The 56,412-nt window shown below is 69.9% G+C and carries 51 protein-coding genes (1 of these 51 only partly in view); 31 read left to right on the forward strand and 20 right to left on the reverse strand.

All coding sequences use genetic code 11. The annotated features are described in order from the left end of the window. Positions 1–308 precede the first annotated feature (308 nt). On the forward strand, positions 309–1,388 hold the full coding sequence (locus DFR50_RS23945; RefSeq protein ID WP_281017245.1) for an NAD(P)H-dependent flavin oxidoreductase: 1,080 nt from the start codon (positions 309–311) through the stop codon (positions 1,386–1,388). 86 nt (positions 1,389–1,474) lie between these two features. Then, positions 1,475–2,227: a DUF1045 domain-containing protein gene (locus DFR50_RS23950; RefSeq protein WP_170153367.1), complete on the forward strand. Its 753-nt coding sequence runs from the start codon at positions 1,475–1,477 to the stop codon at positions 2,225–2,227. 787 nt (positions 2,228–3,014) lie between these two features. On the opposite strand, the gene DFR50_RS23955 is transcribed toward DFR50_RS23950, so the two are convergent. The 4 genes from DFR50_RS23955 to DFR50_RS23970 form a co-directional block, all read right to left on the reverse strand. Continuing rightward, a complete protein-coding gene (locus DFR50_RS23955; RefSeq protein WP_210209025.1) occupies positions 3,015–3,572 on the reverse strand; it encodes a pyridoxamine 5'-phosphate oxidase family protein in 558 nt (185 codons plus the stop codon). Positions 3,573–3,836: 264 nt separating this feature from the next. Beyond that, a complete protein-coding gene (locus tag DFR50_RS23960) occupies positions 3,837–4,310 on the reverse strand; it encodes a hypothetical protein (protein ID WP_113891797.1) in 474 nt (157 codons plus the stop codon). Continuing rightward, positions 4,307–5,131, reverse strand: coding sequence for a hypothetical protein (locus DFR50_RS23965; RefSeq protein ID WP_113891798.1), 825 nt, complete (start codon positions 5,129–5,131; stop codon positions 4,307–4,309). Before DFR50_RS23965 ends, DFR50_RS23960 begins: the two co-directional genes overlap by 4 nt. A 31-nt stretch (positions 5,132–5,162) precedes the next feature. Then, positions 5,163–6,347, reverse strand: coding sequence for a collagen-binding domain-containing protein (locus DFR50_RS23970; RefSeq protein WP_170153368.1), 1,185 nt, complete (start codon positions 6,345–6,347; stop codon positions 5,163–5,165). Positions 6,348–6,848: 501 nt separating this feature from the next. On the opposite strand from DFR50_RS23970, the gene DFR50_RS23980 reads away from it, so the two are divergent. The 7 genes from DFR50_RS23980 to DFR50_RS24010 all read left to right on the forward strand — a co-directional run bounded on the left by DFR50_RS23980 (position 6,849) and on the right by DFR50_RS24010 (position 16,057). Then, on the forward strand, positions 6,849–8,597 hold the full coding sequence (locus DFR50_RS23980) for a DEAD/DEAH box helicase (protein ID WP_113891801.1): 1,749 nt from the start codon (positions 6,849–6,851) through the stop codon (positions 8,595–8,597). Between the two features lie 376 nt (positions 8,598–8,973). Beyond that, positions 8,974–10,551, forward strand: a complete 1,578-nt coding sequence (locus DFR50_RS23985) for a sugar ABC transporter ATP-binding protein (RefSeq protein ID WP_113891802.1) — start codon at positions 8,974–8,976, stop codon at positions 10,549–10,551. Next, positions 10,548–11,543, forward strand: coding sequence for an ABC transporter permease (locus DFR50_RS23990; RefSeq protein ID WP_113891803.1), 996 nt, complete (start codon positions 10,548–10,550; stop codon positions 11,541–11,543). Before DFR50_RS23985 ends, DFR50_RS23990 begins: the two co-directional genes overlap by 4 nt. Before the next feature lie 62 nt (positions 11,544–11,605). Then, positions 11,606–12,544, forward strand: a complete 939-nt coding sequence (locus tag DFR50_RS23995) for a substrate-binding domain-containing protein (protein WP_113891804.1) — start codon at positions 11,606–11,608, stop codon at positions 12,542–12,544. A 282-nt stretch (positions 12,545–12,826) separates the two neighbouring features. Beyond that, entirely contained in the window at positions 12,827–13,882 is a 1,056-nt protein-coding gene (locus DFR50_RS24000) for a sugar phosphate isomerase/epimerase family protein (RefSeq protein WP_113891805.1), read from the forward strand. 16 nt (positions 13,883–13,898) lie between these two features. Then, complete coding sequence (locus DFR50_RS24005) at positions 13,899–15,071, forward strand: Gfo/Idh/MocA family protein (RefSeq protein ID WP_210209026.1); 1,173 nt, start codon at positions 13,899–13,901, stop codon at positions 15,069–15,071. Further along, complete coding sequence (locus DFR50_RS24010; protein WP_113891806.1) at positions 15,071–16,057, forward strand: aldo/keto reductase; 987 nt, start codon at positions 15,071–15,073, stop codon at positions 16,055–16,057. The genes DFR50_RS24005 and DFR50_RS24010 overlap by 1 nt, the downstream gene beginning before the upstream one ends. A 101-nt stretch (positions 16,058–16,158) precedes the next feature. Here the strand turns inward: DFR50_RS24010 and DFR50_RS24015 are convergent, their stop codons facing one another. Further along, positions 16,159–17,427, reverse strand: coding sequence for an alkaline phosphatase family protein (locus tag DFR50_RS24015; protein WP_170153369.1), 1,269 nt, complete (start codon positions 17,425–17,427; stop codon positions 16,159–16,161). A 256-nt stretch (positions 17,428–17,683) separates the two neighbouring features. Between DFR50_RS24015 and DFR50_RS24020 the strand changes: the two genes are divergently transcribed. Further along, positions 17,684–18,871, forward strand: a complete 1,188-nt coding sequence (locus tag DFR50_RS24020; RefSeq protein WP_147262883.1) for a hypothetical protein — start codon at positions 17,684–17,686, stop codon at positions 18,869–18,871. 15 nt (positions 18,872–18,886) lie between these two features. Here DFR50_RS24020 and DFR50_RS32270 read toward each other — a convergent pair whose 3' ends face one another. Further along, positions 18,887–19,054 (reverse strand): hypothetical protein, encoded by a 168-nt coding sequence (locus DFR50_RS32270; protein ID WP_170153370.1) that lies wholly within the window; start codon positions 19,052–19,054, stop codon positions 18,887–18,889. A 1,151-nt stretch (positions 19,055–20,205) separates the two neighbouring features. Here DFR50_RS32270 and DFR50_RS24025 point away from each other — a divergent pair. The 7 genes from DFR50_RS24025 (at position 20,206) to DFR50_RS24055 (ending at position 25,822) form a co-directional block, all read left to right on the forward strand. Continuing rightward, entirely contained in the window at positions 20,206–21,342 is a 1,137-nt protein-coding gene (locus DFR50_RS24025; protein WP_113891809.1) for an ABC transporter permease, read from the forward strand. Beyond that, the gene (locus tag DFR50_RS24030; protein WP_245428099.1) at positions 21,339–22,160 is read left to right on the forward strand and encodes an ABC transporter ATP-binding protein; all 822 of its coding nucleotides are present in this window, start codon (positions 21,339–21,341) and stop codon (positions 22,158–22,160) included. The genes DFR50_RS24025 and DFR50_RS24030 overlap by 4 nt, the downstream gene beginning before the upstream one ends. A 10-nt stretch (positions 22,161–22,170) precedes the next feature. Beyond that, positions 22,171–23,460 (forward strand): MlaD family protein, encoded by a 1,290-nt coding sequence (locus DFR50_RS24035; RefSeq protein WP_113891810.1) that lies wholly within the window; start codon positions 22,171–22,173, stop codon positions 23,458–23,460. Positions 23,461–23,463: 3 nt separating this feature from the next. Continuing rightward, the gene (locus tag DFR50_RS24040) at positions 23,464–24,051 is read left to right on the forward strand and encodes an ABC-type transport auxiliary lipoprotein family protein (protein WP_113891811.1); all 588 of its coding nucleotides are present in this window, start codon (positions 23,464–23,466) and stop codon (positions 24,049–24,051) included. Between the two features lie 133 nt (positions 24,052–24,184). Further along, the gene (locus DFR50_RS24045) at positions 24,185–24,955 is read left to right on the forward strand and encodes a hypothetical protein (RefSeq protein ID WP_113891812.1); all 771 of its coding nucleotides are present in this window, start codon (positions 24,185–24,187) and stop codon (positions 24,953–24,955) included. 97 nt (positions 24,956–25,052) lie between these two features. Further along, the gene (locus tag DFR50_RS24050; protein WP_113891813.1) at positions 25,053–25,469 is read left to right on the forward strand and encodes a DUF1330 domain-containing protein; all 417 of its coding nucleotides are present in this window, start codon (positions 25,053–25,055) and stop codon (positions 25,467–25,469) included. Between the two features lie 158 nt (positions 25,470–25,627). Beyond that, positions 25,628–25,822 (forward strand): hypothetical protein, encoded by a 195-nt coding sequence (locus tag DFR50_RS24055; RefSeq protein ID WP_113891814.1) that lies wholly within the window; start codon positions 25,628–25,630, stop codon positions 25,820–25,822. Between the two features lie 12 nt (positions 25,823–25,834). Here DFR50_RS24055 and DFR50_RS24060 read toward each other — a convergent pair whose 3' ends face one another. Next, the gene (locus DFR50_RS24060; RefSeq protein WP_113891857.1) at positions 25,835–26,869 is read right to left on the reverse strand and encodes a lysine-2,3-aminomutase-like protein; all 1,035 of its coding nucleotides are present in this window, start codon (positions 26,867–26,869) and stop codon (positions 25,835–25,837) included. A gap of 253 nt (positions 26,870–27,122) precedes the next feature. Between DFR50_RS24060 and DFR50_RS24065 the strand changes: the two genes are divergently transcribed. Next, complete coding sequence (locus DFR50_RS24065; RefSeq protein ID WP_113891815.1) at positions 27,123–27,584, forward strand: DUF6790 family protein; 462 nt, start codon at positions 27,123–27,125, stop codon at positions 27,582–27,584. Between the two features lie 163 nt (positions 27,585–27,747). On the opposite strand, the gene lipA is transcribed toward DFR50_RS24065, so the two are convergent. Further along, entirely contained in the window at positions 27,748–28,710 is a 963-nt protein-coding gene (gene lipA, locus DFR50_RS24070) for a lipoyl synthase (protein ID WP_113891816.1), read from the reverse strand. A 384-nt stretch (positions 28,711–29,094) separates the two neighbouring features. On the opposite strand from lipA, the gene DFR50_RS24075 reads away from it, so the two are divergent. The 7 genes from DFR50_RS24075 to DFR50_RS24105 all read left to right on the forward strand — a co-directional run bounded on the left by DFR50_RS24075 (position 29,095) and on the right by DFR50_RS24105 (position 35,687). Continuing rightward, on the forward strand, positions 29,095–29,358 hold the full coding sequence (locus DFR50_RS24075) for a high potential iron sulfur protein (protein ID WP_113891817.1): 264 nt from the start codon (positions 29,095–29,097) through the stop codon (positions 29,356–29,358). A 176-nt stretch (positions 29,359–29,534) separates the two neighbouring features. After that, positions 29,535–31,058 (forward strand): hypothetical protein, encoded by a 1,524-nt coding sequence (locus DFR50_RS24080; RefSeq protein WP_113891818.1) that lies wholly within the window; start codon positions 29,535–29,537, stop codon positions 31,056–31,058. A 202-nt stretch (positions 31,059–31,260) separates the two neighbouring features. Continuing rightward, positions 31,261–32,490, forward strand: a complete 1,230-nt coding sequence (locus DFR50_RS24085) for a Zn-dependent hydrolase (RefSeq protein WP_113891819.1) — start codon at positions 31,261–31,263, stop codon at positions 32,488–32,490. A gap of 352 nt (positions 32,491–32,842) precedes the next feature. After that, positions 32,843–34,486: an N-acyl-D-amino-acid deacylase family protein gene (locus tag DFR50_RS24090; RefSeq protein ID WP_113891820.1), complete on the forward strand. Its 1,644-nt coding sequence runs from the start codon at positions 32,843–32,845 to the stop codon at positions 34,484–34,486. Positions 34,487–34,644: 158 nt separating this feature from the next. Continuing rightward, positions 34,645–34,965 carry a hypothetical protein gene (locus DFR50_RS24095; protein WP_147262884.1) on the forward strand — a complete coding sequence of 107 codons (321 nt, stop codon included), beginning with the start codon at positions 34,645–34,647 and terminating at the stop codon, positions 34,963–34,965. Between the two features lie 141 nt (positions 34,966–35,106). After that, positions 35,107–35,382 carry a ribbon-helix-helix domain-containing protein gene (locus DFR50_RS24100; protein WP_113891822.1) on the forward strand — a complete coding sequence of 92 codons (276 nt, stop codon included), beginning with the start codon at positions 35,107–35,109 and terminating at the stop codon, positions 35,380–35,382. Further along, the gene (locus DFR50_RS24105) at positions 35,379–35,687 is read left to right on the forward strand and encodes a type II toxin-antitoxin system RelE/ParE family toxin (protein WP_113891823.1); all 309 of its coding nucleotides are present in this window, start codon (positions 35,379–35,381) and stop codon (positions 35,685–35,687) included. Before DFR50_RS24100 ends, DFR50_RS24105 begins: the two co-directional genes overlap by 4 nt. 266 nt (positions 35,688–35,953) lie before the next feature. Here DFR50_RS24105 and DFR50_RS24110 read toward each other — a convergent pair whose 3' ends face one another. After that, positions 35,954–36,877 carry an alpha/beta fold hydrolase gene (locus tag DFR50_RS24110; RefSeq protein WP_113891858.1) on the reverse strand — a complete coding sequence of 308 codons (924 nt, stop codon included), beginning with the start codon at positions 36,875–36,877 and terminating at the stop codon, positions 35,954–35,956. 246 nt (positions 36,878–37,123) lie between these two features. On the opposite strand from DFR50_RS24110, the gene DFR50_RS24115 reads away from it, so the two are divergent. Together DFR50_RS24115 and DFR50_RS24120 are read left to right on the forward strand one after the other, a co-directional pair. After that, positions 37,124–37,504: a nuclear transport factor 2 family protein gene (locus tag DFR50_RS24115; RefSeq protein ID WP_113891824.1), complete on the forward strand. Its 381-nt coding sequence runs from the start codon at positions 37,124–37,126 to the stop codon at positions 37,502–37,504. Between the two features lie 58 nt (positions 37,505–37,562). Beyond that, the gene (locus DFR50_RS24120) at positions 37,563–38,504 is read left to right on the forward strand and encodes an aldo/keto reductase (RefSeq protein ID WP_113891825.1); all 942 of its coding nucleotides are present in this window, start codon (positions 37,563–37,565) and stop codon (positions 38,502–38,504) included. A 193-nt stretch (positions 38,505–38,697) separates the two neighbouring features. Here the strand turns inward: DFR50_RS24120 and DFR50_RS24125 are convergent, their stop codons facing one another. The 3 genes from DFR50_RS24125 to DFR50_RS24135 all read right to left on the reverse strand — a co-directional run bounded on the left by DFR50_RS24125 (position 38,698) and on the right by DFR50_RS24135 (position 43,944). Next, positions 38,698–40,743, reverse strand: a complete 2,046-nt coding sequence (locus DFR50_RS24125; RefSeq protein ID WP_113891826.1) for a glutamate synthase — start codon at positions 40,741–40,743, stop codon at positions 38,698–38,700. A 172-nt stretch (positions 40,744–40,915) separates the two neighbouring features. Then, positions 40,916–42,445: a pyridoxal-phosphate dependent enzyme gene (locus DFR50_RS24130; protein WP_170153371.1), complete on the reverse strand. Its 1,530-nt coding sequence runs from the start codon at positions 42,443–42,445 to the stop codon at positions 40,916–40,918. Then, positions 42,442–43,944 carry a pyridoxal-phosphate dependent enzyme gene (locus DFR50_RS24135; protein WP_113891859.1) on the reverse strand — a complete coding sequence of 501 codons (1,503 nt, stop codon included), beginning with the start codon at positions 43,942–43,944 and terminating at the stop codon, positions 42,442–42,444. Before DFR50_RS24135 ends, DFR50_RS24130 begins: the two co-directional genes overlap by 4 nt. Positions 43,945–44,277: 333 nt before the next feature. Between DFR50_RS24135 and DFR50_RS24140 the strand changes: the two genes are divergently transcribed. After that, positions 44,278–45,378 carry a glycosyltransferase family 4 protein gene (locus DFR50_RS24140; RefSeq protein ID WP_113891828.1) on the forward strand — a complete coding sequence of 367 codons (1,101 nt, stop codon included), beginning with the start codon at positions 44,278–44,280 and terminating at the stop codon, positions 45,376–45,378. A gap of 9 nt (positions 45,379–45,387) precedes the next feature. Here the strand turns inward: DFR50_RS24140 and DFR50_RS24145 are convergent, their stop codons facing one another. The 6 genes from DFR50_RS24145 to DFR50_RS24170 form a co-directional block, all read right to left on the reverse strand. Then, positions 45,388–47,583: an amylo-alpha-1,6-glucosidase gene (locus tag DFR50_RS24145; protein ID WP_113891829.1), complete on the reverse strand. Its 2,196-nt coding sequence runs from the start codon at positions 47,581–47,583 to the stop codon at positions 45,388–45,390. Positions 47,584–48,140: 557 nt separating this feature from the next. After that, positions 48,141–48,527 (reverse strand): type II toxin-antitoxin system PemK/MazF family toxin, encoded by a 387-nt coding sequence (locus DFR50_RS24150; protein ID WP_342634578.1) that lies wholly within the window; start codon positions 48,525–48,527, stop codon positions 48,141–48,143. After that, positions 48,488–48,760: an AbrB/MazE/SpoVT family DNA-binding domain-containing protein gene (locus DFR50_RS24155; RefSeq protein WP_113891831.1), complete on the reverse strand. Its 273-nt coding sequence runs from the start codon at positions 48,758–48,760 to the stop codon at positions 48,488–48,490. Before DFR50_RS24155 ends, DFR50_RS24150 begins: the two co-directional genes overlap by 40 nt. 143 nt (positions 48,761–48,903) lie before the next feature. Continuing rightward, the gene (locus tag DFR50_RS24160; protein ID WP_113891832.1) at positions 48,904–50,673 is read right to left on the reverse strand and encodes a WS/DGAT/MGAT family O-acyltransferase; all 1,770 of its coding nucleotides are present in this window, start codon (positions 50,671–50,673) and stop codon (positions 48,904–48,906) included. Continuing rightward, positions 50,670–51,581, reverse strand: coding sequence for an alpha/beta fold hydrolase (locus DFR50_RS24165; RefSeq protein WP_113891833.1), 912 nt, complete (start codon positions 51,579–51,581; stop codon positions 50,670–50,672). Before DFR50_RS24165 ends, DFR50_RS24160 begins: the two co-directional genes overlap by 4 nt. Further along, on the reverse strand, positions 51,578–52,441 hold the full coding sequence (locus DFR50_RS24170; RefSeq protein ID WP_113891834.1) for an SDR family NAD(P)-dependent oxidoreductase: 864 nt from the start codon (positions 52,439–52,441) through the stop codon (positions 51,578–51,580). Before DFR50_RS24170 ends, DFR50_RS24165 begins: the two co-directional genes overlap by 4 nt. Positions 52,442–52,644: 203 nt before the next feature. Here DFR50_RS24170 and DFR50_RS24175 point away from each other — a divergent pair, with 203 nt between their 5' ends. From DFR50_RS24175 to DFR50_RS24180, 3 genes are all read left to right on the forward strand, one after another. Beyond that, positions 52,645–53,499 carry an amidohydrolase family protein gene (locus tag DFR50_RS24175; RefSeq protein WP_113891835.1) on the forward strand — a complete coding sequence of 285 codons (855 nt, stop codon included), beginning with the start codon at positions 52,645–52,647 and terminating at the stop codon, positions 53,497–53,499. Positions 53,500–53,591: 92 nt separating this feature from the next. Then, on the forward strand, positions 53,592–53,750 hold the full coding sequence (locus DFR50_RS32275; protein ID WP_170153372.1) for a hypothetical protein: 159 nt from the start codon (positions 53,592–53,594) through the stop codon (positions 53,748–53,750). A gap of 431 nt (positions 53,751–54,181) precedes the next feature. After that, complete coding sequence (locus DFR50_RS24180; RefSeq protein ID WP_113891860.1) at positions 54,182–54,586, forward strand: hypothetical protein; 405 nt, start codon at positions 54,182–54,184, stop codon at positions 54,584–54,586. Positions 54,587–54,620: 34 nt separating this feature from the next. Here the strand turns inward: DFR50_RS24180 and DFR50_RS24185 are convergent, their stop codons facing one another. Then, entirely contained in the window at positions 54,621–54,920 is a 300-nt protein-coding gene (locus tag DFR50_RS24185) for a hypothetical protein (RefSeq protein ID WP_113891836.1), read from the reverse strand. Positions 54,921–55,104: 184 nt separating this feature from the next. Further along, a protein-coding gene (locus tag DFR50_RS24190; RefSeq protein ID WP_113891837.1) for an FAD-dependent monooxygenase crosses the window boundary here: on the reverse strand, positions 55,105–56,412 show its 3' portion. It continues 210 nt past the right edge of the window; the window shows 1,308 of its 1,518 coding nt (coding positions 211–1,518); its start codon lies beyond the right edge, outside the window; it ends in the stop codon at positions 55,105–55,107.

The raw sequence follows: 56,412 nt of genomic DNA on the forward strand, positions 1-56,412 counted from the left end.
CAGGACCGCAGCCGTCTGGGCAACGGTCCCGAAAATCTCGCCGTTCTCCGCCACATGGTCCTGAACGTCATGCAGAAAGACGGCGAGAAAGGCTCACTCCGCGGCAAGTTCAAACGAGCCGGTTGGGACGAAGCCTACCTCGCCCGCCTCCTCACCCTGTTTTGAAATGCGATCGCCCTGGGGCGGCGGCGGACCCGCGTTTACGGACCCGCCCGGCTCCGCTAAGCTCGGCCAAGCCGCCTGTCTGGCCGTCGCGCCGCGGTCCAGACGCCAACGGCGACCGCACGTCGAACACGGGAGACGGATCGTTGAGCGCCGACTTCCTTCCCTCGCGCCTGCCGATCGTCCAGGCGCCGATGGCCGGAGCCCAGGGCGTGGACCTGTGCGTGGCGGTCGCGGGAGCGGGCGGCCTCGGGTCGCTGCCGGCGGCGATGCTGACCCCGGCGGCCCTGCGCGAGCAGATCGGCGCGGCCCGCGCCCGCGCCCGGGGCCCGATCAACGTCAACTTCTTCTGCCATGCGCCGCCGGCCCCTGACCCCGCGCGCGAGGCGGCCTGGCGGGAGGAACTCGCGGCCGACTACGCCGCGGCCGGCCTCGAGCCGCCGGCGCCGCGGGCCGGACCGGGGCGCGCGCCCTTCGACGCGGCGATGGCCGAGGTCGTCGAGGCGACGCGGCCCGAGGTGGTCAGCTTCCACTTCGGCCTGCCCGACGAGACCCTGCTGGCTCGCGTCAGGCGGACCGGGGCAAAGATCTATTCCTCCGCCACCAGCGTCGCCGAGGCGCGCTGGCTCGACGCGCGCGGTGTCGACGCCGTCATCGCGCAGGGCGCCGAGGCGGGAGGCCATCGCGGCATGTTCCTGACCGACGACATCGACGCCCAGCCCGGCCTGTTCGCCTTGCTGCCGCAGGTCGTCGACGCGGTCGGGGCGCCGGTGATCGCGGCCGGCGGGATCGCCGACGGCCGGGGGATCGCGGCCGCCTTCGCCTTGGGGGCGCGCGCGGTCCAGATCGGCACGGCCTATCTCCGGACCCCTGAGGCGACGATCTCCGCCGCGCACCGGCGGGCGCTGGCGGACGCCCGAGACGATTCCACCCGGCTGACGAACCTCTTCACCGGTCGCCCGGCGCGCGGCCTCGTCAACCGCTTCGTCCACGATCACGGGCCGATGAACCCGCGCGCGCCGGCCTTCCCGACCGCGACCGCCGCGGTTGCGCCGCTGCGCGCGCACTGGGAGGCGCAGGGATCGGGAGACTATTCGCCCCTTTGGTCCGGCCAGGCGGCCGCACTGGCGCGCGAGGAGGACGCCGGCGCGCTCACCGCCCGCCTCTGGCGGGACGCGGGCGCCGTCGCCGCCGCGTTGGGCTCGTTCCTACGACCTTCGTCGTAATTGGCGAGTGAACATAAGTTTCGGAAGCAGTGACAATTGAACGCAGTCCTGCCGCGTGGCAACATGGGTTGGTTCGGGAGTCCGTCGTGTCGCATTCGCGCTATGCACTCTACCTCACGCCGCCGCTCGACAGCGACTTGTGGACGTTCGGGTGCGACGTGATCGGCCGCGACGCCTCGACCGGCAGGGCTGTCGAGGGATTCGCGCCGGAAGGCTACAGCCCCGAGTCGTGGAGACGGATCACCGAGGAGCCGCGGCGCTACGGCTTCCACGCCACGCTGGTCGCGCCGTTCCAGCTCAGGGGGGATCTCGACGGCCCGGATCTGATCGACGCCGTGACGGCGTTCGCGCGCTCGGCGCACCCGTTCGACGCGGGCGCGTTGCAGGTCGGCAGGATCGGCGCCGCGAGCGGCCATGCCTTCGTCGCGTTGAAGCCGATCGGGCCGGCGCGGGAACTGCACGCGTTCGCGGAGAAAGCCGTGCGCCGGCTGGACGCGCTGCGCGCGCCGCTGACCAACGCCGAACGCCTCAAGCGCGCGTCCGGGCGGCTGACGCCCCTGCAGCGCTATTATCTCGACGTCTGGGGCTACCCCTACGTCCTGAACGAATTCCGTCCGCATTTCACGCTGACCAGCCCGGTCGCCGAGGCCAAGGCGATCGAAAAGGCGCTGCGCTGGGATTTCCAGATGCGGGTCGCCTCGCCGCTGCTGCGGGTCGAGACGCTGACCCTGTTCGGCGAACGGGAGCGCGACGGCGCTTTCGAGATCCTGCGCGCGTTTCCGCTCGGGCACGGTCACAGCGCCCGGCGCGGCGCGTCGCGCATGGCCGCCGTCGCCTGAGGCCGGGCCGACCGGCCCCAGGGGCGAGACGGTCGGCCGGTTTTGAGCCTTTTCAAGGGGATGCCGCGGAATGTCCGGGCGATCGTAACGGCCGAGCCTTGGCGCGCCTTGGGAATGACGGGCGGTCGTCGACGCTGAGGCGAGGGCGATGACGTTTCCCGCCGTCCTCGCGAGGAGCCCGAAGGGCGACGCGGCGATCCAGGGGCCGCCGACGCTGCAGCGCGGCGACGCCCGGCATACGGCAGACATTGGCCGCGCCCCCGTGGATCGCCACGTCGCTTCGCTCCTCGCGATGACGGCGGCTTGGCAGTTGCGGGCGATCGTAACTGCCAAGGCGGTTGTGCGCGAGGACCCGGACCGGGCGGCCTCGCGGTCGAGCGCCGCGACGCGGATCGGGAAGCCAACCAGCGCCTGCGCGTCGGACCGCTGCGCCGCTGTTCGCGCGGGCGATAGCGGTCGCGATGAATGGCGACGACATGGCCGTGTTGGAGCAACAGCCGGTCGCGGATGCGCAGCGTGCGGGCTTCACGGTGTCCAACAGCGTTCGAGACGTCGTCGAAGGCGTTGCGGCGCGCCGACATCGACCCGGAGCCCGATCGGCTCTGAGAAACCACTCTAGCAACCTTTCTGATTTACCGCAATGATTTGTCGCGATGCGCGGTAGCGACGAAGCATGCGGCCCTCGGGGTTCGGTCCCGCGGACGGCCGGGCGCCCTGGCGTTCCGCCGGCCGGACCTCGCACAGAGCCCGAAGGCCGACGCGTCTCGTTGCACCCCGAGGGCGCCGCCTACGGCGCCGCCCAGCCTCCCCGCCAACCGGCGCCGTCGCGCTGAAACATCGCACGCCGGTGCAGCGGTCCGGAAATATCGAGCCAGTCGATGCGGATGACCGAGACGACGACCAGGGCGAAACGCCCTTCGGCCTCGGCGTCGCCGGCGGGCGCGGCTTCGGCGGGATCGGCGATCGGGGCGCCGGAGGGCAGGGGATGTTGGAACAGCGCACGGGTATGCGGTCGGCAGGCGGCCCAGGCGGCGCGCCGTTCCGGACTCTTCGAGTCGATCGTCGCCACCCCCTCCAGACGGATCTGGATGCCGGCGTCAGAGTCGTAGCCGACGAGGGAGACCCGCGGCTCGCTGCGCATCTCGGCCACCTTCGCGGAACGGAGGTCGGTGAAGAACGAGACGGCGCCTCGTTCGGCGTCGGCGCCGCGCAGGATGACGCCGCGAACCTTTGGCGCTCCGTCGGTCCCCAGGGTGGCGAGCTGAAGCACGGTGAACGGCGTACGCCCGGGCCCCGCGCCGGCGACGAGCGGCGCCCAGATCCGGTCCAGAGTCGGTTCGATCACAATCAGGCCCTCGAGCTGTTGAGCGCGATGTCGGTCAGGAAGCGAGGTCGCTCGCCGTCCTGCGGCGGATCGCGGCGGACGTCACGCAAAAAATCCAGAAGATGGGATGGGCGAGCCGAAACAGTCCGCGCCTGTCCGCTCAACGCGGGCATCCGCCGCAGATCGGCTCGCCGGCGCGGCATGCGACACGGCCTGATCGACCGTTCGTTGCGATCGAGCCGGCGCCTTGGGCGACCGCTCCGCGGAAGCCCGCGCGCGCAAAGCCTACGGCGCGGGCCATTCGCTCAGATGGTCCCAGAAACCCTCGGGCAGGCAGCCTCGGTCGGCGGTGAGCAGGACGGCCTGCGGCGCGTGGCCGACGGAAAAGCGGGCCAGTAGGCGGCGCAACTGGATTTCCAGCGCGCCCGCCGGCATCGGCCCGACGGAGGCGATCAGCATGCGCCGGTCGGTCCACGCCGTCTCGCTCAGTCGCGCGCGCACCAGCGGCAGGATTTCGTCGACCCGGCCGAGCGGCGCGGCGATCACCTCGCAGCCGGCCGAGGTCGAAAAACGATGGATCGCGTAGAGGCCGTCGCGGGTGAGATCCTCGCTGTTGCGCGGCGTCATCCCATTGGCGCCGGCCCACGCCCGGGCGGCCTCACGCGGCGTCATCGTCGGATCGCCATGCGGCGCCGGCCGCGCCAGCGCGCCGACGGCGACCGCCGCCGCCGTCGCCAGGACCACCGCCAGGCGTTTCATCGCCGGCGCCAGGACGGCGCGGCGACAACCACGATGATCGCGGCCCACGCGATCTGCGTCGGCAAGACCCCGGTCTCCCCGTGCAGGAAATCGTAGGCCTCCGGCGACCCGGCCATCGCGGTGAGGCGGGACGTGTTGAGGATCAGCAGCAGGCCGAGCGCCGCCGTCACCCGCGGCCACCCGGGCGCCGCGGCGGGCCGCACGAGACGGCTCAGCGCATAGGTTCCCACCGCGCACGGATAGGCGAGCGAGAGGAACGAACAGGCGCGCAGCACCACGAAGGAATGTCCGTCCGCGAGCAGGATGCGGTTGCCGTCCGCCGCGGCGGCGACGCCGCCCAGACCGAGCAGGAATCGCGTCAGATGGGCCTCGGCGGTCATGATCGGGCCGCTGGCCAGGTCGGCCCATGCGCCCTCCTTCATCGCCCAGCCGCCCAGCGCCGCCAGCAGCACGCCGGCGCTTCGCCCCGGCAAGCCGCCGCTCCGCCATGCGAGGGCGCCCGCGAACACGAGCGCGGGCGCCGCGGCGATGCGGAACGGCGTCATGCAGGCCAACAGCGCGCCGGCGAACAGCAACCAGTCCGCGACGGCGACGCCGCCGTCACGGAGCGCAAGACGACGGACATCGGCGCCGATCGCGAGCGCAGCCAGAACGAGCATCGGATCCGGCGCGCCGAGCCCCTCGAACCCGGTCGCGAGACCGTAGTGCGCGGCGCCGGCGAGCGCCGCGCACGCTGCCAGCCAGCTCTGCGTGACGCCGCCGCCTTGCGCCATGGCGCTCCGGGTCGGGACGGCGGCGGGGCCGAGGCTGACGCCGCTCATCGCACGGGTCCGGCCGGGCGCACGGAGCCGTTCAGGTCGCTGTCGCCAACGCGCCGAGCCGGTTGCGGCCGCTGACGCCGGCCCAGGCGAGCAAGGCCAGGCCCAGGGTCACCCAGCCGAAGGGGGGCGCCGGCAGGACCGCGCTTGCCGCCGCGCCGGCGCTTGGCAACGCGCCGGCGAACTCGCCTCCGCTGTTGGCGGTATTGAGCGGCGCTTGGCCGGTCAGGTTGGCGGCGAACACCGAACCGGTGATGGCGCCGCCGCTGGTGACCAAGGTGGCGTTCGGCGCCATGATCGAAAAATCGTAGCTGGCGTTCGCGGCGAGATTGACCGTGGACGCGTTGGCGACGTTCAGCAGCACCATGTTATCGGTCATCGTGCCGGCATAGCCGAAGCTCAGGTTGCCGGGCAGGGAGATCGCGCCGGAGTCGAGCACGTTGATGACGTCGGTGGCGCCGGCCACGGCGCCGTTGAAGATCACCTGATTGCCCGACATGGCCATGAATTGCGCCGCGGTGACATCGAATACGTTGTCGCCGGCCTGGGCGCTGTTGAACACCCAGGCGCCGGACGCGTTGCGGCCAAAGGTGTCGCCGGCGGTGGTCTGCATGCCTGCAAAGGATTGCGACACCGAGGCGATATTCGCCGTCGTCGCCGCGTAGTTGACGGGGGACAGATACGAAGCGGCAGGGGTCACGGTCGGCTGCGCGGCGTTGATGAAACTGGCCTTGCCGCCGACGCTCACCGTGCCCCCGACGCCGGCGCCGGTGATCGTGGCGTTGCCGTCGACGTTCACGGCGCCGTTGATCTGACCGTACTGGTAATTCAACGAACCGCCGACATTGACGCTGTTCAGCCCGGTCGAGGCCGCCGTCATCGCGCCAGCCACGTCGGTGACGCCGTTCACCGAGCCGTTGGTCATCGAAAGGTCGCCGCCGACAGCGAGGCCGACGCCGTTGGCGGTCGCGTTCGTGGAGGCGCCGAAGTTCTGCAGGTAGACGTTCCCCCCGGCCGCGATCGCCGCCTGGCTGTCGGACGTGTACGCCGACCCCGCGCTGCCGATGTCGCCGGAGACATAGGTGTTGTAGCCGGCCGACAGCAGGCCTTCCAGCGTGGTGATCTGCACCTGCGCCGCCGAAGCGGGCCCGTAACCGGCGACGAGAACGAATCCCGCCGCAGCGGCCGTTCCGATGAGTTTGTCAAATCGCGTCGTCATGGCGTCTCTTCGAGCAGTCGAGGTTGATGACGGGGCGAGGGCGCGCCCGAGCGCGCAACGCCTGTGAGCATGGTCGCCACCACGCAAGCGCGGCGCCGTCGTCTTTTCGACCCGCATCGGCGCGTTTTCCCGCAATCCTCGACCAAGAATGCGGCTGGGCAGCCGAATTGCGGCGCATAAAGCGAATCTGTCGCAAGATGCAACGCAATCCGTAGCTATCTTGTGAAAGTGATCCGGGACCGGGTCGCGGCCGTCGTCATGTCGCAGCCGGCCCCGCCGGTCCTGCGCTTCGGCCGAACGCCGCGGTCAGTCACGCCAGGCATGAAATGGCGGCTGTCCCGCCCACGGGAGGCCGTCGCCGCCCGACGCTCCGCGCGGGCGACGGGTCCTGCCTGACCGACTCTCGAGCCGCCGGGACTTCCTCCCCGCTTCCCTTTCCCCCCGTTTTCGCGCATACCGCGCCCGGTCGCGCATTTCCGCCGCGATCGAGTTTCGCTTTCCTTGAACGCATTCACATCGAACGCCTCCCTCGCGCTGGCCCTGGAGGAGCGCGGCTATCGCGAGCCGACGCCGGTTCAGGCCGCCGTCACCGCCCCGGACACCTTCGGCCGCGATCTGCTGGTTTCGGCCCAGACCGGCTCGGGCAAGACCGTCGCCTACGGCATTGCGATGGCCCAGACGCTGCTCGGCGACGCGCCCGCCTTCGGCGCGCCCGGCGCGCCGCTGGCGCTGGTCGTCGCCCCGACGCGCGAACTGGCGCTGCAGGTCGAACGCGAGCTGAGCTGGCTCTTCCGTCCCACCGGCGCCCGGATCGCGGCCTGCGTCGGCGGCATGGACGCGCAGCGCGAGCGGCGCGCCCTGCAGGGCGGCGTCCACATCGTCGTGGGCACGCCGGGCCGCCTGCGCGACCACATCGAGCGCCGGGCGCTGGACGTCTCTGCGCTGGCGATCGTGGTTCTGGACGAAGCCGACGAGATGCTCGATCTCGGCTTCCGCGAGGATCTCGAGTTCATGCTCTCCGCGATGCCGGCGGCAAAGCGCAGCCTGCTGTTTTCCGCGACCGTCCCGAAGGGCATCGCGACGCTGGCCAGGAGCTACCAGCGCGACGCCATGCGGATCGAGGTCGAGCGCGGCAAGCAGGGCCACGTCGACATCGAATATCGCGCCATCCGCATCTACCCGCAGGAGAGCGAGGCGGCGGTCGTCAATCTGCTGCGCCTCGTCGAATCCCCGACCGCGATCGTGTTCTGCAACACCCGCGAGGCGGTGCGGCATCTGAGCGCCACGCTCGCCGAGCGCGGCTTTTCCGTCGTCACGCTGTCGGGGGAACTCAGCCAGCACGAACGCAACCAGGCCATGCAGGCGTTGCGCAACGGACGCTCGCGCGTGCTGGTGGCGACCGACGTCGCCGCGCGCGGACTCGATCTGCCCAGCGTCGGCCTCGTCATTCACGCCGATCTGCCCCACGACGTCGAGACGCTGCAGCACCGCAGCGGACGCACCGGCCGCGCCGGCCGGAAAGGCGTCAGCGCGATTCTGACGCCGTTCGGGCGCCGCCGCAGCGCCGAAAGGCTTTTTGCGGAAGCGGGCGTCCAGCCGGTGTGGCTCGGCCCGCCGAGCGCCGCGGAGGTGCGCGCCCTCGACGCCGAGCGCTTTCTCGCCGATCCGGCGCTGGCCGAGCCGGCGTCCGAGGAAGAACTGGAGATGGCGCGGCGCCTGATCGCCGAGCGCGGCCCCGAGGACATCGCGGCGGCGCTGGTGCGGCTCTATCGCGCGCGCCTGCCGGCGATCGAGGACGTCGCCGATCCCGGCGAGCAGCGCCCGGGCGGCGCCCGGCAGCGGCCGGCCTACAGCGAGCGCCCCGCCCCGCGCGGACGCGTTGCGCCGGAGGATCGCGATTACGCCCGGCCCGCCCGGCCCGGCGGCCGGCATGCGCTCGGCGGCGGCGTCTGGTTCCGCGTCGACGTCGGGCGCGCCAAGGGCGCCGATCCAAAATGGCTGTTGCCGATGATCTGCCGCGCCGGCGGCCTCACCAAGGCCGACATCGGCACGATTCGCGTGTTCGCCGACGAGACCAAGTTCGAGGTCTCCGCCGAAGCGGCGGAAGGATTCGCCGAGGAGATCAGGAAGCGCGCGGGCGAAACGCCGCGGATCGAGCCGCTCGGGCCCCGCGAGGGGTCGGCTCCGAAGGCCGGGGGCAAGCCGGACAAGCGCACCCGTCTGGCGCGCAAGGCGCAGCGCGACGGGTGAGGGAGTCCTTCCCCGGCTTTGCCGGCGAGGGCGCCCGAAGGCCGGATGGGGTGTGGGCCGACGCGCGGACCTCGACGCGATCATACGGACGGCGCCGCCCATAGCAGCCTCCCGCCCGGCGCTTGTTGTTCTCCGCCGGCGCCAGCCCTGGCATGACCACGGGCGCGACGCCTTCCGTGACGGCGACCTGCTTCCACACCCCATCCGGCGCTTCGCGCCGCCTTCCCCAGCAAGATTGGGGAAGGGGAGCGCCGGGGACGGTTTCATTCCGACGGCGGAAAGACGCCGTCCCCGCCCGCAGCCGCTTTACGCAGCCGACGCCGCGGTGCTACGCTGACATGTCAGCCTCGGCGCGAGCCGCGCCGGAGGGGAGGGGATGTCAACAGCGAGCGCGCCAAACCAGCCGCAGCCCGATTCCAGTCGCGGGAGGCTCGGGCGGGGGGAGTCGGAATTCGTTCTCGAGGCCGTCGGCCTGTCGCGTTCGTTCGGCCCGATCGAGGTGCTCGGCGACGTGTCGCTCGACGTATGCGCGGGCGAGGTTCACGCGATCATCGGCGAGAACGGCGCCGGCAAATCGACCCTGATGAAGATCCTCAGCGGCCACCTGTCTCCGACCCGGGGCGCGCTGAAGCTCGACGGCGCCGCGGTCGACCTCGCAGGGCCGGTCGACGCCGAGCGGCGCGGCATCGTGCTCGTCCATCAGGAGATCATGCTCGCGCCCGATCTGACGATCGCCGAGAACATGTTTCTCGGCCGCGAGATCCGGCGCGGGCTCGTTCTCGACGACCGCGAGATGAACCGGCGCGCCTTCGAGGCGATGCGCGTCTTCGGCGTCGAGGCGCCGGTGAACCTGCCGGTCGAGCGGCTGTCGATCGCACAGCGACAACTCGCCCAGATCGCCCGCGCGCTCACGGTTCCGCACCGCGTCGTGATCTTCGATGAGCCGACCGCGTCGCTGACGCCGGTCGAGACGGCGGCGCTGCTGAGGCTGATCGGCGATCTGAAGGCCAGGGGCGTCGCGATCCTCTACATCTCCCACCGACTCGAGGAGGTGAAGGCCGTGGCCGACGTCGTGACGGTGCTGCGCGACGGCAAGAAGGTGGCGACGCGGCCAGCGGCCGGGCTCGAGCCGGTCGACATGGCGCGCCTGATGGTCGGGCGCGACCTGCTCGCCCTCTACCCGCCGCGCGTCGCCGCCCCGTCCGCCGCCCCGTTCCTCGACGTCGCGGGTTTCGGCGCCGACGGCTTTGCCGAGGACGCCAGCTTTTCCGTGCGGCCGGGCGAGATTCTCGGCTTCTCCGGCCTCGTCGGCGCCGGGCGGACCGAGCTGTTCGAGGCCCTGTTCGGCTTGCGCAAGGGGGCGGGCGCGATTCGGCTCGACGGAAAGCCGCAGCAATGGCGCGACGCGCGCGCGGCCATGCGCGCCGGCGCCGTCTATCTGACCGAGGACCGCAAGGGCAAGGGACTGCTGCTCGAGGAGACGCTCGCCACCAACCTGACGCTGGCCGCGCTCGACGGGTTCCAGCGCGGCCCGGTCGTCGACCGCGCTGGGGAAGCCCGGGCGCTCGACACGGCGATCCAGCGCTTCGACATCCGGGTCGGCGACAAGGGGCTCAACGCCGGCCAGATGTCGGGCGGCAACCAGCAGAAGCTGCTGCTGGCCAAGATGATGCTGCTCGATCCGAGGGTCGTGGTGATCGACGAGCCGACGCGCGGCATCGACATCGGCGCCAAGCAGCAGATCTATCGCTTCATCGCCGCGATGGCCGGCGAGGGGCGGTCGGTGATCGTGATTTCGTCGGAGATGGCGGAACTGATCGGCGTCTGCCACCGCATCATCGTCATGCGCAACGGCCGGATCGCCGGCGAGGTCGAGGGCGAGGCGATGACCGAGCACGCGATCGTCGTGCTCGCCACGGGGGTCGACGCGACAGCGGGGGAAGCGGCAACATGACGCAGGCGGTTCACGACGCGCCGGCCGGGGCGGCGCGGCGCATCAATCTCGGCGCGGTCGCGCCGTTTCTCGCGCTCATCCTGATCTGCGCCCTCGGCGCGGCGGCGAACGCGCGCTTCCTGAGCTTCGACAATCTGACCAACGTGCTGGCGCGCAGCACCTTCATCGCCACGATCGCGGTCGGGCAGACGCTGGTCATCACCGGCGGCGGGCTCGATCTCTCGGTCGGCGCGATGGCCGCCTTCGTGGCGGGGCTCGAGATCCTGTTTCTCAATTCCGGGCTGATCGAGAACGCCACGCTGCTGATCGTCTCGGCGATGGCGCTGTCGCTCGCAGTCGGCGCCCTGTGCGGCCTGTTCAACGGCCTGACCACGACGGTCGGCAAGATCGAGCCGTTCATCGTCACCCTCGGCACGATGGGGATCTTCCGCTCGCTCTTGACCTGGCTCGCCCAGGGCGGCTCGATCACCATCCGCGACAGCGAGGTGCGCGCCGCCTATCGTCAGGTCTATTTCGGCGACCTGTTCGGGGTGCCCTATCCCGTGCTGGTGATCGTCGGCGTGGCGATCGTCGGCGCCTTCATCCTGACCCGGACGGCCTTCGGGCGGCGGGTGCGCGCGGTCGGATCGAACGAGGACGTCGCGCGCTATTCCGGCATCGGCGTCGCCCGGGTGCGCACGCTCACCTATGTGCTGCAGGGCCTGTGCGTCGCCATCGCCGTCGTCATCTACGTGCCGAGGCTCAGCTCCGCGAGCGCCGCGACCGGGCTCGGGTGGGAGCTGATGGCGATCACCGCCGTCGTGGTCGGCGGCACGCGGCTCAAGGGCGGCGTCGGGCGGGTGTGGGGGACGATCGCCGGCGCGCTCATCCTCGAAGTCATCGGCAACATCATGCTGTTGTCCAACGTGGTCAGCGAATACCTCATCGGCGCGGTCCAGGGCGCGATCATCATCATCGCGATGCTGGCGCAACGACTGGCCCGCAACCGGTGAGGACAGTCCGGGAGGGCGGGGCGATCCCGCAAGCCTCCCAAGCGAAGCGGGAGAGGAACACAATGAAACGGATTCTGGTCAGCCTCGCGGTCATCGGCCTCCTGGCCGGCGCCGCCGAGGCGCAACAGGCGAAGACGATCGCGGTCTCCGTCCCCACCGCCGATCATGGCTGGACCGGCGGCGTCGTCTACCATGCGATGCAGGAGGCCAAGGCGCTCGAGCAGCGCTATCCCGGCCTCAAGGTGATCGTGAAGACGTCGCCCGACGCGGCCGCCCAGGCGAACGCCCTCGAGGATCTGACCACCCAGGGCATCGACGCGCTGGTCGTCCTGCCGCACGACCCGAACGTGCTGACCGACCCGATCCGCAAGGTGAAGCAGAAGGGGACGTTCGTCACCGTCGTCGACCGCATCGCCGACGACCACTCGATCTACGACCTCTACGTCGGCGGCGACAATCCGGGGCTGGGCGCGCGCGCCGCGGAATACATGAAGAAGGCGATGCCGAACGGCGGCGACATCGTCGTCATCCGCGGCTTGCCGATCCCGATCGACAAGATGCGCGTCGACGCCTTCAACGACGGCCTCAAGGGGACCAAGATCAACGTCATCGACAGCCAGTTCGGCAACTGGAGCCGCGACGACGCCTTCAAGGTGATGCAGGACTTCCTGACCAAGCATCCCAAGATCGACGCCGCCTGGGTCCAGGACGACGACATGGCGGTCGGCGTGTTCGAGGCGATCGCCCAGGCCAAGCGCACCGACATCAAGTTCGTGGTGGCCGGCGCCGGCTCCAAGGACATGGTCAAGCGGGTCATGGACGGCGACCCGATGATGCCGGTCGACGTGCTCTACTCGCCGACCATGGTGGCGGTGGCGATGGACGTGACCGCGCTCGGCCTCGAGGACAAGATCCCCGTCCGCGGCGACTACATCCTGAAGGCCTCGCTGATCGACAAGGCCAACGCGAAGGATTTCTATTTCAAGGATTCGCCGTTCTAGGACGACGGGACCTCGGGGGAGCGCGCCGCGCCTTCTCCGCGAAGCGGGGAAGGTGGCGCGAAGCGCCGGATGGGGTGCGGAAAGCAGGACTGCGCCGACGAAGTTTTGCGGAGACGTTCGCGCAATCCGTCTCGCGCCGATACGGCGGCCACACCCCATCCGGCCTTCGGCCACCTTCCCCAGCAAAGCTGGGAAGGGATCCGCGGCTGCAAGATTCTGGCTCCGTCGGCACTCAATTCAAGCAAGCGCGCTCATGAATTCGCGCGCACGAGAGGGGTAATCATGGCTGGCATGGTCAAGGGCCCGGCGATCTTTCTGGCGCAATTCGCCGGAGACGCGGCGCCGTTCAATTCGTTCGCCTCCATTTGCGAATGGGCGGCGGGGCTCGGCTACAAGGGAGTTCAGATCCCGAGCTGGGACGAGCGCCTGTTCGATCTCGCGAAAGCGGCGTCCTCGAAGGACTATTGCGAGGAGCTGATTGGGATCGCCAAGAGCCACGGCCTCGCGATCACCGAGCTGTCGACCCATCTGCAGGGGCAATTGGTCGCGGTCAACCCGGCCTACGACGACGCCTTCGACGCTTTCGCCCCGAAGGAGCTGCACGGCAAGCCCGCGGCGCGGCAGAAATGGGCGGTCGAGCAGATGATGCTGGCGGCGAAGGCCTCGAAGCGCCTGGGGCTCACCGCGCACGCGACCTTCTCCGGCGCGCTCGCCTGGCCCTACGTCTATCCCTGGCCGCAGCGCGCGCCGGGGCTGATCGAGACGGCGTTCCAGGAGCTGGCGAAGCGATGGAAGCCGATCCTCGACGCCTTCGACGACGCCGGCTGCGACGTCGCCTACGAGATCCATCCCGGCGAGGACATTTTCGACGGCGCCACCTTCGAGCGCTTCCTCGACGCGCTCAAAGGCCACGAGCGCTGCAACATCCTCTACGACCCGTCGCATTTCGTGCTGCAGCAGCTCGACTACCTCGCCTACCTCGACATCTATCACGAACGGATCAAGGCCTTTCACGTCAAGGACGCCGAGTTCAACCCGACCGGCCGCCAGGGCGTCTATTCCGGCTACGCGCCGTGGGTCGAGCGCGCCGGGCGGTTCCGTTCGCTCGGCGACGGGCAGGTCGACTTCGGCGCGATCTTCTCCAAGATGGCCCAGTACGGCTATTCGTCGTGGGCGGTGCTCGAGTGGGAGTGCTGCCTGAAACATCCGGAGGACGGCGCGCGCGAAGGCGCCGAGTTCATCAAGCATCACATGATCCGGGTGACCGAGAAGGCGTTCGACGACTTCGCCGGCGGCGCGGTCGACAAGAAGCAGATCAAGCGCGCGCTCGGGCTCTAGGAACGGGAGAGACAGAATGGCCATCGAAGGACGCAGCGACGCCAAGGCAGGACAGCGCATCCGGCTCGGCATGGTGGGCGGCGGCGAGGGCGCGTTCATCGGCGCCGTGCACCGCATCGCCGCGCGGATCGACGACGCCTACGACCTCGTCGCCGGCGCGCTGTCGTCGACGCCGGAGAAGGCGCGCCGCTCGGGCGAAGCGCTCGGCCTCGCGCCCGACCGCATCTACGACGACTACGAAACCATGGCGAAGGCGGAGGCGGCGCGCCCCGACGGAATCGAGGCGGTGGCGATCGTCACCCCCAACCACATGCACGCCGGTCCAGTCATCGCCTTCCTCGGCGCCGGCGTGCACGTCATCTGCGACAAGCCGCTGACCGTTTCGCTCGCCGAGGCGAGACGGATCGAGGCGGCGGTCGCGGCGTCGGGCCGCATCTTCGCCTTGACCCACAACTACACCGGCTATCCGCTGGTGCGCCGGATGCGCGAGATGGTTGCGGGCGGCGAACTCGGGACGATCCGCCTCGTGCAGGTCGAATATGCGCAGGACTGGCTGACCGGGCCGACGGAGGCGAGCGGCAACAAGCAGGCCGAGTGGCGGGTCGACCCCGCCCGCTCGGGCGCCGGCGGGGCGCTCGGCGACATCGGCACCCACGCCTTCAACCTCTCCGACTTCGTCACCGGCCTCGATGTCGCCGAACTGTCCGCCGATCTCACCGCCTTCGGCGAGGGGCGCGTGCTCGACGACAACCTGCAGATCGCGCTGCGTTACGCGAGCGGGGCGCGCGGGAGCCTGTGGGCGAGCCAGGTCGCTCCCGGCAACGAGAACGGGCTGATGCTGCGCGTCTATGGAACCAGGGGCGGCCTCGCCTGGCGGCAGGAGAACCCGAACCAGTTGTTCTGGTCGCCGCTGAACGAAGCGACCCGGATCATCACCCGCGGCGGCCCGCAATCCGGCGCCGCCGGCGGCCGCGTCACCCGTATTCCGCCCGGCCATCCGGAAGGCTATCTCGAGGGCTTCGCCAACCTCTATTCCGAGGTCGCCCTGGCCATCAAGGCCGCGCGCGACGGCGGCGAGCCGCCCGAGGGCGTCCTGTTCCCGACCATCGCCGACGGCGTGAAAGGGCTTGCCTTCATCGAGGCGGCGGTCCACTCGTCGAGATCGAACGGACAATGGGTGAAGCCGTGATGCAACTGCGAAAATTCGGACGGACCGGACGGCGCGTCGGCGAGGTCGGCTTCGGCGCCTGGGCGATCGGCGGCAGCTGGGGCGACGTCGACGAGGGCGAGGCGGTCGCGGCGCTGAACGCCGCGCTCGACGCCGGCGTCACCTTCGTCGACACCGCCGACGTCTACGGCGACGGCCGCTCGGAGCGGATCGTCGCGAAGGTGCTGAAGGAGCGGCCCGGCGCCGACATCTACGTCGCCACCAAGGCCGGGCGCCGCCTGCCGCAGCAGACGGTCGCGGGCTACACCTACGCAAACCTCTCCGGCTGGATTGACCGGAGTCTGCAAAACCTCGGGGTCGAGGCGCTCGACCTCGTCCAGCTGCACTGCCCGCCGACCGACCTCTATTACCATCCCGAGGCGTTCGACGCCCTCGACCGGATCAAGGCCGAGGGCAAGATCCGCGACTACGGCGTCAGCGTCGAGCGGCTCGAGGAGGGGCTGAAGGCGATCGAATATCCGGGCGTGGTCAGCGTCCAGATCATTTTCAACCTCTTTCGCCAGCGCCCGGCGGGGCTGTTCTTCGCGACGGCGAAAAAGCGCGACATCGCGGTGATTGCCCGGGTGCCGCTGGCGAGCGGCCTGCTCACCGGCAAGCTCAAGGCGGACTCGACCTTCGCCGACGACGACCACCGCAAGTTCAACCGCCACGGCGAGGCGTTCGACGTCGGCGAGACGTTTTCCGGCGTGCCTTACGAGGTCGGGCTCGCGGCGGTCGAGCGCATCCGGCGCCTGGTCCCGGGCGGCGCCACCATGGCGCAGCTCGCCCTGCGCTGGATCCTGATGTTCGATCCGGTGACGGTTGTGATTCCCGGCGCCAGGAACGCCGCCCAGGCGCGCGCCAACGCCGAAGCCGCCGATTTGCCGTGGCTCGAGGACGCCGACATGGCGGCGCTGAAGGCGATCTACGACGAGGACATCAAGCCGTACGTCCACCAGAAGTGGTGAGACGGCGCGGCCGCGATCGCTGAATCGCGGCGGGACCGGGCGCTGCTCGGGCTAAGAAAGAGGCCGACCGAAGGCGGCCCCTCTCATCCGCGAGGGCCTGTTTACCCCGCGACCGCGACGGTCCTGCGCGCGCGGCGGCCGGCGACGGCGAGGCCTGCGAAGCCGAGCAGCATCATCGCCCAGCTGCGAGGCTCCGGTATGCCGTTCGGGATGACGCCTGGCTGGAAGAGGGCGCCCAGATTGTCGGCGCCGGCCACCCCGCCCAGATATCCGCCGGGGCCCGACACGCCGAAGACGTTCTGCCAGGTCACGAGGTCGGAGGCGTGGGTGTAGTACGCGCCCACCGAGGCGGCGTTGCCTTTGGCCAGCTTCGAGATGACGATCTCCGTGCCGGAGTACCCGGCGGTTGAGCCGACGTCCTCGTCCCCTTCCGTCTCGTCATTCCAGATCACGATGACGCCATTGTTCTTGAACGCCTGGGACGCCTCGATTTCCGGCACGACCTTCGACAGGAAGTTGTCGCCGAGCGCGACGGCTTCCTGGTCGGTTCCGGCGAGGTAGGTGGCGCCGTTGTAGGTGAAGTTGGTTTTCAACGACGAATGCATGTCGTTGTACTGGTCAGGCGTTATCCAGTTGAATTTGGCGACCGCGTTGTCGTTGAGGTCGGTCTGAAGTTGTTGCAATGGCGCATAATACTGCGCTTCGGGGTTGCTCGGGGAAAAATTCGGGGCTGTCGCCGTTCCGCCGTTGGTGGCGGTGGAGAAGGCGAACGGGTTGTGCTTCACCGCATAGTTGTATTGGTCGCTGCCATTGTACGAATTGGTGTACGAGGCCGACGTTCCGGAGAAAGAAGTTGTCGGAACGGTCCACTGGGTCTTTGGCGCCTCCGTACTCGTCAGGCTGTTGGCGCCGGGCTGGTTGACGGACCCGCTGTTCGGAACGAGGTCGATGTCTTCTTGATACGCCTTCCAGCCCGCCGTGCCGTACTTCTGTTGCAGGAGTTGGCCGAGGTTCGCCCCACTGACGATGTTGCTCGGGTATGGGTCTGCGTCGTTCAGCGGCCCGGTCTTACCCGTCACCTGGTACACATAGTTCGGCTCGGACGGGTGTAGGGTCGGCGATACGTTCTGGTACTTCGTGGCGTAGGACGTGAACGCCGCGGCCGGATTGCCGGGCGTGACCAGGCTGTTGAGAAAGGACGCCGCCGGGTTGCCGAGCAGTTGCTCCGGCGTGCCGGACGGCGCGTCGCTCGGTTGGGTGAAGTTGTGGTTTTCGAGGGCAATGTAGAAGACGTCGCCGATCTGCGCCGCGTTCGCCGAGGTCGCGATTACCATCGCGAGCAGCGAAACGCCGAGGGTCCTCTTGGTCATGGCGTTCCTCAGACTTTGGGAGTCGGCTCGAGGCGCCGACGTCCCCGCCATAAGGCGCGCACATGACGCGCTGATGGGAAATAGATGACAGTCTAAGCTGATAAGGCGCATGTAAACATAATAAATATTTACATTTTATGCCGCCATGAATATTCACAAGAAACGCCGTGACCGTCAATACACGGTCATGAGTATCCATTAAGCGGACAAAGTCTTTTATGGCCCATCACCTAATGATCATTGGGAGGAGGAGATGATGACGGTGTCAAGAAGCGGAGGTCTGTTTCTGATCGCTCTGCTTGGAGCGACGGGAGCGACCGCCGAGGCCGCGCCGATCGTCACGCAGTCGAGCGTCTTCGCCAACGGCGCGGCGGTCGGAGGCACGCAACCCGATTCCATCACGGTCGGCGCCGGATCGGTGTGGGTCGAATATGGCGACGGCGTCGATTCCACCGGAGTCATTCCCGGTAACAGTACGATCGTCCAGTACAACACGAGCGGCGCGATCAAGCGCGTCTATTCGATCTCCGGCGAAGTGGATGGGCTGAAGGTCGACCCTTCCACGGGAACGGTGTGGGCCCTCCAGAATCAAGACGCCAACGCCACCCTGTCGTTGATCAACCCGACCACGGGGGTCGTCACCGGTCCGCTGAAATACGCGGCGCCGCCTTACGCTTATGGAAACAACCCGCCCGGGCCCGCGCCGCTCAACAACGGCCGCGGCTACGACGACGTCGCGTTCCTCAACGGCAAGGTTTATCTCAGCTACACCAACCCGGCGAACCCGACCGACTCGGTGCTGCAGGTTCTCGACAACGGCGCCCACCCGAGCGGAACGCTGACCACGACCAGCATCCTCACCGCGGCCGCGACAGGCGTGACCTCGTCCGCCAACGAGCCCGACATCGACAGCCTCAAGAGCACGCCCAACGGCGAACTGGCGCTGACGACCGAGGGCGACGGGCCGGGTTGCTGCGACCCGATCGGAGAATACACACTCATCGCGCATCCGGGGGCCCCGAACCAGACAGTGACCAATGTCCGCGTGACGAATGCGGGGAACAATGTCCAGGGAATCGACGACGTGATTTTTCCCGGAGCGACGTCGGGATGGCTCTACGTCGCCGAAACGAGCGCAAATACCGTCGATAAGGTCTGGCTCAGCGGACTCGATCCCGATACGCCGATCGTCGCCATCAGCGGGCTCGGCGAGGTCGCGCTCGTGAACCCCGCCGACGGCCACGTCGAGTCGGCGCTGTTGAGTGGACTCGGGTCGCCGCACGGCATGGACTTCGTCGCCGCGCCGGAGCTCTCGACCTGGGGGATGCTGCTGCTCGGCTTCGCTGGCCTCGGCTTCGCCCGCCATCGGAATCGAGCGACCGCCGGCGGTCTTCTCCGAACAGGGCTGGTCGACCGTATGCATTCGCGCCGGGAGATCCGGTAAACTCGGTCGGGCCGCTCAATTGACCAATGCTGCGGCGAGGCGCTGGACCTTTCGCGGCGGCAGGTTTGCGAGGTCGCCGGAATCGAAGGGCGGCGTCGCGCGCTCGAAGATCGCCTCGACGGAAAAGCGCCGGATCGCCGTCGCGTCCGTGGACGAGGCGGGAGCGGCCGCACGAGCCTCCATAACGCCTGCGGCGGCGTCCCGACGCCACCTGCGACACGGTTTTGGCAAGGCGCGCGCTTTATGCTTGCGTCGGCCGGTTCGCACGGGGTGCGGACGCGCCGTCGCCGATTCCGGCGCGGTTCGTGCCCGGTTCCTCCCCCGCCGTCCCGAACCGGGGCAGGCCGCACGGGTCTCGCATGCCGTTTGGTCAACCATGCCGGCGGTTCCGCGCGTGCGGCGCTTGACGGGCGCGACAAGATCCCCGCTGGGCGGCTCGTCGCCGATTCTGGCGGGGTTTGTGCCCGCTTCCGCTCCCGCCGTCCCGAACCGGATCATGCCGGCCGAGCGCGCGTGACGTTTGGTCAACCATGCCGGCGGTTCGGCGCGCGTGGCGCTTGACCGGCGCGGCGAGGCTCGCCCGGTTCGGCGGTCGCCGATTCCGGCCGGTTTTGTGCCCGGTTCCTCTCCCGCCGTCCCGAACCGGATCATGCCGGCCGAGCGCGCGTGACGTTCGGTCAACCATGCCGGCGGTTCGGCGCGCGTGGCGCTTGACCGGCGCGGCGAGGCTCGCCCGGTTCGGCGGGTCGCCGATTCCGGCCGGTTTTGTGCCCGCTTCCGTTCCCGCCGTCCCGAACCGGATCATGCCGGCCGAGCGCGCGTGACGTTCGGTCAACCATGCCGGCGGTTCGGCGCGCGTGGCGCTTGACCGGCGCGGCGAGGCTCGCCCGGTTCGGCGGGTCGCCGATTCCGGCCGGTTTTGTGCCCGGTTCCTCTCCCGCCGTCCTGAACCGGATCATGCCGGCCGAGCGCGCGTGACGTTCGGTCAACCATGCCGGCGGTTCTGCCGCGCGGCGCTTGACGGGCGCGGCGAGGCTCGCCCCGCTCGCCGGGTCGCCGATTCCGGCCGCTTTGTCCTCCCTTCCTTCGTCCTCGTCCCGGCGCGCAACCGCATCGGCGCGGTTCCGATTCGGGGTGGATCCGCCTCGCGAGATTCGACTCGCTTTCCGTCCGATTCGGAGTCCCTTCGCGCCGGCGCCGATTCGTACGCCCTTTGTTTGCATCCTGATCGCAGAGTCCGGGCGGCGCCGTCGCGACCGGGCGGGGCCGCCCGCCCGCCTCGACAGCCGCGAGGTCTCCGCTATAAAGCTGGGTGCGAGCGTTGACCGGAGAGCATGGTGTCCGTTGGGCCTTCCGTCGTCCGAGATGTCGAAGGCGACGAACTCGTCCTGTCGCTCAGCGGGGACTGGACGGTCGCCAACAGCGCCGCGCTCGAGGCGACCGCCGACTCGCTGATCGAGCCGGCGCGCAAAGGCGGCGACGCGATTCTCGACCTCGCCGGGGTCAACCGCATGGATACGGCTGGCGCGTGGGCGATCGACCGCGCCCGCGCCGAACTCGCCGAGGCGGGCGTGCGCGCCTCCTACCGCGGCGCGCGGTCGGAATACGCGGTTCTGCTGAAGGAGGCCGGCTACCAGCCGATCGAGCCGCCGAAGCCGACCCACGCGCCGACCGCGATCTCGCTTCTCAGCGAGATCGGCGAGTCGGTCTACACCGCCGGCCACGATCTCGCCGAGGGGGTGAGCTTCTTCGGCGAGATGGTGGCGATGACCGTCCGCCTGCTGCCCTTTCCGCACCGCTGGCGGTGGACCTCGATGACTTACCATCTCGAGAACTATTCGCTGCGCAGCGTCCCGATCATCGTGCTGATCAATTTCCTGGTCGGCGCGATCGTCATGCAGCAGGGCATCTTCCAGCTCAACGCCTTCGGCGCCTCGGCCTACGCGGTCAATCTGGTCGGGGTGCTGGGCCTGCGCGAGCTGGCGCTGCTGATGACGGCGATCATGATCGCCGGCCGGACGGGATCGGCGATCACCGCCGAGATCGGCTCGATGGCCATGCACGAGGAGATCGACGCGCTGAGGGTGATGGCGCTCGACCCGCTCGAGGTCCTGATCATGCCTCGCCTCGTCGCGCTGGTGATCGCGCTGCCGGCGCTGACCTTCCTCGCCGACCTCGCCGAACTCGCCGGCGGCCTGCTGGTGAGCTGGCTTTACGCCGGCATGACCCCGATCGTGTTCATCACCCGCCTCCACAACTCCATCACCACCGACACCTTCCTCGTCGGCCTGATCAAGGCGCCGTTCATGGCGATCACCATCGGCATCATCGCCGGGGTCGAGGGCATGGACGTGCGCGGCTCGGCCGAATCGCTCGGCGCCAACGTGACCGCCTCGGTGGTCAAATCCATCTTCATGGTCATCGTTCTCGACGGGTTGTTCGCAATGTTTTTTTCCGCGGTGAACTATTGACCGACGCCGCCCCCTCGCCCCCCGGGCCGGACGTCGTGATCAGCGTGCGCGGGCTCGAGGTCGCCTTCGGCGACCACATGGTGATGGACGGCCTCGACCTCGACCTCTACCGCGGCGAGGTGCTGGGATTCGTCGGCGCGTCGGGCGCGGGAAAGTCGGTGCTGACGCGGACCATTCTCGGGCTCGTTCCCAAGCGGGGCGGGACGATCGAGGCGTTCGGCCACAACCTCGACCACCTCACGCACCAGGAAAAGCTCCAGATCGGCGAGCGCTGGGGCGTCCTGTTCCAGGAGGGCGCGCTGTTTTCCAGCCTCACTGTGCGCCAGAACATCGAGGTGCCGATGCGCGAGCACCTCAAACTGTCGCAGGCGATGATGGATGGCCTCACGGCGCAGAAGCTGCATCTCGTCGGCCTGCCGCAGGACGCCGCCGACAAGTACCCCTCGGAGCTTTCCGGCGGCATGACCAAACGCGTCGGGCTCGCCCGCGCGCTCGCGCTCGATCCCGAGATCGTGTTCCTCGACGAGCCGACCTCCGGCCTCGATCCGATCTCCGCCGGCGACTTCGACGATCTCATCGCCACCCTGCAGAAAACCCTGGGTCTCACCGTGTTCATGGTCACCCACGACCTCGACAGCCTGTTCGCGATCTGCAACCGGGTCGCGGTGCTCGGCCACGGCAAGGTCTCGGCAGTCGGAAAAATCGAAGATCTCTTGCAATCCGACGATCCATGGATCAAAGCCTACTTCCACGGCAAACGGGGCGTGGTGCGGGCCGGGACGAGGGCTGCGCCGTCGCCCGCGCCTCATACGGCATAAGGCGCGCGCGATGGAGACCCGAGCCAATTTCGTCCTGATCGGCGCCTTTACGCTCGCAGCGGTCATCGGCGCGTTCGCCTTTCTCATGTGGATTGTCGGCCTCGGCACCGGGAGTCACCGGCACTATCAGGTCGTGTTCAGCGGTTCGGTCTCGGGCCTGTCGGTCGGCAGCAACGTGCTGTTCAACGGGCTCAAGGTCGGCGAGGTGACGAACCTCAGCTTCGTCAAGGACAATCCCACCCAGGTGATCGCCGACATCGACGTGACCAACGGCAGCGCGCCGATCAACGCCAGCACCAAGGCGCAACTCGAGACCCAGGGCCTGACCGGCACCGGGGTGGTGGCGCTGAAGGGCGGCGAGGTGAAAGGCGCGGCGGAGCTGAAGGGCTCGCCGCCCGTGATCGCCTCGCTGCCGACGGCGACGCTGGCGGACCTGCAGACCAAAGCCGGCTACGTGCTCGACCTCGCCAACAAGCTCCTGGTCGACAACGCGGTGCCGATCCATCAGACGATCGAGAACGTGCAGCAGTTCTCGATGGCGCTCGGTCACAACGCGGGGCGCGTCGACGAGGCGCTCGCCGCGATCGCCGACCTCGGCAAGGTCATCCAGCCGCTCGCCAGCAAGGCCCAGCTTCTGGCTCAGGACGCCGACACCCTGATCAAGTCGATCGACTCGGCCAAGGTCAACGAGGTCATCGGCAACGCGCAGGTCTTCTCCCGGGCGCTGGCCAACAGCGCCGGCAACACCGAGGCGGTGATGCGCGACGGCGCCGCCTTCATCAAGCGGCTCAACGAGGCCTCGAGCAAGCTCGATTCGGCGATCGGCGACATCGACGCGATCGCCAAGGCGGTCGACCCCGACAAGGTGGCCAACGTCGTCAACGCCGCGAGCGAGGTCGCCAATACGGTCCGGCAGAACCGGGTGAACATCGACGCGACGCTCAAGAACGCGGCCGAGATTTCGGCGACGCTGAGAGAATCCGCCGACAAGCTCGACGGGCTGATGACGGCCGCGCAGAGCTTCCTCGGCTCGCCCGGGACGAAGAGCGCGCTCGGCCAGGTCGGCGACGCGGCGGCGTCGATCAAGAAGCTCGCCGACGACATCGACGCGCGGGTGAAGGAGATCTCGGTCGGGCTCACCCGCTTCAGCGGCTCCGGCCTGAGGCAGTACGAGGCGCTCGCCGTCCAGGGGCAGCGCGTGCTCGACGACGTCGACCGGCTGGTGCGCTCGTTCGAGCGCAATCCCAGTCAGATCCTCTTCGGCAACAAGCCATCGTTGCCGGAATACAACGGCAGGTAACCGATGACGGGGGCGGGGGCGAAGATCCGGATCACGGAGCGCATCGCGGTGGCGGCGGCGCTGGCGCTGGCGCTGGCGTCCTGCGCGAGCGCGCCTGCGACGGTGTTTGATCTGACGGCGGCGCATCCGCCGGCGGCGCGGCCGTTCCGCGCCCAGATCCGCTTCGACCAGCGGGTGGCGACCGCCGATCTCGACAGCGAGCGCATTCTGGTGCGCAACGGCCAGGAGCTGGCCCTCCTGCCGGGCGGGCGCTGGCCGCAGCAGCTCTCGACCCTGTTCCGCGACCGCCTGATCGAAACGTTCCAGAACGCCGGCCTCGCCCGGTCGATCGACGGCGGCGCCGCCGCCGCCGACTATGCGCTCGACATCGACCTGCGCGCCTTCGAACTCGACGCGACGACCTCCGAGGCGCATGTCGAGGTCGTGGCCAAGATCGTGGCGCTGACCAGCGGCCGCATCGTCGACGTCGCGATCTTTTCCGCCCGGGCGCCGGTCCCCTCGACCGCTCCGGCTTCGGTCGTCGCCTCGCTCGACGAGACGGCGGACGAGGTCATGACCCGGATCGTCGCGTTCGTCGCCCGCCGCCTGTGACGGCGCGCGGGCGCAACGCGCGGCGCGTCGCGGCACGTCGAGGAGAAAAGCTTGGAACGCCGGCCGGAACCGTATAGCTTTGGCGGTCAGAGCGGGGCGTCGGGGGGCTGACCAGCCGCGAACCGGAACCATCATGATCGCAGAGCCCGTCGCAGCCGAGACGCTGACCGATTCGATCGTCCGTCACGGCGTTCGTTCGATCCTCGCCGGCGCGGTGAGCGAAAAGCCGTTCCCGCACCTGAGCTTCGCCGGCTTCTTCTCGGACGCCGTGTACGCGCGGCTGACGACGGGCTGGCCCGACCTCGACCGCTATGTCGACCTCAACGGCGCCCGCACGCGCAAGCAGTACACGCTGTGGGACCGCAGGGTGGAGGCGGGCGACCCGGAGCGCACGGCGCTGTGGCGCGCGGTCAGCGACGCGCTCTCCGCGCAGGCGATCCAGGACGCGTTTCGCGAGAAGCTCGACAGCGGCCTGCGTCTGCGCGCCAAGGGGAGCGGCGAGGGCTGGCCGTTGCCGATGCATCCTCAGCCGGTGCTGTACGCCGATTTCGACGGCTACGCGATCAAGCCGCACCCGGACACCCGACGGAAGGTCCTGACGGTTCTGATCTACATGCCCGAGGACGACAGCCGTTCCGAGCTCGGCACCACGGTCTACAAGGTGTCGCCGATGGGCGTCTTCCACTGGAAGTCCTACGGACTGGTCAAGGTGAAGACCGCGCCGTTCCTGCCCAACACCGGCTTCGCCTTCGTCGTCATCCACCCCGCCCACAGCCTTCTGCACACGAGCTGGCACGGCCGGGAGACGATCGCGCTGGACAATGCCCGGCCGCGCAACACGATCCTCAACACCTACTACGCCAAGCCGCCGAAGGCGGGCGAGGGCGAGAACGAATACGGTTGAGCGAGGGCCGGCGCCTTCAGGGTCGGCGCTCCGGTCGGTCTTTCCCTGCGGCGCGATCCGGGTCATGTTCCCCTGCGGGATGTCGAGGGAGCGCCGCATGACCGGTTTTGTCGATCCGACCAAGGAAACCTTCGCCGCCTTCCGCGCCGACGACCGGCCGGGGCCGATCCACATGCTCAATCTGGTCCGGCTGCGCGACCGCGCGGCCTATCCGGACGGGCGCGAGGCCACCGGCGCCGAGGCCTATGCGGCGTACGGGCGCGAGAGCGCGCCGGTGTTTTCGGCGCTCGGCGGGAAAATCGTGTGGCGCGGCCGGTTCGAGCTGATGCTGATCGGGCCGCAGGCGGAGCGCTGGGACCTCGCCTTCATCGCCGAATATCCGGGCGTCGCGGCGTTCGTGGCGATGATCCGCGATCCGCTCTATCGCGAGGCGGTCAGGCATCGCCAGGCGGCGGTCGAGGATTCGCGGCTGATCCGGCTGAAGCCGGGCGAAGCGGGGATCGGCTTCGGCTGAGCGGCGTATTCCGGACTCGACAGTGTGAAAGACCTGTGAGCGGCGTCACGCTGCCCGTGTGATCGCGATCACAGCGGCGCGCGCGGGACGGCGGTAACACTGACTCTTGGGCCGGATGAGGGATCCGGCCGTTTGGAAGCGTCAGGGGGACGACGGCGATGGCCGGAGCAGGCAAGACGGGGGATGGCGAGGATCGGCGGTCGGAGACGATGGTGCGGTTCGTCGCGACCGTGATCGTCAGCACGATGATGGCGGCGATCACGGCCTGGGCGCTGAGCTACGCGATGCTCACGCCCGAGCGGGTGGGGGCGACACACGGCGCGGCCGGGTCGCTCCAGCGCGCGCGCTCGTAGCGCGGCGCTCGTTCAGGCGAGGCGGTCGCGATACGGCCGCTCGACGCCGGCGGGGTCGGCGACCCAATAGCCGCCCTGGCCGTCGGGGCGAAGCGAGCGGTCCTCGATCGGGACCTTGCCGTGGCCGCCGGGAATGTCGAGCACGTAGGTCGGCAGGGCGAGGCCGCTGAGCCGCGCCCGTAAGCCGCGCATCAGCGCCTGGCCCTCGGCGATCGAGGTTCGCCAGTGCGCGGCGCCCGGCGCGAGGTCGCCGTGGTGCAGGTAATAGGGTTTGATGCGCGCTTCCACGAAGGCCCGCATCAGCGCGTCGAGAACCTCGACGTCGTCGTTGACCCCCTTGAGCAGCACGGTCTGGCTGACCAGAAGGAGTCCGCGCGCCGTCAGGCGGCGGCAGGCGGCGCGCGCCTCGGCCGTGAGCTCGCGCGGGTGGTTGGCGTGGATTGCGACGACCACCGTCCGGTCGGAGGCCGCGAGCGCGCGCGCCAGCGCCGGCGTGATCCGCTCGGGCGCCGCGACCGGCAAGCGGGTGTGCCAGCGGATCGTCCGGACGTGGCCAATGGCCGCGATCGCCGCGGTCGCCTGCGCGACGCGGCGCGGCGACAGGGTGAGCGGATCGCCGCCGGTCAGGATCACTTCCCAGATTTGCGGCCGCGCCCGCACGTAGTCGAGCGCGGCGGCGAAGGCCGCGGCGCTCAGGCGCCCGGCGCCGGGGCCGATGCGCTCGCGGCGGAAACAGAAGCGGCAGTAGACCGCGCAGACCGCGACCAGCTTGATCAGCACCCGGTCGGGATAGCGATGGACCAGCCCCTCGATCGGGCTCCTGGCGTCGTCGCCGATCGGATCGTCCAGTTCGGCCGGGTCGCGCCGAAGCTCGCGCGGGTCGGGCACGAACTGGCGTGCGATCGGATCGCCGGGATCGGTCGGGTCGATCAGACGGCGCAGCGCCGGCGTCAGCCCGATGGCGTAGCGCTGCGCGACCGCCTCGAGCCCGGCGAGGGCGGCGGGCGGCGCGAGGCCCGCCTCGACCAGCGCGCGGGGAGTGGTCAGCCGTTGCGGGTCCGCGGCGGCGACGGCCGGGTCGCCCGACTGTGGGCTCGCCGCCGCCGGCGATCGGTCCGAGGCGCGGGAATCTGAAAATGTCGTCACGGGCGAGGCTGGTAGGCGTTCCGCCGCTCGCCTTCAAGTGGTTCCGACCAGAACGCGGCTTGGACTTTCCTTCCCGGCTCGGCCCCGGCTCGGCGCCCTCGCGTCGCGGCGGAAGTCTGCTACGCTCGCTCGAGGCCGGAACGGACCAGACGCCATGTACATTGCGGTCGTATCCTTGACGATGCTCGTTCTCCCGATCGCGTCGATCGTCCTCGGCCACGCGCTCGACCCGGCGACGCCCTGGCTTTTTCTCGTCGGGCGCTGGTTCGTATTCTGGGGCGTCGGCGTGCGGCTGACGCTGGCCGGGGTCCGGCAAATGCTGCAGCCGGCGTTCACGGCGAGGCAGATCTTCCACATGGCCAGCGACGAGGCGCTGCCGGTCGTGCGCGAACTCGGGGCGGCGAACCTCGCAATCGGCGTGACGGGGCTGCTTTCGGTCCTCGCGTCGGGCTTCATTCTTCCGGTCGCGATCGCCGCGGCGATCTTCTACGGCGTCGCAGGGTTTCGCCACATCGCCGGGACCGACCGCTCGCGCAACGAAACCGTCGCCATGGCGAGCGACCTGTTCCTGTTTGTCGTGCTGGCCGGGTTCGCGGTCGGCTCGGCGGCGACCTGAGGACGAGCACGGCAGCCGGGCGAATGCCGGGCCGCGGCCCGCTTGTGACGCGCGCGATCGTCGGATACGCCGACGGGGTCGGCGACCCCGCCCTACAAACTACAAACGGCGCTGGGATTTCCCTTCGGTCGCAGGCGCGGCGGCCGGAGGCGCGCCCGCGCCGCTAGCCGCGCGCCAGCGCCGCCGTCCGCGCAGCCCGCAGTCTCGCGAAGTCGTCGCCGGCGTGGTGCGAGGACCGGGTCAGCGGCGAGGCGGAGACGAGCAGAAAGCCCTTGGCCGCCCCGATCGCGGCGAAGTCGGCGAATTCCTCGGGGGGGACGAAGCGCGCGACCGGATGGTGCTTCGCCGTCGGCTGCAGGTACTGGCCGATGGTCAGGAAGTCGATCTCGGCCGAGCGCATGTCGTCCATCATCTGCAGGACTTCGTTGCGCTCCTCGCCGAGGCCGACCATCACGCCCGACTTGGTGAAGAGCGTCCGGTCGAGCTCCTTGGCCCGCTGCAGCAGCCTGAGCGAATGGAAATAGCGCGCCCCGGGCCGAACCGTCAGGTATTTCGACGGCACGGTTTCGAGGTTGTGGTTGAAGACGTCCGGCCGGGCTTCCACCACCGTCTCCAGCGCGCCCTCCTTGCGCAGGAAGTCGGGCGTCAGCACCTCGATCGTGGTCTCGGGGGCGGCGGCGCGGATCGCGCGGATGGTCCTGGCGAAATGCCCGGCCCCGCCGTCGGCGAGGTCGTCGCGGTCGACCGAGGTGACGACCACGTGGGCGAGGCCGAGGCGCGCGACCGCGTCGGCGACGCGGCTCGGCTCGCCCCCGTCGAGCGGATTCGGCAGGCCGGTCGCGACGTTGCAGAAGGCGCAGGCGCGGGTGCAGGTCTCGCCCATGATCATGAAGGTCGCGTGGCGCTTGTCCCAGCATTCGCCGATGTTGGGACAGCCCGCCTCCTCGCACACCGTCGTCAGCTTGTGCGCGCGCACGAGCGCCATGGTCTCGCCGAACACCCGCGACCCGGGCGCCTTGACGCGGATCCAGGCCGGCTTGCGCTGGATCGGATTGTCCGGCCGCCCCACCTTCTCGGGATGGCGCGGGCGCGCAGCGCCCTCCGTCGTGTCGATGAGCCGGGTCATCCGCCTCGTGTAGGGCTGGACGGCGCGGCGGTCAAGTCTCCTGAGGCAAAGTTTCTGTAAACGCTCTTTTGCGTCATGACTCGAGCCGCCCGTCGCGCGTCGCGGACCCGACCCGACCGGGGACCGCCGATTGTCGCGCCCGGCGAGGTCGGCGGCCAGCCGGCGCCCGGCGATTCGCCCCGCATCCGTCGCGATGTCCGTCTGCGCGCTCTCCACCGACCCGGTGCGTCACTCGGCCGCAGGGGGAGCGCATTGCCCGGTGTCAAGTGTCAATGGCAAATTAAAGCGCGCCGACGCGATGGACAACGTTGCTTTACAGTGTCGGCGACACCACAGAGCAAAGATGGAGTCGCTTGGCCGATTCCGGCAGGGAGGGAACTCATCATGAGCAAGCACTGTGAATCCGGGCAGGTCAGCCGCCGCACCGTTCTCCTCGGCGCCGCCGGGGCGCTGCCTCTCGTCGCGCTGGGCGTGACCGGCGCGCACGCTGGCAAGCTTTCGCAGGCGTCGGTGAATTATCAGAAGGAGCCGCACGAGGGGAAGCACTGTAGCCAGTGCAATTTCTACATCGCGCCGAGCTCCTGCAAGCAGGTCGACGGGACGATCTACCCCAACGGCTATTGCACGCTCTTCGTCGCGAAGGGCTAGCGCGCCGGGCGCCCGGCCCGGTGGGGGCCGGGCGCCCGCGCATCGACGTCGCGAGGAACTGAGACGGTTCGCGGGGCTCGTCGCGGGGAAACCGCGGCGAAGGGGTCGCGCCCGCGGCGCAATCGCCGGGGTTCGGCCGAACCGTCCAGCGCCGCCAGCATGAGATCGGAATCGATATGGGGACGACGGCAGAACCGCTGAACGCAACCGCCCGCACGGGAAGAGGAAGGCTCGCCGCCTTCGTCTGCGCCGCTCTCGGCGCGCTCGCCGCAGGGGCTGGGGGCCTGACGCTGGGCGCAGATCCGGCCGAAGCGCTGCCCGCCTTCGCGCGCCAGACCGGCCACGCCTGCGCCGACTGCCACACGCTGATTCCCGAACTGAGGCCGTTCGGGCGGCGCTTCAAGATCGGCGGCTACACGCTGACCGGCGGCGACTGGCAGGGCCCGCCGCTGTCCGCGTTCTACCAGATTGGCGGCACGCGCCAGACTGCGCCCTACGACTATACCGCGCAGGGCCTCGCCGCGGCGCAGCAGAACGGCCTCGCCAACCCGCAGGCCAACGCTGCGCCGGCGGGACTCCACACCAACGCCAATCTGACCTCGCAGCAGGTCTCCGTCTTCGTCGCCGGCAAGCTGTACGAAAATCTCGGCGCCTTCATCGGCGTCGCAGCCGACCCGACCTTCGGCGGCGTCGGCCTCGACCAGTCCGACGTCCGTTACGCCGACACCGCGACCTGGTTCGGCAAGGACACGATCTGGGGCATCGACGTCAACAACTCGCCGACGGTCGAGGATCCGTGGAACACCCTGCCGTCGTGGGGCTATCCGCAGATCAATTCGACGATCGCGTCGGGATACACGATCTATCAGCCGCCGTTGACCAAGATCGAGGGCGCTTACCAAACGAACGTCGGCGGCGCCGGCGTCTACACCTTCTGGAACGACATGGTGTACGCCGCGGTGCTCGCCTATAAGGGGCTTCCGCCGAACTGGCAACCGGGCGTCGCCGCGCCCGCGTCCGACGCGCTCACCAATCTCGCGCCCTACTGGCGCCTTGCGATCGAACCGCACTGGGGCCAGCATTACCTGATGGTCGGCACGTTCGGCATGTACGGCCGGCTCGCCCCGGACTATCAGTGGGGTGTCGGAACGAACAACTACCTCGACGTCGGCTTCGACTCGCAGTACCAGTATGACGGTGATCAATACAGCCTGACCGTGAAGCTCACGGACATCATCGAGAGGCAGCAACTCAACGCGAGCTACTTCCAGGGCGCCGCGTCCAATCGCAGCGATTCCCTCAACAGTTTCAAGATCAATCAGACCTTCGTCTGGGATCACACCTACCTGTTCGGTCTCGGCTATTTCAACATTACCGGTTCGCACGACTGCAATCTCTATGGGTCCGCCGTCGCTCCTTGCCTGAACGCCAGCATCATTCCCGGCGGCGGGACGGGGAACAGCGTCGTCGGGAGCCCGAATGGAGACGGGCTGATCGCCGAAGTCGCCTACAGCCCGTTCATGAAAGGCGCGCCCGGACCCTACGACGACAAGAAGTGGAACATGAGGGTCGGTCTGCAGTTCACCAGCTATTTCCACCTCTACGGCGGCGCGAACAATTTCGACGGCTCCTATCTCGGCAATACCCACAACGCCTCGGGCAACAACTCCCTGTTCGCTTACATGTGGATTGTGTTCTGAGGCCACGGGGTGTAACGGCCGGAGACCGCGTCGAGAGCGGCGCGGGCGTCGCCCGGGCGGGCGGCCCCGGACTCGGGCCGAGGCTCGAAGTCCGGGGAGACGAAGACATCCACGGGTCCAAGCCCGGCTGCGGCCCCGGATTGCCTCGCCTTCGGCCCGCATTGACGGCGGTTGACTGACGGGCGAAAAGTCGAGACCCCTCATGCGACACAATCTCCGAGTGAACGGCGCGCGGCTGCAGTCGCGCCTCGAACGGCTGGCCGAGGCCGGGGCGCGTCCTGACGGCGGGGTGAACCGCCTCGCGCTGACCGACGCCGACAGAGACGGCCGCGACCTCGTCGTCGGCTGGATGCGCGACCTCGGCCTCGCGGTCGCGATCGACGCCGTCGGCAACGTCGTGGGGTTGCGCGCCGGCCGCGAGGACGGGCCGCCCGTGATGATGGGCAGCCACATCGACACCGTGCTGACCGGCGGGCGCTACGACGGCGCGCTCGGGGTCATGGCCGGGCTCGAGGTGATCGAGACGCTCGCCGAGGCGGGCTGCGTCACGCGGCGGCCGCTGGCGGTCGCCTTCTTCACCAACGAGGAGGGCGCGCGCTTCCAGCCCGACATGTTCGGCAGCCTCGTTTTCACAGGCCAGCTGCCGCTGGCGGCGGCGCTCGCGACGGTCGGCGTCGACGGGGCGACAGCGGGCGAAGAACTTCGCCGCATCGGTTACGCCGGCGACGCGGCCGTGGGGCGGCCGGAGGTGCACGCCTATGTCGAATTGCATGTCGAACAGGGGCCGACGCTTGAGGCCGAGGGCTTTGTCATCGGCGCGGTCGAGGGGGTGCAGGGCATCTCGTGGACCGAACTCACGATCTCCGGCCAGGCCAACCACGCCGGCACGACGCCGATGCGGATGCGCCATGACGCGGGCTACGTCGCCGCCGAGATCGCGACTTTCGCGCGCAGACTCGCCGGCGAGATCGGCGGCCATCAGGTCGCGACCGTCGGCGCGCTGACGCTCACGCCGAATCTCGTCAACGTCGTGCCCGAGCGCGCGGTGATGACGGTCGACCTGCGCAACACCGACAACGCGGCGCTGAAGGACGCCGAGCGCCGCCTGACGGCCTTCGCGGCGGCGACCGCGGCGGCCGAGGGGGTGACGCTGGAAAGCCGCACGCTCGCCCGCTTCGATCCCGTGCCGTTCGCAGCCCCGCTCGTCGCCCGCGTCGAGGCGATCGCCCGCGAGCTCGATCTCGCGGTGAAGCGCCTGCCGAGCGGGGCGGGGCACGACGCGCAGATGCTCGCCGCCGTCTGCCCGGCCTGCATGATTTTCGTGCCGAGCGCCGGCGGCGTCAGCCACAACATCGCGGAATACACCGCCTCCGACCTGTGCGCCGCCGGCGCCGACGTGCTGCTGAGGCTGGTGACGGAGCTGGCGGAGTGAGGCGCGCGGCAGTGGCCCGTCCCGCTCCGGGAGAAGGCGGCCTCACGGAGCGGACGCGGGGCCGCGGTTTCCCCTTCCCCGGCTTTGCCGGGGAAGGGGGCGCGAAGCGCCGGATGGGGTATGGGCCGCTGCGCCAATGTCCGGCGTGTGCAACAGATGAGAAAGTCCGGGTGTCGGAGTCATGCGAGGCCTTCGGCAACCCGGATCCGCGAACGCACCGCGGCGCGCGCGCCACCCCGTGTCGCACGGGCGTCGCCGCGAAGCTTTCACCGCCGGCGTCCTGCTTTCCGCACCCCATCCGGCCCTTCGGGCCACCTTCCCCGCTCCGCGGAGAAGGGGGAGTCTGCCGCCCATGACCCGCCAGTTGATCCGCAACGCCATGATCGTCACCGGCGACGGGCGCACGAAACCGTTTGCCGGCGACGTCCTGATCGACGGCGACCGCATCGCAGCGCTCGGCGCCGTGAGCCCGAGCGAGGCCGCGACCGCCGACCGGGTGGTCGAGGCGGGCGGCCGCGCGCTCGCGCCCGGCTTCGTCGACACCCACAACCACGGCGCGCTCGGGGGAACCGCGATCGGCGCCAGCGGCCTGCCGGTCGCCTGCGAACTCGCCGTGCTCGGCGGCGTCACCAAGCGCATCTGCGGCGTCGACGGCCTGTCGCCGGCCCCCGTGGCCGAGGCGCAGCGCTCGCAATATGCGGCGCAGCTGAAGCCGCTCGACGGCGCGATCGATGGGACATGGACCTGGACCTCGATCGCCGACTTCCTCGCCTGGCATCGCGGCCGCTCGGTCACCGACATGGGGCTCTATCTCGGCCATTCGGCGGTGCGGCGGGTGGTCATGGCCAATGTCGCGCGCGCAGCGAGCGACGCCGAGATCGCAGCGATGGCGGAGGTGGTGCGGCGCGAGGCGCCGCTCACCCTCGGCCTCTCGACCGGGCTCGTCTACAACCCCGCCGTCTATTCCGACGAGCGCGAGATCGCGGCGCTCGTGCGCGCGTTCAACGACGTCAAGCCTGGCGCCCTCTTCCCGCACCTGCGCTCGGAGAGCGACGCCATCCTCGAAAGCGCCAAGGAGGTGATCGGCGCGGCGATCGAGGGCGGCGGCGGCTATTGCAATGAGCACTCGAAGATCGCCGGCCGGGCCAATTACGACAAGATCGGCGCGCTGGAAAACCTGCTCGCCGACGCCGCCTCGCTCGTCCCCACCATGGAGAACATGTATCCCTACACGGCCGGCTCGACCACCGGCGACGCGATTTTTCCGCCCGATATGCGCGCGGGGGGCCGCGCGGAGTTTCTGGCCGCCCTCGACGATTCCGCCCGCCGCGCCGCCGCGATCGCAAAAATGCGCTTCGACTCGAAGTCTTGGGACAATTTCATCCACTTCTGCGGCGGGCTCGAAGGCATCCAAATCGCGGGCGTCAAACCCGGGGTGGGCGACGCGTTCCTCGGGCGCCGCCTCGCCGACGTGTCTCGTGCGGCCGGAGCGCAGGACCCCGGGAGCGAGGCGGCCTATGCCGCCGTATTCGACTTCTTCGCCGCCAACGCGGGCGAGATCGCGATCATTTCCCACTACGGCAACGACGCGACGATGGAGCGTTTCTTCCGCCGCCCGACGATGGCGATCTGCACCGACGGGCTGATGCCGGGGCCGGGGCAGAAGCCGCACCCGCGCTCGCTCGGCGCCTTCCCCAAGGCGCTGCGCATGGCGCGCGAGATGGGGATTGCGCTCACCGAGATGGTCTGGCGCATGGCGACGCTGCCCTGCCGCTTCCTCAACCTGCCCGATCCGACGCTGCGAGTCGGCGCCGACGCGTCGCTCACGCTGTTCGACGCCGAGGCGGTGCGCGAGAACAACGACTACCTGAACCCGGAGGTCAGGCCGACGGGGATCGACTGCGTCTGGGTGCATGGGACGTGTGTGCTGGACCAAGGGCGGCTGATCGCGCCGGCGCCGTTTCCGGGGCGGGCGCTGGTGAGCCGCGCCTTGTAGGGCGCGCTCGCTGAGCGCGCCGGGCTGTGCAGGGGGTTTTAAATCGAGCCAATCGAAAGGCCGAGCGAATGGAGTCGCCTCTCAGGTCGATCATGGAGCAGGAAAACTATGTCTCGTTCGCCAGTCTCGCCGAAGCGCGCCGGCATGAAGACGCTTGCGTGATCATGGAGGGCGACTACGGCGGTTCGATTTATCTGACCTGTCCGGTTTCCCTCGTGTCCTGCGACGAGGATACGCTCGCCAAACTCCTGTCCGATCTCGATGACGCGTACTGGCGGGACACGGAAGGCGCATCGCTCTGCTTCGAGCCGCGCCCCGTCGGCAGTCGCGTGGCCGGCGGCACGGGAGGCGGCGTCGTTTTGCCGGGTCTCTGGGTTCATCCCGACCTGGAAAAGCTCGATCTGCGCGACGAGACGGAAGAGGTCTTGGCGGGAACCCGAGCGCGCATCGACAGGAAAGGCCGGAATTGTTTCGATTGACGCTCCTGTTTCCGCCGCGGCCGGCGGTTGCGCAGCGAGCCGCTGCCTGACGGTCGACGCGGACCGATCGCGGTACGAGTCATTGGACATTCTTGCTACCTGGTCGTAAAATTTGATCCGATAGGAAAGTGGAGATGCGCCGTGGCCGATATCCAGAAAGTCAGCGTCGCGCTGACCGGCGGGCAACTCGCCGCCCTCAAGGCCGCGGTTGAAGCCGGCGAATACGCGACCACGAGCGAGGTGGTGCGCGAAGCCATCCGCGATTGGCAGTTGAAGCGTGAACTTCGCCAGGAAGACATCAAGCGCCTCCGGCGCCTGTGGGACGAAGGCAAGGCCAGCGGCCCGGCGGAGCCCTTCAATGTCGAGCAGACCCTCGCCGCCGCCGAAGCGCGCCTCAAGGACGTGGACGCCGAATGACCCGCGTCTTCCGATCGCCTGCGGCGGAGCGGGACATGGAAGACATCTGGCTGACGATCGCCGTTGACAATCCTTCCGCTGCGACGCGGGTCCTGCGCGCCGTCGGCGCGCGCATTGACCGGCTGGCGGATCACCCCCGGCTTGGGCCGCGCCGACCTGATATTCATTCGGCCGCGCGGGTGCTGGTGGAGGGGCCGTATCTCATTCTGTTTGAAACGCACCCCGACACGGACGAGGGTCCGGTCGATTGGGTCGAGATCGTGCGGGTCGTCGATGGCCGGCGTGATCTGCCGAATTTGTTTTGAGCGCCGCTGGACTCGCGCATGATCGGCGCTTCCCAAGCGCGCTCAAAAGTTACGTCAAAAGTTACGGGAAGTTACGGGGACACGCCCGTGGAGTGGACTGGACCCCGAGAGTGAGACACGGCAAAAAAGGTGACAGGGCTTCCGAGAAGGTACGCCTGGACTGCACCCCACCGCCGGGACACGCTTCTTCGAGGGGCAGGGCGTCCTTCTGGTTCGTCGGGCCGTGTCCCGGCGGAAAACGGCGCCGCCTCGCGACCCGAGCCCGCTCAGCGCGACCCGCCCGCCACCCCGTCGAGCCAGGCGATCAAGTCGGCGGTGACCTCCTCGCGGTTGGTCTCGTTCAGCGTCTCGTGGCGCGCGCCGGGATAGATGCGGGTCGTGAGGCGGGTGAACCCGGCCGCCTGCATGGCGTCGATCAGGCCGGAAATGTTGGCCCCGACCGGGTCCTTCTCGCCGGAAAACACGTAGATCGGCAGGTCCTTGCGGATCGGGGCGAGGCTCTCGGGGCGCGCGAGGGCGGCGAGCGCGTCGAGCAGGTCGACGGCGAGCTGGGTGGTGAACGGAAAGCCGCACAAAGGGTCGGCGACGTATTTGTCGACCTCGGCCGGATCGCGCGACAGCCAGTCGACCGCGGTTCGCGCCGGCGCGAACGGCTTGTTGAAGTCGCCGAACATCATCTGGTTGAGGAGCGCGCTCTTGCCCTTGCGTCCGAGCCGTAGCCGCTCGATGCGCGCGATCAGCCGGCCGAGGGCGGCGAGGGCGGGCGGCTTGCCGTTGGAGCCGGAAAACACCGCGCCGGCGAGCGCGTCGGAATGAGCGGCGACGAAGCCGCGGCCGAGGAACGAGCCCATCGAGTGGCCGAAAAACACCAGCGGCGCCCCCGGCTGCTCGGCGGCGATCAGCCGGTTGAAGGTCCAGAGGTCGCCGAGCGCGATCGCCCAGCCGTCCCGGTCGGCGAAATGGCCGAGGTCGCCCGGGGCGGCGGAGGGCCCGTGGCCGCGATGGTCGGAGGCGTAAGCCGCGAAGCCGGCCTGGTTCAGGGCCGCGGCCAGCCGCGCGTAGCGTTGGCTGTGCTCGGCGAGGCCGTGGGCGATCTGGACCACGGCGCGCGGCGGGCCCTCGGGCAACCAGCGCCGGCCGAGCAGGCGCGCGCCGTCGTCGCCGTGAAAGTAGAATGCGCTGTCGCCCATCGCTCCGCCTCCCCGCCCGCGAAGCGCTTCCGTCGCCGCGATCGGCTCGTTGTGGATCGGGCGCCGTCCGCCGGTCAAGCGCGCGGGCGGCGCGACCGAGCGGCGGCCAGGCGCGAAGCCGCGCTCTTGCGCAGGACCGGCGGCGCCTCGGATGGGCCGCTTTCGTCGGGTCTGATCGGGCGGAGGGCCGGACGCCGGCGGCGAGCCGCCGGTCGCTCGCAAGATGCGCCGCCAAAGGAGGACGCGATGGACGACCGGGAGATTCGCGCGGCGCTGGATCGCCACTGGGCCGCTTCCGACGCCAACGATTTCGAGGCGGAGCACGCGATCTATCGCGACGACGCGGTGCTCGACTATCCGCAGTCGGGCGAGCGTATCCGCGGCCGGCGCGCCATCCAGGCGTCCCGCTTCGCCCAGCCGAACCAGAAACGCTTCGCCGTGCGGCGCATCCTCGGCGGCGGCGACCTGTGGGTCAGCGAACTCGTCCTCACCTATGACGGGCGGCCCTCCTACGTCGTCAGCGTCATGGAGATGCGCGACGGCGAGGTGGCGCACGAGACCCAATATTTCGGCGATCCGTTCGAACCGGGGCCGTCGCGCGCCCAGTGGGTCGAGCGGATGGGGTGACTTCAGGACAGCCGAGGCGACGTCTCGTCCGGGTTGGGTCTCGAGCAAGGAGGAAACCATGGAAGCGCCCGACACGCTTCGCTTGACCAAGATCCCTCTCGTTCACGGCGCCGGCGCCATGCCCGCCCTCGGGTTCGGCACCCTCATTCCCGATCCCGTCGCGACCCGCGAGGCGACGAGGGCGGCGTTGGAAGTCGGGTTCCGTCACCTTGATTGCGCGGAACGCTATCGCAACGAAGACGCCGTCGGCGACGCGATGCAGGAGGCGTTCAAGGCCGGCGCGATCCGGCGGTCGGACGTGTTCGTCACGACAAAACTCTGGAACAGCAATCATCGGCCCGAGCGGGTCGAGCCCGCCTTCGAGGCGAGCCGCGAGCGGCTCCAGCTCGATTTTGTCGATTGCTATCTGATTCATACTCCGTTCGCCTTCCGGCCGGGCGACGATCAGGAGCCGAGGGACGAGCGCGGCCAGATCGTTTACGATTCCGGCGTGACGCTATTGGAGACATGGCGGGCGATGGAGCGCCTGGTGGACGAGGGCCGGGCCCGGGCGATCGGCCTGTCGAACGTCAACCTGGAGACGGTGCAGGAGATCGTCGGGGCGGCGCGGATCAAGCCGGCGGTGGTCGAGGTCGAGTCCCATCCCTACCTTCCGGAGTGGGACCTGCTCGACTACTGCCGTCGGCAGGGCATCGCGCTGCTCGCGTTTGCGGCGCTGGGCCATGCGATGGCGCCCCGATTGCTGGACGATCCGGTGATCGCCGGGATCGCCCGGCGCCTCGGCAGGACCCCTGCCCAAGTCGCCCTGGCCTGGGCGGTCCAGCGCGGCGCGGCGCTCCTGACCACCTCCGTCAAGCGGAGCCGCATCGAGGAGAACTTCGACATTTCGACGATACCGGAAGACGCCATGCAGGAGATACGGGACAAAGTGGCGACGACGATCCGGTTCAACAGCGTCGTCGAGACCGGCGTGCCCGGGTTCATTCCCAGCGGACGGTGAGCGGGCGGCGCGGGATTCCCCGCGAAGTTTGACCAGAAGCCGAACGCCAACAGGTCGCACCGGCATACCATCTCGCGATAGGCCGTCCGGTACGGCCTCCCCAACGGGGGCGGATTCTTGTCGGGAAGTCGCGCAGAACCTCTTGTCAACTGGCGCTCTCAGGTCTGGCGCCGCCCGACTCCGCTCAATCCTCTCAGGCCCCCCGCCCCAGCCCCGCGCTGACGTAGTTCACCGCCCCCGGCCCCGCCACCGCGTCGAGGATCGGCAGCATGATGCGCAGGCGGGTGAGGTCGACCGGCCCGTCGGCCGCGCCGCTGACGCTGCCGGCGACGTCGCCGGGATCGAGCGCGAGGTCGAAGCCCTGGCCGCTGTAGCGCACGCCGGCGCTCGTCCGCTCGACGCGCACGGTCTCGCCGCGGAACCGGCCGAGCATGGCGGCGCCCTCGGGGCCCGGCTCGACGACGAAACCGTCGCGGTGCGGCGCGGCCTCGAACGTCTCCCGGCTGCCGAAGAACAGCGGCTTCGACTTGTACGGGCCGCCGTCCTCGGGGCAGAGCACGTCGCAATGGCCGCACTCGTTGCACACGTCGGCGAAGGCGCCGATCTGGTGCGGTTTGCGCACCCACACCGAGCCCGTCACCTCGAGCGCCCAGCCGTCGCCCTTCGGCGTCAGCCGCTCGACCGGCGTCTCGCCGACCGGCACCGAGAAGCTGAAATTGGCGTCGTTGGGACAGACCGGGATGCACTTGTCGCAGGTCAGGCAGTCGAACAGCACCAGCGAGGAGCCGATCTTCTTCGGCGGCGTCGCGTTTTCGGCGGCGCCGTAGCGGCGGTCGGCGATCGCGCGCTCGGCGTAGACGGCGCTGTTGCGCACCCGCGCCGCCGACACCCAGGCGGCGAAGGCGTCGCCCGCCGCCTGGCGCGGATCGCCGCCGGCGGCCAGCGCGGCGCGGCAGCGGGCGTCGCGGTCGGCGGAGAGGCCGAGATCGGCGAGCGCCGCCTCGGCCTGCCCGTGGGCGTGAAGCGTGAACACCTCGATGTCCTTCGCGCCGACCGCGTCCATGCGCTTGACGAGGTCGCCGAAATAGCGCCAGCCGCGCCGGTAGCCGCCGAACTTGAGAAAGTCGCTGCACACGGTGACCGGCTTCAGGCCGAGGCCGACGGCGTCGGCGAAATTGCCCTCGTCGATACCTCCCGAAAAGGATACCGGAACGCGGTCGCCAAACGTGTTTCGGAAGCGCGCGACCAGTGCGATCGCCAGCGGATGCAGCGGCGGCCCGGACAGGTACATGACCGGCTCGCTGGCGGGAAAGAAGCCGCTGGTGTTCTCGACCACGAGGGTGTTCGAGAATTTCACCCCGAGGCTTTTTTCGCGCCCCGCCGCGAACGGCGCCAGCCGGCCGATCAGGTCCACCACTTCGGGCCAGGTCGCGTCGTCGGCGAAGGCGCGGTCGGGGACGACGATGTCGTGATAGCCGAGCCGGTCGCGCAGGATGGCGTCCAGCGCTTCGCGCCCGAGCAGCGTCGGGTTGAGTTTGATCACCACGTCGAGACCGACGTCGCCGATCAGATGGGCGACGATGCCCTCGATCTCGTTCGGCGGGCAGCCGTGGAAAGTCGAGAGGGTGAGCGAATCCGAGATGCGGGTCGGGAACGGCAGGTCGCGGAATTTTCCATACTGCGACGGGATCTGTGAGCGCAGGCGGTCGACGACGGCGGTCGCGTCGAGCATCCCGTCGAGGAAGCCGCGCACCTTGGCCGAGCGGATGCCGGCGAGGTCGTAGCCGACGCTCATGTCGAACACGGTGTCGCTCAGCGACGCGCCGATGCCGGAGGCCTTCAGCATCTCGATCAGCATCGCGCCCTTGACGTATTCCTCCAGCGACTGCTGGACGGTCAGCTCCTGCGACCATTCGACGTTGTAGCCGACGGTCGCCATGTCGATGCACGGTCGCGGCACCTCGATCGCGTCGTTCACCTGCACCGTCTTGCATTCGATCACCCGGCCGCCCGCGAGCCACGACAGCGCGATGTTCTGCGCCATCTGGGTGTGCGGCCCGGCGGCCGGGCCGAACGGCGTCGCCGCGCGCCGCCCGCGGAAGGCGACCGACAGGTCGTGTCCCGGATAGGCCGCGACGAAGCGCTGCGCGGGCAGGTCGAAGATCGACTTCTTCTCCTTCAGCTCGCGGAACATGCGGCCGATCAGGATGTCGAAGGGAACCGGAGCGAGTTGGACCATGGGTCTTAGGCCGATGGGTTGGATGGGGAGCAGGACGGGGAGGGTCGCGAGGACAGCAGCCTTGTCGGGCGGGCTCGTTGAGCCCGCCCTGGCGCAGTCAGCGAGCGGGGGCGGCAGGAGTGGCGGCGCGGCGCGGCCGGCGACCGCGCCCGGCAGGGAGCGGCTTCGCGGCTCACCCGTCCCCCCTGTCGATCCCGGAGAGGACCGCGGCGAGCGCGCCGGCCGCGGGCCTGACGAGCAAGCCTGCGAGGCCGGCCGCGCCGGTCGCCGAAGCCCGGACGCCGGTGTGTTGGCGCGCGCGGCCGAACGCCCGCTCGATCGCCTTTTCGTCGGCGACGACAACCTCGCCCTCGCTGTCGCGCATCGCCTTGACGACCTCAAACCAGTCGTAGGTCTCGTCGTCGAGGATGCCGTGGGCGAGACTCGCGGGCGCCTTGTCCCAAGGCTGCATGAAACGCGACCGGCTCCGCGCGGCCTTGTCGAGCGCGACGCCCTCGAGCCGCGTCCACGCGCGCGCGAGCGGCGCGCAGCCCGCGCTCTGCACCGCGATCAGCCGCGGCGCGCGACTGATCAGCCCGGCCGCGGCCGCGATGGCGAAGCCCTGCGCCAGCGCGCTCGCCAGCGCGCCGCCGCCGACCTGCACGTACAGAGTTTCGATGTCGGCGCCTTCGGCGGCGAGCGTCTCGGCCATCTCGAAGGCGAGCGTGCGCGCGCCTTCGATCGCCGCGCCGTTGTCCGGCCCCTGCACGCCGAACGGGATGGCGCCGCGGGCGACGGCGCGACGGGCGGCGTGGACGCAGGGGTCGCCGGTCTCGCGCGGCCGGCGCTCGCAGATCTGGACGGTCGCGCCGAGGTCGCGCAGGCGCGCGACGACGCTGCGCTCGGCGTCGGCGGGAATGAACACGTCGAGCGGCCAGTCGGCGGCGCGCGCCACGACCGCCGCCGCGAGCGCGGCGGCGCCGCACGAGGCGATCGCGAGGCGGCGGGCGCGCAGATTCTGCGCGAGCGGCGAACGGGCGATCTCCAGCACCCGCAGATAGGCCATCACGCCCATCAGGTGTCGGGCTTTGTGCGAGCCCGACACGGCGCCGGTCTCGTCCTTGATCCACAGCGGCCCGGCGACGCCGAGCGCCGCGGCGAGGCCGGGCTCATGCGAAAACGGCGTGCGGCGGAAGCCGCGGCCGTCGATGGAGGCCAGCGCCTCGTCGAGTTCGCCGACCACGTCGTGCCAGGCGCCGTCCGACAGGCCGCGCGACCTCGCGAGGCGATACGGCGACAGCCAGCGGCGGTAGCGCAGGAACGGGTTGTCCTCGGCGCCGATGTCGGGATGCCGCGGCGTGGGCGCGGGCGGCGGCCCCTGATCCGGCGCCCCCTCATCCGGCGCTTCGCGCCACCTTCCCCCGGAGGGGGAAGGGATCGAAGGCGGCGCCACGTCGCCCCTCTCCCTCAGGGAGAGGGTGTCGGCCGATAGGGCGTCCGGCGGGACGCCCGTCTCTCGACGGGCTACGGGCCGACGGGTGAGGGGTCGGGACACTTCCGATTCGTATTGTTCAAAGTCCGCCTCGGGCGGCGGCGCGACCAGCACGTGGTCGATGTCGTCGCCGGCGCCCGCGCCCGGGCAGGCGAACGGGAAGGCGCTCGCGGGGTCGACGTTCGTCCCGCAGCCGTGGCAGACGAACCGGAGCGGCTGGGCCCCGGTCACGACCAGCGCGCGGCGACGCCGCTCTCCGCGTTGAACCGCTCGATCATGGCGTCCCAAGCGGGCGCCAGATCGAGCAGGCCGTCCCAGAACGTCTGCTTGGCGCGAACGGAAAAATCCTCCAGCGACACCCCCTGCTGCTCGACCCAGGTGAAATAGCCGAGGTTGAAGATGCGCTTGCGATCGACGTGGGTGAGTTCGAGCACGTGGTCGACGCCCGCGCCGGCCATGTGGCGGCCCCACGTCTCGCCGGCGGCCACGGCGTCGAAACGGTTGCCGAAATATTTCGCCGTCGCCTTGGAAACCTCGCTGCCGTACATCTCGGCGCTGTCGGTGGCGACCGTGAGGACGACGTCGTCCGGCCCGAGGTCGTAGTACTTGGCGAGCTTCGCCGCGGCGACGATGTTGCCGATGCTGGAAATGCCGAAGGCGCCGAGGGTCGCGACCAGCGCCGGATCGACGCCGCGCCGCTCGACGAGGTACCGGCGGCCCTCGTCGCTGTTGAACAGCGTGAGCAGGGTGTCCGTCGCCCGATCGCTGACGCCGACGACCGCGTCGGTGTTCATCACGTTGTGGATCAGCGGCACGTGCTTGTCGCCGATGCCCTGGATGTTGTGCTCGCCGAAGCCGTTCATCAGCAGGGTCGGGCACTCGACCGCCTCGACCGCCGCGATCCGCGCCCCGAGCGCAGCTTTCAGGTGGTCGCCCGCGGCGATCGTGCCCGCCGAGCCGGTCGCCGAGACGAAGGCCGCGAGCCGCGTCCGCGGCCGGCCGACGGCTGCGGCGTGGAACACGCGCTCGAGCGCGGCGCCGGTGCACAGCCGGTGGACGAGATAATTGCCGTATTCGCAGAACTGGTTGAACACGATGTTGACCGGGTCGCGCTCGAGTTCGGCGCAGGCGTCGTAGATCTCCTTGACGTTGCTCTCCGAGCCGGGGGTGCGGATAATGTCGGATGGCTCGGCGACCCAGCGCCCGAGCCAGTCGAAGCGCTCGCGGCTCATGTTCTCCGGCAGCACCGCGACGCCGCGGCAGCCGAGGATGCGCGAGATGGCGACGCCGCCCCGGCAATAATTACCCGTGGACGGCCAGATCGCGCGGTGGCGCGTCGGGTCGAACTGGCCGGTGACCACGCGCGGCGCGAGGCAGCCGTAAGCGGCCAGCACCTTGTGGGCGCGGATCATCGGGAAGCGCTCGCCGAGCGCGAGGATGATGCGCGCCGGCGTTTCCGTAAGCTCCGGCGGCAATTCGATCGCGCCGGGTATCGGCGACAGGCCGCGGCGAGACTCGTCGTTGAACCAGTGGACGCGAAACAGATTGAGCGGGTGGGGCGCGTCCGGGTCGACCTCGGCGAGGCGCGCGGCGACGCCTGCGGGAATTGTCGACGGGTCCTCGAGCTCAGCGAACGTCGGCAGCGCGACGCCCGCCTCGCGAAACCGCGCGACCGTCCGGCGGTAGACGTCGCGGTCGATCAGACTCGTTTCCAGCCCGAGCCGAGCCATCTGTCGTTCCCCAATTTGCGCTTGCCGCCGCGTCGCCGGACGCGCCCGGTCGGCGCTGTCCAGCGGCGGGAAGCCGGCCGGGACTATAGCGCAAGCGAACGCCGGCGCGAGCGCAGCGGCGCCGCGACCAATCCCCGCAGCGGCGGCGCCGCGCGCGGCGGCGGTCGGCGGCGCCGTTTCAGGCGCGCCCAAATCGGCCGCATTTCTCCGGCTCGCCTGCTTCGTCCGGCAGCGCTGGCGTGCGGCCCCGTCGGCAGATGGAACGAGAAGGCCAGTTCGCGGGTTCGTGACGGCGGACCGAGTCGTCGCGCCGCGCACGGAGAAGCCGAGCCCATGAGAATCGCCCAGATCGCTCCCCTCCAAGAGAGCGTTCCGCCTAAGCTTTACGGAGGAACAGAACGAGTCGTGTCCTATCTGACCGAGGAACTGGTCCGGCAAGGCCACGACGTGACGCTTTTCGCGAGCGGCGATTCGGTCACCGCCGCTCGTCTTCTGCCGTTTTCCGATCGGGCGCTGCGGCTCGACCCCCGGGTGAAGGATCCGGTTCCCTACCAGGTCGTGATGCTCGACGCCGTGCGCGAGATGGCCGGCCAGTTCGACGTCCTCCACTTTCATGTCGACGTGCTCCACTATCCGCTGATTCGCGACTTCGTCGACCGCACGGTCACGACCCTGCACGGAAGGCTCGACGCGCCGGAGGTGCGCCGCCTCTATTCGGTGTTCTCCGGCGCGCCGCTCGTGTCGATCTCGCTCGATCAGCGCAAACCCATGCCGCCGGTCAACTGGGCCGGCATGGTCTACCACGGGCTTCCGCGCGATCTCCTGCCGTTCAGCCCCACGCCGAGAGGCGGCGGCTACCTCGCGTTTCTCGGCCGGATTTCTCCCGAAAAGCGTCCCGACCGGGCGATCGAGATCGCGGCCCGGGTCGGCGCGCCGCTGAAGATCGCGGCCAAGATCGACCGCGTCGACCAGGCCTATTGGGACGAGCGCATCCGGCCGATGGTCGAGGGCAATCCGAACGTCGAATTCGTCGGCGAGATCGACGAGCGGCGCAAGGCCCAGTTCCTCGGCGACGCCGCGGCGCTGCTGTTCCCGATCGACTGGCCGGAACCATTCGGCATGGTGATGATCGAGGCGATGGCGTGCGGGACGCCGGTGATCGCCTTCCGTCGTGGATCGTCGGCGGAAATTGTCGACGACGGCCTGTCCGGCTTTCTCGTCGACAGTCTCGACGAGGCGGTCGCGGCGGTGCGAGGTCTGCGCAGCCTCGACCGGCGGGCGGCGCGGGCGTGTTTCGAATCCCGCTTCACCGCCGAGCGCATGGCGCACGACTACCTGGCGATCTACCAGGCTCTGCCCGGCGTGCGGGGAAGGGCGCGCCGGCTGCGCCCGGTCCCCGCATTCGACACGGCGCCGAGCGGCCGCCGCGCCTGACGGCGACAATCAGGTCGTCGTCACGACGCTGACCGCGCCCTGCCGGTCGAGCACGTCGACGACGACCCGCCGATCGGAGCGCCACAGCCCGATCTCGGCGACCGCGCCGCCCACCCTCAGGCCTTTCAGGACGATCCAGTCGAGGAATGGCGGCAGAACCGGCTCGGTGAAGGTGATCCGCGGCGCGGACGGATCCAGCGTCATGCCCAGGCACGACTGGATCAGCGACAGCGGCGCGGCCGCCGCCCAGGCCTGCGGGATGCACGCCACCGGATAGAACGTCGGGCCTCGCCCCTTCTTGCGCGGAAAGCCGCACAGAAGCTCCGGCAGCCGGCGCAGGTCGACGTAGGTCGACGCGCTGAACAGGCCCTCGAACACCCTGCCCGCCTCCGCGCGATAGCCGTAGCGGGCAAAGCCCGACGCGATCAGCGCATTGTCGTGCGGCCAGACCGACCCGTTGTGGTAGCTCATCGGGTTGTAGCGGGCCTCGGTCGAGGCGACCGTGCGCACGCCCCAGCCGGAGAAGCCCGAGCTTCCCATCAGCGCGGCGACCACCGAGGCGGCGCGCTCGGGAAAGGCGATCCCGGTGAACAGCGCATGGCCGGCGTTGGAGGCCCGCACCCGGCACGGCTTCTTGTCGCCGTCGAGCGCGAGGACGTAGGTGCCGAGCGCCTCGTCGAAGAACAGGCGGTCGAACTGCACGCGCAACGCCTCGGCCTTGCGGTCGAACGCCGGCGCCTGGCCCTCGCGCCCGAGCCGCCGCGCGATGTCGCCGGCCGCGCGCCAGGCGGCGTAGACGTAGGCCTGCACCTCGGCCAGCGCGATCGGCGCCTGCGCCATCGATCCGTCCTCGTGGAACACGGCGTCGTGGCTGTCCTTCCAGCCCTGGTTGACGAGTCCGTCGCGATTGCGCCGGGCGTATTCGACGAAGCCGTCGCCGTCGCGGTCGCCGTATCGCTCGATCCAGCCGAGCGCGGCCTCGATGTTCGGCCACAATGCGCGCAGGGCGTCCATGTCGCCGGTCCGCTCGAGATAGGCGCCCGCGAGCATGACGAACAGCGGGGTGGAATCGACGCTGCCGTAATAGCGGCCGAACGGAACCTCGCCGAGTTCGGCCATTTCGCCGTGCCGGGCCTCGTGTAAAATCTTGCCCGGCTCGGCGTCCGAGGCGTCGTCCACAGCGGTCGCCTGGGTCGCGGCGAGATGCATCAGCACGCCGCGGGCGATGGCGGGATCGAGCCACAGCGTCTCCATGGCGGTGATGAGCGCGTCGCGGCCGAACACGGCGCTGAACCACGGGATGCCGGCATAAGGGTAGGGACCCTCGGGCAGGCGGGTGACGAGCATGTAGAGGTCCGCGATGGCGCGGCTCGCCGCCTCGTTGAAGATGTCGTTGGAGGTCTGGATCGTGACCGCCCGGGCCATGGAGGCGCGCAGTTCGCGCCGGGCGTCCCGAAGCGAAAGGAAGTAGGCCCGGTAGGCCCGGTCGGCGGGAGGACCCTGCCGACTGTCGATCTCGATGAAGATCGAGCGGGATTCGCCGGCGTCGAGGTCGAGCATGTAGCAGGCGCGGTCGCCGTCGAGCGCCGTGGGCTTGGGATCGAACATCAGGGTGGTGGTGCGCAGCCGCGCGTCGAGGCCGGTGTAGCTGAGAACGACGGAGGCCTCCTCGACGCGCGGATGGTGACCAACGCCGCGCTTCTCGCGCTGAAATCCGCGCACCTCGAACAGATCGGCGAAGTCCGCCGCGAATTCGACCGCGATCTCGATCCGGCGCCGGCGGTCGTCGAAATTGCGCACGTTGATCCGTTCGAAGCACGCGGTCCGCCACAGGAATCGCGAACGGCGGATGTGGATGAGGTCGTGCGCCAGCAGCATCTGGCCGTGGTCGTCGGTCAGGTCCGGATTGGTCAGGTCGCAGGTCAGCGTCGCGTTGTCGTCGCGCAGGCTCGAACTCAAGAGCAGCGGCGGCCGGCGTTCGATCAGCAGGACGAGGCAGCAGAGATGGCGGGTGTCGCGGTAGTAGACGCCCTCGGCGCCGGGAGGCCGGATGTCGCCGCGGCCGTCGAACACCGCGAACCCGTCGCCGTGCTTGAGAACCAGAGGCCGGACGTCCTTGACCGAATCCGACGCTGCGATGGCGTATGGCTCGGGGGCGTCGCCGGCGTCGAGGCGCTTGGCGGAATCCTGCATGACCCTCTCCATCGTGAGCGCGGCGCCGTTATCGCCCTGCGGCCCGGGACATGGACAGCGTTTCCACCGTGCGCAGGATACCCAGGACCGCGGCGCTTCTCGGGCCGAACGGCATCGAAACAGCGGCCGGAACGGGGTTTTGCCTTGGGAAGTAACTCCCAACCCCGTCATTGCGAGGAGCAAAGCGACGAAGCAACCCATGCCGCCGCTTGCTTCCTGCGGAAGAAATCGCTCCGTCTTCTGCTCGCAACCAAGGGCGGCTGGACGACCAGAGGGCGCGACAGCGGCCCAGCGGCCCTGGATCGCTTCGCTTCGCTCGCGATGACGGCGCTGTTGGCCACCGGCTTGGGAGTTACCTTGGGAAGCCGTTTCGTCGACGGTCGGGCAGGCGCGGGCTGCGCGTGTCCGAGGCCGGAGAGCCTTCGGCAACCGGGAGGGGCGGCGTCTCGCCGCTCAGGCGCCGGAGACGGGCGCCTCCAATCGAGGGGCGCCCCGGGCAGAGCTGCTTTGGCAGCCGGTTGACGCGCCGTTCTCCCCAGAGCAGGACGAAGCCCGCCCCCCCGCCACTTTCAGGATTCCGCTTTATCGAGCTCGAAGATATCGACAACCCGAGCGAGGATCTCCGCGACAACCGCATCCGGAAGCGCTTCGACAAACTTCCCTTTTCGTCCCCTGATGTCGATCGTGCGGATCTGGTTGCAGAGCGCCACGCCGGTTGTGTCGGTCCCGGCGCCGGTCAGCGAGACCGCCATTCCGCCGTAGCGCGCCGCGAAGCCTCCCGATGTGATGGGGGCGATCAGCGCGGGGCTGACCCGATTGAGCGCGGCGGGACTGAGGACGACGACCGGCCGCGCGCCTTGCTGTTCATGGCCGACCGTCGGGTTGAGGTCCACCATATAGATGTCGCCCCGATTCATCAGATGATTTCCCGTCCCACGCGGGGCGCGTCTTCCCATTCCGCTTCCTCGGGCGCCTGGGGCGCCGAAAGGTCCATCGAGGCGATCAGTTCCTCCAGGGAATACCGGCGCGGCCGCGGGGCCACGGGTTGCACGGCGATTTCTCCCTCGCGGCTGATCAGCGTGACCTCCTGCTGCGCCCGAAGGCCGAAAGCCTCCACGAGGTCGCTGGGAATCGTGACCATCAGCGAGCCTCCGACCTTGCGCACCCTCGAGACGACTTTCTTTTCCATGATCAATTTCCATAAGTTTAACTGATATATAATCGCGTCGCACTCCGAACGAAAGAGCAAATTGACGCGAGCCCTTCGCCGAGGCGCAGCAGGATCGGGATCGGATTTCACCGTTACCGCGCTTCCGTCCGGCGCAAATCGCTCTAGCTCTTCGGCGCAAGGCCCGCCTGGCGCGAGCGGGCGGGCGCCTTCCGCGCGCGCGCGGCCTCGGGCGGTCGCTGCTTCGGCGCCTCTCCCTCCGGAGCCGGTTCGGCCGGCTCCGCGCTTCGCCGCCCCTTGGCGACCGGCCGGTCCGGCTGCGCCGCCGCGTCCGCAACGTCCGCATCGCGGCTCTCGAGCCGCCGCCGCAAGGCCTCGGTCGCCTGCGCCAGCCCGTCGATCTCGCGGCCGAGCGGGCTCTTGCGTTCGTGCGCCGCGGCGCGCTCCGGCTTCGCCTCGCCGAGCGCGATCGGCTGGTGCGTCGCCGGCGGCTTCGCCGCCAGGGCCACCGCGATCGACGTGACGAAATCGGGCCGGGCGGCCTCGGCGTCCGCCGCCCTCAGGGCGGCGAAGTCCTCGACGATGAGATCGGCGATCCGCTGCGCGTCGGGAACGGTCTCGCTGCAGGCGATCAGGCCGAAGTCGAGCGTGTCGAGGTAGCTCTGCACGGTGAGGTTGAGCGCGCCGCCGTGGAACGGGATCGAGATCGGGAAATAGTGGGTCGCCTTCGCGCCGACGCAGTAGAACGGCTCGCGCGGGCCGGGCACGTTCGACACGACCAGGTTGAAGAACGGCCAGACGTAGTTGGCGGCCCGCGCGCCCGCCCACAGCCGGGCGATCCCCATGATCGCCAGCGGCGCGCCGATGATCGAGACGTTGGTGGTGACGAACTCGCGCAGGTCGGAGAACAGCGCCTTGGCCTCCTCCCCGGCGGCCTTGGCCGCGGCCAGCCGCGGCAGCGGTTCGGCGACGTCGGTCGGCAGCTTCGACACGGTGAAGATCACCTGATTGTTGAGCTGGGCGTCGCCCCGCGGCCGGACCGAGGCCGGCACGCCCGCCGTCAGCGGCTTCTCCGGCAAGGCCCCGCGCTCGGACAGATAGCGCCTGAGGGCGCCCGAGGTCAGCGCGAGCACGACGTCGTTGACCGTCGCGCCGCGCGATCGCGCCACCGCCCGGATCTCGGCGAAGGGGAGCGAGGCGGTCGCGAACACCCTGTGGCCGGAGATCGCGGCGTTGAACGGCGTCCTCGGCATGTCCTTGACGTAGCTGTACAGGAACTTCGCGTCGCGGACGAAATTCGGCGCGGTCTTCGTCAGCGCCCGCGCCACCGAGGGCAGGGACGCGACCGCGCGAAACCCCTGGCGGACGAAGTCGCCGATGGCGGTGCTGGCGATCTCGATTCCGTCGACCGGCTCGGGGTCGGGCGAAACGAGCCGTCGCGGGGCGCGCTCCTCTCCGCTCTGCGGGGCGAAGTCGTAGATGACGCCGATCGTCGCCATCCCGGCGACCCCGTCCATCGCGCTGTGGTGGACCTTGACGTAGACGGCGAAGGCGCCGTCCTCGAGCCCCTCGATGAAGGTGTATTCCCACAACGGGCGCGTCCGGTCGAGCGGGACGGCGTGCAGTTGCGCGACCAGCGCGCGCAGCTCCTCCATGCCCCCCGGCTTCGGCAGGGCGGCGTGGCGGATGTGGTAGTCGAGGTCCGGCTGGTCGTCGACCCAGACGGGATGGTCGAGGCCGAGCGGCGTCGATTCGAGGCGTCGGCGATAGGACGGCAGAAGGTCGAGGCGCGCGGCGGTGTGGGCGCGGAAGCGGGCGAACAGGTCGTCGCTCGGGGCCTCGGGCTTGAAGATCGTCAGGCTCGCCACATGCATCGGCGTCTCGGGCGTCTCCATGTAGAGAAAGAGCGCGTCGAGCGCGGACAGGCGTTTCATGGCGTTCCCCCAAGCGTTTCAGGCTCTGCGGCGGCGTCGGCCTTCAAGCAGTGTCCCGCGATCTCCTCGATCAGCAGCGGCACGAGCGCCTCGGGCAGAAAATGGCCCATTCCGGGCACGATGCGCAAGCGCGCGCCGGGAATGGCGGCGGCGGTCATCTCGCCGCCGACCAGCGGCACCAGCGGGTCCTCGGAGCCGTGCAGGACGAGGGTCGGCGCGCGCACATGGGCCAGCAGGGCGACCCGGCTCGGCGCGGTCTGGATGGCGATCAGGTGACGGGCGAAGCTGTCGGGGCGAAAGCTGCGCGCGACGGAGCGGTCGACCTTCGCCCGCAGCTCGGAGTCGGTCGGCGGATAGGCCGAGCCGCCGACCAGCCGGAAGAAGGCGGTCATGCGGCGGATCGCCTGCTCGCGGTTGCGCGCCGGGGGCTTGAGCAGCGCGCCGAGCACCCTCGCCTTCGGCATCACCCGCACCGGCGAGGACATGATCGAGGTCAGGCTCCTGACCCGGTCCGGGCGCTCGGCCGCGACGATCTGCGCGATCATGCCGCCCATCGAGGCGCCGACCACGTGGGCGGCGGCGATCCCCAGCGCATCCATCAGGCCGACCGCGTCGCGCGCCATGTCGTCGAGGGTGTAGGGCGGCCGCACCGGCAGCCGAAGCGCGGCGCGGGCCATCATGCCGGAGGTCGCGAGCCGCCCCGCCGACGGCATCGGGCTCGACAGGCCGACGTCGCGATTGTCGAAGCGAACGACGCGAAAGCCGCGGCGCGCGAGCCCTTCGCACAGCGAATCCGGCCAGGCGACCAGCTGCATGCCGAGGCCCATGACGAGCAGGATCGCCGGCGCGTCCGGCGCGCCGAAGGTTTCGTACTCGATCGTGACGCCGTTCGCCTGGGCGGCGGTCATGACCGCCGCCCTCCCGCGCCGCCGAAGCCTCGGAGCGCCGCGGCGAGCCGTTCCCAGCCGCCGCCGTTCATCGCGCCGCCGACCGCGCGCACGAGCGGCCTCGGGGCCATCGACGCGGACCCGGCGATCAGCCGGTTGACGAGGCCCGGCGCGACGATCGTTTCGCCCTTCAGGCAGGCCGCACAGCCGGCCTCGGCCACCGCCCTGGGCGACATGACCATCGCCGCCGGGATCGGCCGCCCGAGCGCGGAGCCGCGCATCATCGCGGTGTCCGTCAGCCCCGGGCAGAGCGCGGTCGCCGTGACGCCGGTCCCGTGCAGCTCCTCGGCCAGAGCCTCGGTCAGCGACAGCACGAAGGCCTTGGCGGCGGCGTAGACGGCGAGCCGGGGCACGGGCATGAAGGCTGCGATCGAGGCGACGTTGAGGATGCGTCCCTCGCCGCGCGCGATCATCGCGGGCAGGAAAAGCCGGGTCAGCGCCGTCAGCGCGACGACGTTGACCTGCAGGAGATTGACGACGTCGTCGAGCGGTTCCGTCGCGAACGGGCCCTCGATCAGGACGCCGGCGTTGTTGACCAGAACGGCGACCTCGACGCCGGCGGCGCGCAGCGCTTCGGCCATCGCCTGCGGCGCGCCGGCGAGGCTCAGGTCGACCGGCATGGTCATGACCCGGACCGCGTGGGCCGCGGCGAGTTCGCGCCCGAGCGCGTCGATCTCCGGTTCCCGGCGGGCCGCGAGGACGAGGTCGTATCGGCGCGAGGCGAACGCGCGCGCCAGTTCCGCGCCGATACCGGCCGACGCGCCGGTCACCAGCGCCCAGCCGCCGCCGTTTCGCCTCGTCCCGGCTTCCGACCGTCCCAAGCGGCGCCCTCCGTTCGTCCCGACCGCGCTCGCGGCCGCGGCCACACTAGCGGACGCGCCCCCGGCGGGCCACAGAGGATCCGCGTCAAAACGGCGCGGCCTGCTTCGCACGCCGCCGGCTGCGCCCGGGCGCGAATTCGAGGCCTTGGGGGATCGGAAGAACCGCGCTAGCGTTGTGTCGGGTCCGAACCAAGGCGAGACCGATGTCTTCACCGACGATCATCGACACCCACCTCCACCTGATCTATCGCGACCGGCTGAGCTACCCGTGGCTCGGCGCGGTGGCGGCGCTCGATCGCGACGCGCGCTACGAGCGTTATGCGGAAGAGGCGCGGCGCTGCGGCGTCGGCGGCGCGCTGCACATGGAGGTCGACGTCGCCGAGCCCGACATCGAGGCCGAATCCCGCAACGTCGAGGACCTGGCCATCGAGGGCGCGACGCTCCTGCGCGGCGCGATCAGCGCCTGCCGCCCGGAGAGCCCGGACTTTCCCGCCTTCCTCGAACGCGCGCTCGGCAATCCGTTCATCAAGGGGTTTCGCCGCATCCTCCACAACGTCCCGGACGGGTTGAGCGAGCGGCCGATCTTCCGCGAAAACGTCAGGCGGCTGTCCGGGACCGGCCGGCCGTTCGACCTGTGCGTCCGGCCCGATCAGCTCGACCGGGCGCTGGCGCTGATCGACGCCTGTCCGGACGTGCTGTTCGTCCTCGACCATTGCGGCGCGCAATCCGTCACCGCGAGCCTCGCGCCGGTCTGGCGCGCCCGGATCGCCGACGTGGCGCGCCGCCCCAACGTCTGCGCCAAGATTTCCGGCGTCGTCGCCTATCTCGACGCCAAGGCCTGGACGCTCGCCGACCTGCGTCCCTATGTCGAGCCGGTGATCGAGCGGTTCGGCTGGGACCGCGTCGTCTGGGGCAGCGATTGGCCGGTCTGCACGCTGACCGCGTCGCTCTCGATCTGGCTCGCCGCGACCCACGCCCTGACCCGCGGGGCGTCGGTCGACGAGCGCGACCGGCTGTTCGCCGGCAACGCCCGGCGGCTGTGGCGGATTGAGGGGTGAGGCGCTCACGCGACCCGGAGCGGCGGGGCGCCTTGCGCCCCTGCGCCGTGGCGCTACACTGCCGGCGGCGCTCGGGGGAGACGGAGGTTTCCATGCGCAAGACGCTTATCGGATTTCTGATCGGGCTCGGTCTCGTGGCGGCGGTCGCGCCGGCGTCGGCCTGTCCCTATGGAACGTCGGCGTCGAACAGCCAGACGTCGACGCAGCAGACCGCTCAGAGCCAGCCGGCGTCCCAGAGCGGCGCGGACTAACGCCCGAGCGTTCGGTTTTCGCGTCGGCCACCCGGCGCCGAGACGGCCGCCCTGCGAGGGGCGGCCTTTCCGTCAGGCCCGAGCGAATGCGTTTGCGCCGGACTCGCGCGGGCGCTCGCGGTTCGCGACCGCGTTGCGGCGGGCAGGTCTCGGCGGCGCGCGCGCGGCATGCCTGAAATGGCCGGCGAGGCTCCGGCGGCGGCGTTTTCGTCATGTCGAGCACGGGATTGGGCGACAGGTCGGGAATCGCTCCGCGGCGACTCGCGATCGGGTCGGCGCGGCGAAGCCGGGCGGCCGCGGGGGCTTGCGCACACCGAGGCTGCGGCCCCGGCCGTGTGGAAGCGTTCTGGCGCCGGAACGGGGCGATGCGATAGGGTGGCGACCGAATCGAGCGGCCCCGAACGAGACCGACGCACGCGAGGAGAGGGTTGATGACCGCGGTCAGTCACGCACCGTTGCGCAAGGTGACCCTCCAGGCCGCGCGGTCGAAAGCGTTCCCCGACGGATCGATCCGGCACGGCTACGACTTCGTCGCGCCGCTCACCGAAGAGGGGCGCATCGATTTCGAGGCGTGGAAGGCGCATCGCGGCGCGTGCTTCGTCCATCGCTTCTGGGGCGACGAACCGGCGATGCAGGGCCTCCTCGTGCATCACGCGGGAGGGCGGGGCGGCGCGACCTGGGCGTTCGAATGGAAGACGCCGCCGGGCGCGGCGAGCGACGAGGACGAGGGGTTCCGCTTCGGCGACCACACGTTCAAGGTCGGCGAATACGTGTCGATCCGCGAGCCCGAGGGCGATCTCCTGACCTTCCGCGTCACCGGCGTGGCGAATCCCTGACGGGCGCTCCGCGCGCAGCGAAGCGTCGGCGCCTTCAGCCAAGCGGCCGGCCGCGACGCCGCAGCTTGCGAAACGGTGCGACCAGGAACGAAAGGTCCGGCGTCCGGAGCGGGCGCCGAAGGGCCGAACGCGCCTCGGTCTCGGGATCTTCCCGCCCCGCTCCGCGCGGCATCCCTACGGCGGACCGGACGCGCGCGCCGAAGCGGTCGTTGGCCTGCGCCTGGAACGCTTCCCATTTCGACCAGTCGCCATTCGCTTTCAGGCGCGCCTTCTCCATCGCGATGTCGGCGCGCACGAGTTCCCATTCCACCGGATCGAGGTCTTGGCCGGACATTGCGGGAGTCCCTTCCCGAGACGATCGCAGATGCGAGGCGACGTTCCGATTGACGACGTCGCCTGCCGCCGGCGGCGCTGGAGGGTCGCTCGCCGGTCGGACCGCGACTATAGTCCGCGCGCGACCGCCACGCAACGAACGGCCGTTCGCAATCCGTTCGGATCAAGCGGGCTCGGGCTCCTCGCTAGGGCCTGATCTGCGTCCTGGCGAAAAACCGTTCGACCGCGTCGACCGACTGGGCGGTTTCGGCCAGCGCGACATAGGTGTCGGGGCGGATCAGATAGAGCGCGTTCTCCCGCAGGCCGGCGTGGCCCATCGGCTTTTCCCAGGGAAAGACCGCGAGCGGGACGCGGCGCGCCTCGCTCCACTGCCGCAGGCCGTCGTCCGCCGCCCCGTAGACGTGCGCACTCCAGCCGATCGCCGCCAGCGCCTGATGATTGTCGCCCGCGCCCGCCTTCACCCAAGGCATGCGGTCGCCGCCGTGAACCGCGCCGGCGCGGCCTTCCGCGAGGCCCTCGCCGCGGTAGTTCAGCGTGATCTGGGAGATCGTGCGGAACAGATAGTCGCGCGCCGGCTCGAGCTTCGCCGCCAGCGGCAGCGCGATCGGCGCGATGCGGGTGCGCACGATTTCGGCCAGACGCCCCTCGGCGGCGGCGACGTTGAAGAAGCGGTCGGTGGTCTGGACGAGGCGCAGGGCGAAGGCGCGCCGTTCGGCCTCGAAACTGTCGAGCAGGGCGTCGGGGGCGCGTCCGGCCAGCACCGCCGCGAGCTTCCAGGCGAGGTTGATCGCGTCGCCGATGCCGGTGTTCATCCCCTGGCCGCCGACGGGCGTGTGGATATGCGCGGCGTCGCCGAGCAGGAACGTCCGGCCGCGGCGAAAATGGTCGGCCACCCGGTGCGAAATGCGATAGGTCGAGAACCAGTTCACCGTCTCGACCTCGAGGCGCAGCAGCCGTTTCGCCCGGTCGCTGATGTCGTCGAACGAGAGCTTGTCGAGGTCGCGCCCGTCGTCCTGCCGGATCGCGCCGATCAGGCGGACACGGCCGCCGTCCGCCAGGGGGAAGACGGCGAGGAAGTCGGACTGGTCGAGTTCGATGTTGAGGTCGCCGTTGAACGCCGGGCCGGCGCCGGCGACGTCGGCGACGTAGAAGGTCTGCGGGTAGGCGGCGCCCGGGTAGCCCACGGCCGATCCCGCGCGAACCGCCGAATGGGCGCCGTCGCAGCCGGCGATGAACGCGGCTTCGGCCGTGCGCTCGGCGCCGTCGGGGCCGCGAAGCCGCGCGCTGACGCGCCCGCCGTCCTCGGCGTAGCCCAGGAGCTCCGTCGAGCGCTCGACGGCGACGCGGAGCGCCGCCAGCCGTTCGATCAGCAGGCGTTCGTGCTCGTCCTGCGGGAAGATGTGCAGGAAGCCGTAAGGGGTCAGGTCCGAAGCGATCGCGGCGAACGGGATGCGCGCCGCCTCCCGGCCGCCGAGCCACAGCCTGACGCCGGG

Origin of the sequence: Roseiarcus fermentans (assembly GCF_003315135.1) — a bacterium.
GTDB classification, from domain to species: Bacteria; Pseudomonadota; Alphaproteobacteria; order Rhizobiales; family Beijerinckiaceae; genus Roseiarcus; species Roseiarcus fermentans.

Excerpts from the sequence above, each read along its gene's own strand:
- DFR50_RS23960 (WP_113891797.1), bottom strand. The coding sequence starts at position 4,310 with ATGAAACGCCTGGCGGTGGTCCTGGCGACGGCGGCGGCGGTCGCCGTC.
- DFR50_RS23965 (WP_113891798.1), bottom strand. The coding sequence starts at position 5,131 with ATGAGCGGCGTCAGCCTCGGCCCCGCCGCCGTCCCGACCCGGAGCGCC.
- DFR50_RS23970 (WP_170153368.1), bottom strand. The coding sequence starts at position 6,347 with ATGACGACGCGATTTGACAAACTCATCGGAACGGCCGCTGCGGCGGGA.
- DFR50_RS23985 (WP_113891802.1), top strand. The coding sequence starts at position 8,974 with ATGTCAACAGCGAGCGCGCCAAACCAGCCGCAGCCCGATTCCAGTCGC.
- DFR50_RS23990 (WP_113891803.1), top strand. The coding sequence starts at position 10,548 with ATGACGCAGGCGGTTCACGACGCGCCGGCCGGGGCGGCGCGGCGCATC.
- DFR50_RS23995 (WP_113891804.1), top strand. The coding sequence starts at position 11,606 with ATGAAACGGATTCTGGTCAGCCTCGCGGTCATCGGCCTCCTGGCCGGC.
- DFR50_RS24000 (WP_113891805.1), top strand. The coding sequence starts at position 12,827 with ATGGCTGGCATGGTCAAGGGCCCGGCGATCTTTCTGGCGCAATTCGCC.
- DFR50_RS24005 (WP_210209026.1), top strand. The coding sequence starts at position 13,899 with ATGGCCATCGAAGGACGCAGCGACGCCAAGGCAGGACAGCGCATCCGG.
- DFR50_RS24010 (WP_113891806.1), top strand. The coding sequence starts at position 15,071 with ATGCAACTGCGAAAATTCGGACGGACCGGACGGCGCGTCGGCGAGGTC.
- DFR50_RS24015 (WP_170153369.1), bottom strand. The coding sequence starts at position 17,427 with ATGACCAAGAGGACCCTCGGCGTTTCGCTGCTCGCGATGGTAATCGCG.
- DFR50_RS24020 (WP_147262883.1), top strand. The coding sequence starts at position 17,684 with ATGACGGTGTCAAGAAGCGGAGGTCTGTTTCTGATCGCTCTGCTTGGA.
- DFR50_RS32270 (WP_170153370.1), bottom strand. The coding sequence starts at position 19,054 with ATGGAGGCTCGTGCGGCCGCTCCCGCCTCGTCCACGGACGCGACGGCG.
- DFR50_RS24025 (WP_113891809.1), top strand. The coding sequence starts at position 20,206 with ATGGTGTCCGTTGGGCCTTCCGTCGTCCGAGATGTCGAAGGCGACGAA.
- DFR50_RS24035 (WP_113891810.1), top strand. The coding sequence starts at position 22,171 with ATGGAGACCCGAGCCAATTTCGTCCTGATCGGCGCCTTTACGCTCGCA.
- DFR50_RS24040 (WP_113891811.1), top strand. The coding sequence starts at position 23,464 with ATGACGGGGGCGGGGGCGAAGATCCGGATCACGGAGCGCATCGCGGTG.
- DFR50_RS24045 (WP_113891812.1), top strand. The coding sequence starts at position 24,185 with ATGATCGCAGAGCCCGTCGCAGCCGAGACGCTGACCGATTCGATCGTC.
- DFR50_RS24050 (WP_113891813.1), top strand. The coding sequence starts at position 25,053 with ATGACCGGTTTTGTCGATCCGACCAAGGAAACCTTCGCCGCCTTCCGC.
- DFR50_RS24055 (WP_113891814.1), top strand. The coding sequence starts at position 25,628 with ATGGCCGGAGCAGGCAAGACGGGGGATGGCGAGGATCGGCGGTCGGAG.
- DFR50_RS24065 (WP_113891815.1), top strand. The coding sequence starts at position 27,123 with ATGTACATTGCGGTCGTATCCTTGACGATGCTCGTTCTCCCGATCGCG.
- lipA (WP_113891816.1), bottom strand. The coding sequence starts at position 28,710 with ATGACCCGGCTCATCGACACGACGGAGGGCGCTGCGCGCCCGCGCCAT.
- DFR50_RS24075 (WP_113891817.1), top strand. The coding sequence starts at position 29,095 with ATGAGCAAGCACTGTGAATCCGGGCAGGTCAGCCGCCGCACCGTTCTC.
- DFR50_RS24080 (WP_113891818.1), top strand. The coding sequence starts at position 29,535 with ATGGGGACGACGGCAGAACCGCTGAACGCAACCGCCCGCACGGGAAGA.
- DFR50_RS24085 (WP_113891819.1), top strand. The coding sequence starts at position 31,261 with ATGCGACACAATCTCCGAGTGAACGGCGCGCGGCTGCAGTCGCGCCTC.
- DFR50_RS24090 (WP_113891820.1), top strand. The coding sequence starts at position 32,843 with ATGACCCGCCAGTTGATCCGCAACGCCATGATCGTCACCGGCGACGGG.
- DFR50_RS24105 (WP_113891823.1), top strand. The coding sequence starts at position 35,379 with ATGACCCGCGTCTTCCGATCGCCTGCGGCGGAGCGGGACATGGAAGAC.
- DFR50_RS24110 (WP_113891858.1), bottom strand. The coding sequence starts at position 36,877 with ATGGGCGACAGCGCATTCTACTTTCACGGCGACGACGGCGCGCGCCTG.
- DFR50_RS24115 (WP_113891824.1), top strand. The coding sequence starts at position 37,124 with ATGGACGACCGGGAGATTCGCGCGGCGCTGGATCGCCACTGGGCCGCT.
- DFR50_RS24120 (WP_113891825.1), top strand. The coding sequence starts at position 37,563 with ATGGAAGCGCCCGACACGCTTCGCTTGACCAAGATCCCTCTCGTTCAC.
- DFR50_RS24125 (WP_113891826.1), bottom strand. The coding sequence starts at position 40,743 with ATGGTCCAACTCGCTCCGGTTCCCTTCGACATCCTGATCGGCCGCATG.
- DFR50_RS24135 (WP_113891859.1), bottom strand. The coding sequence starts at position 43,944 with ATGGCTCGGCTCGGGCTGGAAACGAGTCTGATCGACCGCGACGTCTAC.
- DFR50_RS24140 (WP_113891828.1), top strand. The coding sequence starts at position 44,278 with ATGAGAATCGCCCAGATCGCTCCCCTCCAAGAGAGCGTTCCGCCTAAG.
- DFR50_RS24145 (WP_113891829.1), bottom strand. The coding sequence starts at position 47,583 with ATGGAGAGGGTCATGCAGGATTCCGCCAAGCGCCTCGACGCCGGCGAC.
- DFR50_RS24150 (WP_342634578.1), bottom strand. The coding sequence starts at position 48,527 with ATGGGAAGACGCGCCCCGCGTGGGACGGGAAATCATCTGATGAATCGG.
- DFR50_RS24155 (WP_113891831.1), bottom strand. The coding sequence starts at position 48,760 with ATGGAAAAGAAAGTCGTCTCGAGGGTGCGCAAGGTCGGAGGCTCGCTG.
- DFR50_RS24160 (WP_113891832.1), bottom strand. The coding sequence starts at position 50,673 with ATGAAACGCCTGTCCGCGCTCGACGCGCTCTTTCTCTACATGGAGACG.
- DFR50_RS24165 (WP_113891833.1), bottom strand. The coding sequence starts at position 51,581 with ATGACCGCCGCCCAGGCGAACGGCGTCACGATCGAGTACGAAACCTTC.
- DFR50_RS24175 (WP_113891835.1), top strand. The coding sequence starts at position 52,645 with ATGTCTTCACCGACGATCATCGACACCCACCTCCACCTGATCTATCGC.
- DFR50_RS32275 (WP_170153372.1), top strand. The coding sequence starts at position 53,592 with ATGCGCAAGACGCTTATCGGATTTCTGATCGGGCTCGGTCTCGTGGCG.
- DFR50_RS24180 (WP_113891860.1), top strand. The coding sequence starts at position 54,182 with ATGACCGCGGTCAGTCACGCACCGTTGCGCAAGGTGACCCTCCAGGCC.
- DFR50_RS24185 (WP_113891836.1), bottom strand. The coding sequence starts at position 54,920 with ATGTCCGGCCAAGACCTCGATCCGGTGGAATGGGAACTCGTGCGCGCC.